The following is a 57,671-nucleotide window of genomic DNA, read 5'->3' as shown; positions in this document are numbered from 1 at the left end:
GAAATGACCGTAACAAGTGAATTTCCTTTCCTTAACCAATCTGTTCAAGAAGCAGGATTACGTGATTTGAAAGGGTTATACTTGATAGAAATTATCCGTCAAAAGGAACGCATATCTCCCGTTAAATCTACTGCTATCGTAGGTGATGGAGACAGATTAATCTTTACAGGCTTAATTTCTACTATCGCAGAATTACAACAAATGAAAGGGTTAAGATTAGAAACAGGCACACATTTAGATTTAGATGATCTAAGAAATGGCGAAGTTCAATTAGTCGAAGCGGTAGTGTCTCATCAATCATCCTTATTATCGAAATCATTTAAGCAATCACAATTCAGGTCAAGATATGATGCAGGTGTCTTGGCTGTACATCGCAACAATGAACGGATTAAAAGTAAAATTGGAGATATCATACCTAAACCCGGGGATGTCTTACTTTTACTAGCAGGCTCAGACTTTATCAAAACCTATAACAACTCTAATGACTTTTATGTTGTATCATCATTAGATACTCCTAATAACTTGAATGAAAATAAAGGTAAAGGATGGTTTTCTCTATTCGTATTAATTGCGATGATATTATCTGTGACAATAGGTTTGTTATCGATGTTTAAAGCTATGCTATTAGCTGTGTTTATATTTATTGTGACCAAAATTATAACTCCAGAAGAGGCAAAGAAAAATATTCAGTTCCATGTGCTATTATTAATAGCCAGTGCATTCGGAGTCGGAACAGCAATGACGAAGACAGGATTGGCATCATGGATGGCAAAAGGAATTCTTGAAATTGGTGAACCACTCGGTATTATCGCTTTGTTGGTTGCGATTTATCTATTAACCAATATATTTACAGAACTTATCACGAATAGTGCAGCGGCAGTGCTGATGCTTCCGATTGGATTGGAGATGGCAAGTTCATTAGGAGTAGATTATATGGGATTTGCGGTCACAATTGCGATTGCAGCTTCAGCTAGCTTTATAACACCAATTGGTTATCAAACAAATCTCATTGTCTACGGACCTGGTGGATATAAATTTAGTGATTATATCAAGGTAGGTACCCCGTTAAGTATTATTGTTATGTTTGTTACTGTAACCATCGTTAACATGGTATGGTTCTAAATAAAATAAAGGTGGGAATAAAATGAGTAAATACATAGTTGATTTGTTTCAAATTTGTTTAGACGCAGGAAAAGAGATAATGGAAGTCTATCAACAAGACTTTGATGTTGAATTGAAAGAAGATGATTCACCATTAACTGTAGCAGATAAGAGGGCACATCACGCCATTGCAAAAGGATTAGAGAAAATCGATGCTAGTATTCCGGTATTAAGCGAAGAGGGCAAGGAAATTCCATATGAAGCACGTAAAGACTGGACTCAATTCTGGTTAGTTGATCCCCTCGATGGAACGAAAGAGTTTATCAAGAAAAATGGTGAATTCACGGTAAATATCGCTTTAATTGATGGAAATCACCCAAAATTGGGAGTTATTTATGCACCAGCGCTTGATACGTTTTATTTTGGTGTAAATGATGAAGGAGCTTATAAGTTAAATGATGCATCAAAAGTGATTATCACAAGTGCAGAAGATTTAATCAATCAAAGTGTTAAATTACCAGAAGTTCAAGATACTAATGTTACAAATGTAGTCGCTAGTCGTTCACATATGTCAGAGGAAACGGAAGCATTTATTAATGAACTAGATGGAGAAGTAAATGTAGTATCATCTGGAAGCTCTCTTAAATTTTGCTTGGTAGCTGAAGGAAAAGCAGACTATTATCCACGTTATGCTCCGACAATGGAATGGGATACTGGAGCAGGACAAGCTATTGTCGAAGCAGCTGGTGGTAAAGTTACTCGATATGAAGATGATGAGCGTTTTTACTATAACCGGGAAAAATTGTTGAATGGGTGGTTTTTAGTTAGTAGAGGATAGTATTTTAACATAAATAACAGTCCCACCTGGCGTATTCATCCTGGGACTGTTATTTTTTTTTATTATAATTCTTTGAGTATCAGATAATTTTCAAAAAGCTTTCACTTCTCTAAAATTCATCTCTAATAAAATCCAACATTCGTTTGATACGTCTTATATTATTGTCTCGATCATCATTAATTTGCTCTAGAAGATGTTCCTTTTTCATAAGATGGACTGTTTTGATCTCATCTTCGGTTAGCATTAATTCTTCTGAAAAGCGAACGGGATGTTGTTTCGTATCAATTAAGCCTAGTAAATAATCAGCAGTTACGTCAAATATTTCAGCTAGTTGTTTGATAGTTTCAAGAGATGGTTCATTTCTTCCTTGTTCGTAGTATCCATAAGCACTCGTCGAGATATTTAGCTTTTTTGCTACTTCTTCTTGCATTAGCTCTTTTTCTTCTCTTAAATTTTTTAATCTTTCTCTGAATATTAACATAAGTTACTCCCTTTCTTGGATGCATTATACAATGGACTGTTGGAAGAAGGTTCTTTATACAACTAAAAGTAGCGTATTAAATTTACAAACAACAAAAAGTTGTATATAATATTTTCTTAGAGTGGGAAGTGTAACTGGAAATTATTCATATCTGTAGAGTGGTAATGAGTAAGGGGGAAATCAAGTAATCATGATCAAGAAAAGTAATGAAAAAATAAACATTAATTTGTTATTAGAACAAATTGAAAAAATGCGAGAAGAATTAGTGGATATTGGATTACGAGATGGATTAACTGCACCCTCAACACTAGAATATAGTCAGTTATTAGATGAACGAATTAAGGTTTATCAAAAAATGCTGAAGGATACATAAATTGTTTTATTTGTTGCAACAAATCATGTTTTTGCATGCCATATTGTTAAGCTACATGGGAAAATAAGAGTATGTGGTGTATTTTAAACACATTAACCAGTACTTACATATGTAATGCCTATTGACACTGAAATAGCGTTAGTGGCAGTAATCAAACCGCTCATCATAATTGATCAAAAACAACCTTACACATCCCGGTGCGATTGTATTGAGTTTTTAAAGTATATGTGGAATTGTTTAAGGTCAACCATTTCTCGTTAATTAATAGGATGGTTGTACTTGTAGGGTTAGCTTCCGTATTGGAAAAGATGTCTTTCACTCCATGAAAAAACAACCAACAACAATTATTGTTTTGTGGTGCTTCGGTAGGAAAGGTATATATTTCTCGAGAAGGAGCTATAGGGATAGGTGTCTTTTGGTGGAAGTCTAGGTGGTGTTGTACCGATTTTTTACGGCCATTATAAGCGGCGCCGTAATACAGACAGTTTTCTTTGATGATTGGAAATGGAGAAGATGGATGGTAAAGATCTTTCTCCATTTCTATTATTTTTGACTGATGGAATATATCTTTGTTTGGTACAATGGCTAGCGTTTTTCTAGTTATTCTATAACCTTTTATCATTTCTTTTCCTTTCGATTCATTACTTCTCTTACTCGTTCTTGAAAGGAATGGTAGCTATATGTTTTGAATTGTTCTTCTACAATGGAATACGGTACTTTTAATAACTCTGTTAATTCTACAAAACGGGATATGGCTAGATTTAGCTCACCATTCTCAAATTGTTGAATCGAACGAACACTCATATCTAAAGCCTCGGCTACTTCACTTTGGGTCCAGCCTTTGGCAATACGTTGTTTCTTATAATATTCTCCTATTACGTATAGAAAATCATCTTTTTCCAAATCATTCATAAAAATCCAACCTCTTAGCTATTCTCTTAAAATAAGCAAGGGGTTGGAACGAAATATATTTCGCTTTTAAGTAAAATATGGAAATAGGTCAACAGCACCACCCTAGTCAGCTTGTACCGAGATTGCTAATTGAAATATATGGAATCATCTTATATAATTTGTATAACAAAGGAAATATTACCTAAACCAAAGGTGGAATATAAGTATGGAGGTGACGAAATGCTTCCGATTGGCAGTGTAATTGTATTGAAAGACGGCGAACAACCAATCATGATTACAGGAAGAAAACCGATTGTGGAAAATATACATAAAGAAGAAGTGTACCTAGATTATATTGGCTGCAGTTATCCTACCGGTGTCTTGGATAACCAAGTCTATTTTTTTAATGAAGACAATATTACTAGAGTGCTATTTTGTGGCTACGCAGGCGAAGAAGAAGGTAATGTTACCGACTTTATCGAGGAATGGGAGAAGCTTACCCCATTAAAGAAGGGAACCGTCAATGATGCGGCATTGGTTGAGTAATGAGTAAGAAAAGGGGAAATAGACCATGGATTTTAATGCAAGAATAAATCGGATTGATCAGTTGATCGAACGATTGGAACATGCAGAAAGAGTAGTTCTAGTATGTCCTGCTCCCATATCGCAACAAGATTGGAACAACAGTAAGGCGCGTGAAGCAGCGGAAGAATTAGCTGATACAATGGATCATTATTTGGCAGATTATAATGATAAATATCAGGCATGCATTCGTGCGCTAAGATCACTAAGACAAAAAGTAGAATCGCAAAAATGGGCCAGTTACTATTATCATCGGTGGGCATTATATGGCTTACCGGAAGAAGATCATGCGACCTATATCCGTTCAAGAGATATCGATCCTAGTGTGAAGCAAATGTTGAGGTAAAGAAGGTGATGTGCGGGTGAGTCGTAAAATTTCCTATGATTCTGACAAAACGATGGATGTGTTAGCGGAAGTAGAACAGCAGTTAGACATTTTTTCAACGTCTAATCGTACCGTTCATGCTCAGTTTAATCAGATTTTTTCTGAATTATCTGGGGAAGCAATTTCTAGCTATCAGAATGTTGTCAATCAATATATGGATATAGCCAAGTTAGCGGAGGATCATATTGATTTCTTTATTCAGTTAACGGAGAAGATGGATCAAGAAGTAAAAGAGGCAGACCGAAAAAGTCAAAGAATGTTAGATGATATGGGATGAAGGAAGTGTTGAACCATGGAAGTGAAAGTAGATCCAGATCGTGTAAAAGACTTATACCGAACGCTTTTTGATGAACGAAACAGTGCGGAACAGATGACACAAAAACTAATCAAATGTAAGAATGCATTAGAAGAACAGGGATTAGATGACAGTAGTTTATCAGATTATTAGATACCCTGATCAACTTGATGGAATTGTTAGGTGATAATTTTGCGACACTTCAACAAAATGCAACAGCGATTGCAGAAGAGTTCAGTACGCTAGACCAAAGCTTAGCATACCGATATGGAAACCATATCACCACCCAATCCTATCAGGCATATGAGCAAGATCGTCTTAACAAAATGTATCGGGGTTATTAATGAATAAAGATAGAAAGGTTAGAAGGAGGAGATGTGGTGGGGAAATTAACCGTGCATACCGGACCTGTTAAAGAATATCTGAAGCGGATGCACCGATACTACGAAGACCAAGAAGAGATCATAGAGAAGCACTTATCCATCGTTAATGAAACGAGACAAATGCTTGCCCAAGAGGATCTTGGACAAATAGCCAGTGAACTAGATGCACTGGAGCGCAAAGGAAAGAGATACATAAATCACAAAATGCCTGTCATCCATGAAAACCTATCATCAGGTAAACCAACAGAACCTTATGTGGAAGCAGTGGAACGGATTCAAGAGGAATTCCAAAAAAATAATATAGATGCGTTTACTCAAATGATCCGTGACGTGCAGCCATATAATCGCACCACGATGCCGAAAGACCCTATCACTGGTCAAGACGTCGCGAATGTGGGTAGTGAATTTATAGGAACCAATGATCTCTATCGTGCCGCAACAGGGAAAGAACCGTTCTCTGGTGGAACATTAACGGCAGGAGAGCGAATGGCGGCCATCGGTTGGAGCGCCTTAATGTTTGTCCCACCAGCCAGATTAGGGAAAATTGGAAAGGCAGGCAGAGGCATTTCGACCGTACAAGGAGTCAAAGCCGGCACCGCTTCTGACAAAATGAAAAAACTAAGCGAACTGTCTAGCAATACACTTAAAACCACGAAACAACAAGTCAAAGAACTATCCGCCGAACAACTAAGAGCAGTCCAAGATTTTGCGAACAGACTGAACCGTTTTAATCTTTTTCCGCAGACCATGCAGCCGGCTATGAATGGGCTGAATGGTGTAGGGAATGTGAGGTTAGTAGATGAGCAGATTTATCGGTTTGGGGATAATGTTGGGGATGTTGGACGTAGTGGGGATGGGTTTGGTAGTATTAATACAAAAAGCTCGGATGATATCGCTAATAAAACTTCCCAAGTGAACAATATTAATATATCTGAAAGAAGTATAAAGCATTCAGATGTAGGTGATTTTACAACAAATCCCAAAACCAATAATATCTCTAAAATGAAGGGGGGAGGACACGGACAAAGCAATATTGAATTTTTGGAAAAGAATAAAATAGTTTATAACATAAATAAAGTATTCGAAAATGGTGTTAGAGTAGGTAATGTACCTGGACACAAGGTGAAAGCAAAAAGAACAGGTTCCAATCAATCATGGTTTCCTGAGAATTGGACAGAATCAGATATTGTAGCAGCAGGTACTAAGATTTCTAATTCACCTGAATTTTTAAAAGCAGAAAATGGCGTGGCAATTTTTGGAGGGTATAATGGTGTGAGGGTGGGAGTCATAAAAACAAATGGAGAAATAGGAACAATTTTTCCTGATGCTACTAAACAACCATAGGAAGACTTGGAGGGATAATATGAACATAGAACATAAAATGGAAGGCATATTAAATAAAAGAAAAAAATTAAACCTAAACGATGATTATGGGATAGAAAAAAGTTGGAATGAAATAATAGAGGCTCTTTCAGAAAATGAGGAAGAGACTATAAAATATTTAAATAATTGTTCTAAGCAAGATTTATATTATATAAGTGAGGTTTTTGAAGATATCGCAGAAATCTTACAAAGTAAAGAACTAATCAATTGCTTAAGAAAGCTAGACAGAAAATTTCCGGATTTAGAAATGACAAATGATATCGATATCGCGGAAAGTTATATATAGTAACCTTAAATAAGTTTCGCGAAAAAAGGAATGTATGATTATAATAAAATGAAGTGACAAAATTAATATAAGCGCATAAACACTTGCTTGTCTTTTTAGGCAGCAGGTGTTTTTGATTTTGTGAGATTTATACTTTAGATCCTCTGTACAATCATGTGATTTTTAGTAGAACGACATTGCTTGTAAGTTGTTTATGAAAGAGAGTTCATACTTTTTTAACAGATAAATGTGAAAAATGAGCCATAAATAATCAAAAAATCCTACACCTTTTAAGTTTTCTAGAATATTTAAAAAGGATGTAGCAACACTATGAAAAGCTATCACCAGGAAAACCTACAGCCCCTTATGAGGAAGCAGTGGAACGGATTCAAGAGGAATTCCAACAAAATAATATAGATGAGTTTACTCAAATGATCCGTGACGTGCAGCCATATAATCGCACCACGATGCCGAAGGACCCTATCACCGGTCAAGACGTCGCAAATGTGGGTAAGTGAATTAATAGGAACCAATGATCTCTATCGTGCCGCAACAGGTAAAGAACCGTTCTCTGGTGAAACATTAACGGTAGGAGAGCGAGTGGTGGCGTCGGTTGGAGCGCCTTAATGTTTGTCACGCCAGCCAGATTAGCGGAAATTGGAAAGGCAGGCAGAGGCATTTCCACCGTACAAGGAGTCAAAGCCGGCACCGCTTTTGACAAAATGAAAAAGTTGAGCGAACTGTCTAGCAATACCTTATAAACAACGAAACAACAAGTGAAAGAACTATCCGCCGAACAACTAAGAGCAGTCCAAGAGTTTGCGAAGAGATTGAATCGCTTTAATCCTTAGACCAAGCAGCCAGCGATGAATGGACTGAATGATGCAGGGAATGTGAGACTAGTAGATGAGTAGATTTATCGGTTTGGGGATAATGTTGGTGATGTTGGAAGGAGTGGGGATGGGTTTGGTGTATTGGTTCTAAGGGTACCAGTAATAACAATTCGCCTGCTTTCTAGCAAACTGAATTTGCTAGTTCATATGAAAGTAGTTGTTATGAAAATTAGTACGATAAATAGATGATATTACATTTAAAACAGACGAAGTATTATTACGGATGACAAGCCTGATAACATATGAAATTAAATAGGCATGTTGGTTTAAATCTAGAATTAAGCACTTGATGTCTAGCATTGATTAAGAACTATTGATTTTTGACATAACCCTAGTATCATTAGCTAGAGCTATGTCAATTTTTATTCAATTGATAATCGAGCATTTATATTGCAAGTATATTAGTTAATTAATCCTGAACACGCTTTATTCTTGGATCTGTGAAGATATCTGATTCATCATCACTATTAGATGAGAACTCAGATATGATTGTTGCTTCTTCTCCTGCTTTAAACCAGTGCTTCGTGTTCTCAGGGATGGTAAATTGCTCTCCTGCTTGTAATACTATTTCATGGAATACTGTGTAGAATTGGAAATCTTCTGCAGGAGGAGTAGCTATTGGTGCAATAGTTGTTTCACCTTCTACATATAAATACACGATTCCCTTTCGACACCGGAACGTTTCTAACTTTCCAGGCTCTCCATTTTTTCTAGGAGGATGACGATGCTCAGGACAAGTTTGATTCGGTAGTAAAACTAAGTCTTTTGCACAATAACGTTTCGTATTTACGTAAGTAATTAATTGTAGTCCTGTTGTTTCGATCGCGTTGAGCCCAAAATCGACTATCTCAATAGCTTGTTGTTCATCTCCAGTTAAAATAATACCTGAATCAGCGAGTATATTTTTAACTAATATTTGATACTCCTTTATTTGAAGTTTATCCATCTAATTCAACTCCTGTTGACATGGTATCTGCTATTTATTACGTCTTCAAAAATGTAATGCAAAATGCATGATGGGTATTTCAACCATCCTTAATAGACTATTTGAATATAAAAATTTAGTATAAGCTCTCGACTTTCAATTCATCATTCCTTTTAGATTCCAATTTTTCATATAAACTAGCTTTTCCGACAGAGTTGAAAAGATGCATTTTATGATTGATTACTTTACGAGCTTCTAGGATGCATTCTGGATAAATAACATTCGGATCCCAGTATTCTGTTGAACTTAAAATTTCACGTGCTTTTTTATAGTAGGCAAACTTCATATCACTAGAAATATTAATTTTACCAATTCCTAGTTTGACAGATTCAGCAATTTCTTTATCTGGATTGGATGATCCCCCATGTAATACTAGTGGAATATCTACATTTCTATGAATTTCTTTAAGAACGTCCATTTGCAATTCCGGCTTAATATTTTTCGGATAGATACCATGTGCTGTACCAATCGCCACTGCAAGAGAATCAACACCTGTTCTATCCACAAAATCCTTTGCTTGATCAGGATCAGTATATGTAACTTTCGATACACCGCCTTCTACAGATGTTCCTGTATTACCGATTGTTCCTAATTCGCCTTCTACCGATACACCGACAGCATGTGCAATTTCAACGATCTTTTTAGTAATACTGATATTATCTTCGTAAGGAAGTAAGGACCCATCAATCATTACAGAAGTAAAGCCACAACGAATTGCCCTTACAACTTCTTTCAAAGACCCACCATGATCCAAGTGTAAGACAAAGGGCACTTTACTTTCGTAGACACGATGTTTAACGTATGAGAAAAATTCATCTGTTAAAAATTCATGTTCAGATGGATGGATAGCAATGATTGCTGGTGAATTTGATTGCTCTGCCTCTTCTACAACAGCTCTTAAAAATGTACTGTCTGCAACATTGAATGCTCCTACAGCAAATTGATTTTCATTGGCAACTGTTAATAATTCTTTCATTGTAATTAACATATTCGTAACCTCTCCTTTTATTAAATAATTAGTTGACAGTTTTATCTAAAGAACACTATAAACAACAACATTATTACCAGTCTCTATTATTTATATTTAACACCTCCTTAAAGTGATGAATAGCTAGTAGTATTTGAAATTTTTTCAAAGTATAAAAAACCAGGAATTACTAATAAAGATACAAGGAAGGAATTTTCATAAGAAAATTCGCTTCCTTTTTAAGTTTTGTTTGTGAGACTGTTATACTCTTGTCAAATTTACTTCCTTATTTTCAATAAAGGACACCCAATAATCTGATAAATTATTATCTGTCACGATCATATCGACATTTTCAAGTGGAGCAAATAGATTCATCGAGCGTTTACCGAATTTGGATGAATCTCCTATAATATAGGTTTCTTCACTTGAATCAATCATCGTTTGTTTGATTTCAGCATCAGCGAATTGGAATACACTATAGCCTCTTTCAATGATTCCGCTAGTTCCTATAAACGCTTTATTAACATATAAATTTTCTAGAAAAGACTTGGTGTTACTTCCGAAGAACCCTTGAGAATTCTGACGAAATTCACCTCCTGCCATGAATAAATAAACATTATTTGCATTTCGAAGTGAATATGCTGTTGTTAGTGAATGAGTAATTACTGTGACATTCTCAAGTAACGAGTCAGCCAACCCTTTTGCAATATAATGAGCAGTAGTTCCTGAATCTAAAAAAATAGTATCCCTAGATGAAATTAAAGATAGACAATAATTAGCAATTTGTTTTTTTTCATCTGTATATTCTGTTTCTCGTTGTTCAGGAGATACTTCCTTAACATAACGAACTCCGCCATGATATCTTTCGAACATTTTATTTTGATCTAATTTTTGTAATTCTCTGCGAATAGTCATATCAGATACTTGAAATTCATCAGCTAGATCTTGAACAGATAGATTTCCTTTTTTCATTATCAATTCCATGATTTTCTTTTGTCTATTGTCGTTGACCATTATTTATTCTCCTATTCACTTAATAATTTATAACTGTATAATATAGGATATCAACAAATAAATCAAGGATAAATAAACAAAATAAACACAAAACAAACAAATGATGTTTGATTTGTGTTTATTACTGCTGCTGATCAAAGGTACTGACATTAAATGTTTTGATATTACAAGACTTGTTGGAGTGTGAAAATTATTAAAACTGAGTAAACATTACAACATCTATTATGTGTTAATTTTCCCTTTTTAGTCAGTAAATAAAGAAGGATATCGTTGTAATAACGAATTTTAAACAAAAAAATGTTTGATTTTTGTTTAATTTGTTTTATATATTGACAAATGAACAAAAAATGTTTAGTATTAGGACATCAAATAAACAAAACGAAAATTCTAGGAGGTGATTCAAGAGAAAAATGCAATAACTTACACTCAAAAAATATTAAAGAAGAAGGTGTCTAAATGTTAACGACAATGGAGAAATTATTAAGTGTAGCGTATAAGGAGAAGTTTTCAGTGGGGTCATTTAATATTGCAAATAGCGAATTTGTAAGCGCTGTTATACAAACGGCGGAAAAAGAAAGATCACCTGCCATTCTTCAAATTCATCCGAATGAAATTGCCTTAATGGGAGATGAATTTGCTGCTTATGTTGTGCAAGCCGCAAATCGTGCTAATGTGCCAATTGTTATTCATCTTGATCATGGTGGTGATCTCAATGATATTGTTCGGGCGATTAGAAATGGTTTTACGTCCGTGATGATTGATGGATCACATTTACCTTATGAAGAAAATATAGCAATAACGAGAGAAGCTGTAAAAATTGCTCATTCACAACACATCTCTGTTGAAGGTGAACTAGGTACCATTGGGGATACAGGAACTGGTTCTGAAGGAGCGGGAGAAGAGATATTGTTCACAGATCCAGAACAAGCAAGAGATTTTGTAGAGAAGACAAATGTAGATACACTAGCTATTGCTATAGGCACTTCTCACGGGATATATCCAAAATCTATGAAACCTAAACTCCAGATTGAACGATTGTCTCAAATTTATGAAAATGTGAATATTCCTCTTGTCTTACATGGAGGTTCCGATAATTCAGATGATGATATTCGAGAATCTACTAAGTATGGCGTTGGAAAGATCAATCTATCTAGTGAGATGAAACGGGCTTTTTTTACAGAACTTCGCAATACTCTAAGCAAAAATCCTGATGGTTATGAGCCGGATGCCTTATTTCCAAGTTCGAGGGAAGCGGCTATGTCGATTATTTCGAAAAAGATGCGACTATTTGGTTCGTCTGGCAAAGCTGATTTGTATCAACCAATGCAATTATAAGATAAGTTTATGCCATCTGACAAAGTTCAATAACAATTGTAACGTCCTGTCTAAATATTCTAAACGGCAATATATGAGGAGGATTTAAATTGAAAATTAAAAACTTTTATAACAAAGGTATTCTAAATATTTTATTGATGGTATTAGCAGTAATAACACTATCAGGTTGTATGGGTTCGGGAGGTGATAGTGATTCCAGCTCTGAAACTGGTACAAATAATGATAACGGATCTAATAGTGAAGGTGATAGTGATGAAATAACATTAGAGTTTCAACAATGGTGGGGAGTAGAATTGCCTGATGGAGTGCTTCGAGAAATTGTTGACGGGTTCACGGAAGAGACGGGTATCAATGTAGAGCTCTTAAGTAATCCATATGCTGATACCAAAACACAAATTGCAGCAGGAGCGGCAGCAAGTACAATGGCAGATGTGGTAGGACTTGATGGAGCTTGGGTATATGATTTTGCCAAACAAGGTTCTATCGCAAATTTATCAACTTTAATGGATGATAGTGGGTATGATCAAAATCAGCTATCCGACCAAATACAAGTAGATGGGAATACATTCATGATTCCTGTGGCTAACTTTGCGTATCCAATGTATGTGAATATGGATATTTTAGAAGAGGCAGGTATAGAGGATATTCCGGAAACGCGATCAGAGTTTACTGAAGTAGCAAATACCATTTATTCCGAGACAGGTAAAGCAGGATGGGCTATTCCGTTATCAACTGAATCACCAAGTGGAATACAAAATAATTTCATGAGTTGGTTATGGGCTTCTGGAGGTTCCATGTTAGATAATGGTCAACCAAATCTAACAGACAATTCGGATTTAATAGATACTGTGGAGTTTATGAAAGGATTGTTTGACGATGGAGTAGTGGCACCAGGTGCGTATGCTATGAAAGAAGCTGACATGGTAGAAGAATTTACAAATGGTCGAGTGGCCTTTATGATCGATTCGTTAGCTCACCTAAACACAATACAAGAGGGAGCCCCCGATATGAATTTCGACTTTGTCCCTGTACCAGTACAAGAAGGCTTCAGTGGAGAAAGTGGTATGGATGTAGCCAACTGGGGTATAGGAGTTGCTGAAAATAGTGAGCATAAAGAGGAAGCATGGCAACTAGTAGAATACATGATGAGTCCAGAGGTAAATGCTGAACTCGCGGTTTACGCGAACGCATTCCCTGGTAATGCGAATGCTGATCCTGACTATTCGGATGCAGATGACTTATTCTTAAAAGCTTATGAACTATACCAAGACTCAAATCCTGTAAACGAATTTACTGGTCTTCCGACATCAGAAGAGCTAATGAGAACATTTGCCGAGCAATTACAACTGTATATTGAGGGTGATACAGGAGAAGCATCGGAAATGTTATCAGAGACACAGAGTATATGGGAAGAGGCATTTGAATAATAACAATTAAGTTAACATCGGGATGTATGGCTACCATACATCCCAATGTGTAGAAAGGTGGTAATGTCTCGTGACATATCAAAATGTAAATAGAGGAAGATCGAAAAAAAGATCAGGCTATTTAAAGAAAAAAACAGAACCATATTTATATCTATTACCAACCGTAATTCTAATGGTTGTGCTATTAGTTGTACCTATTTATATGGTTATTCAATATTCTTTTTTTGATAATGTTATTATCAATGATAATCCAGTATTTGTAGGTTTTCAAAATTTTCAAGAATTATTAACGAATGAATCATTTTGGGTGGCTGTCAAAAACACGTTAATATTTGTTGGTGGAAGCGTGATTGCACATATGATTATAGGTATCACATTTGCAATGGTTCTGAATACCAAATACATTGGTCCAAAATTAAAGGCGATGTTCAGAGTGATTTTTTCGTTACCATGGATGTTTACTGCAGCTGTTATAGCTGTTTTATGGAAAATGTTGTTGAATCCAAATGGGTTTATTAACTTTTTATTAGTAGAGTTAAATCTATCCAGTACAAACTTAGAATGGTTAGCTTCTAGAGATCTTGCGTTATTCTCGGTAACGATGATTAATATTTGGGCCGGATATCCATTATTTATGATCAGTATCTTGGCAGGCTTACAAGGTATCCAATCTCAATTGTATGAATCATCTGCTATTGATGGTGCAAATCATATAAAAAACTTTTTCTATATTACCCTTCCACAGTTAAAACCTATTTTAATAAGTTTAATACTCCTAGATTTCGTATGGACGATTCAGCAATTCGCGCTTATTTGGATGACCACTGGCGGAGGTCCTATAGATGCAACGGAAATCTTGAGTACCTTTATTTACAAACAAGGGTTTAGTGAATATCAATATGCCATGGCTTCAACAAGTGCAGTAATTTTGTTAATTATATGTACAATAGTTGCCATCTTCTATGTACGCCATCAAAGGGGGCAAGAATAATATGGTAGGGGAGAAAAAGTGGTATATCAAGCTCATCACATTTTTACTATTAGCGGTAGGAACGATATTTTCCGGTTTTCCAGTATTATGGATGTTTTTGAATTCTTTCAAACCCAATTCAGAAATATTTGCATGGCCACCTGTGTGGATCTCTGATAATTTTACTTTAAATGCTTATGCGCAGATTCTTTCTGATCCAGAAAAAATTCGTTTTTTTATTAATAGTTATTTTGTAGCGTTTATTGTAGTGATCTTAACGTTGTTTGTAAGTATCCTAGCTTCTTATAGTTTTAGTAGATTTAATTATCCAGGAAAGAAAATTATTAATACATTAATTATCAGTGTACAGGCAGTACCTCCAATAACTTTATTGATTCCTTACTTGAGTCTGGTGGTAGCGCTGAATTTGTATAACTCATACGGTGCGCTTATCTTAACCTATCTTTTGTTCACATTACCTTATGCCATTCTAATGATGACCGGATACTTCAACACACTTTCAAAAGAATTAGACGAGGCAGTTATGATTGATGGTGGATCAAGGTTTAGGGCTCTTTGGACTGTATTAGTACCAGTAGCAGTTCCAGGTATTGTTTCTGTCGGAATGTACACATTTATGTTGGCATGGAATGAATATTTATTTGCTTTAGCATTAACGAAGACAACTGAATTTAGAACTGTTCCTGTAGGTATTAATCTGCTAATGGGACAACATGCTTATGAGTGGAATCAAATGATGGCAATGAGTATATTAGGGTCCATTCCAGTATTGCTTCTATTCTTATTCTTCCAAAAATACTTTATTGCAGGTATGACGTCTGGGTCTATCAAAAGTTAGCCTTAATGAATGATGTATTTGCTTTACACAGTGATAGATTGAAATAGAAAAAGAATAGTTTAAACAGTATAGATAGTGAGATAAGGCTATTTAACATTATTAAGCTAATTATATTTTCACAGCTAATATAAGTGAAAATCCAAAAGAGGTGAGCTACTGATGAAGATGGAAGACAAGTATGTAGATTGTTATAACAATATGGACAATGCGATTAATCATCGCCAATCTAATAATAAGATGCCAGCAATGGGTTATACGAGCAATTTAGATGTTTTGTGCGATTTTAATGTAGATATTATAAATGATCTTCTTGAAGAATATATGGAAGAAGAATTAAGTCAAATGAAACCAGCAAAAGTTATAAATACGATTGAAGACTTCATTCGAACAGTAGTTTATTTTTGTAGAGAAGGAATCGGTGGAGAAGTAGATATAGCGGACACACAATTAATTGAACATATATTTCCTACCAAATATGGAATGGGAGGAACGGCAACACAAGGTGCGATGGCCTTAGCTGCTATACAGTGCCCTTCACTGGTTCATTTAACAGATGATTCGAAAGCAGTATGTGATATATTAGATTCTCCATATATTTATACGATTTCTTCCAACGGGAATTTGATCCATACTAATCAGGTTTCTCAGCAGGCAGAACAAGAGATACATTTTATTATACAATTTAAAAAAGGGGATAATATCCACTTAAAAGATGAGAGCTTTGAAATACCATCATCTAATCGCATCATTATAACAAAAATAACAGTTAATGAAACGGTACCATTTTCAAAACCTTATTTTCAATATATAGAAGACAATGCAAAACAGATAAGTAGTAATGTTCTTTCTAGTTTTAACGCTATTAAATATACGGATGTTCTAATGGAACGCTTGAATTTTGTGAAGAAACATATCAAAAAGTATAGGAGCAATAACCCATCAGGTATGGTATTCTTTGAGGATGCTCATTATCATAGTGATCAAGTAAAAAAGCTATGCATGGAAACGATATATGCTCAAGTGGATATTGTTTGTATGAATGAAGAAGAATTAGATCAAATTTTAAAAATTTACGATTTTCCAATTAATATTGATGAAATTATTTCATGTGTGGAAGGTGTCAAGTTTATTAAGAAACATTTAAAGATTAAAAAAGGAGTCATTGTACATACAAAAGATTACTCTATGTATGTCGGTGATGACCTTCAAAGCGATATAGAGAGTGGATTGATATATGGGAATATGCTTGCTACGACGAAAGCGATATTCGGTTCATATGGTTCAAAACAACAAATTGAAAAAACGTTGGAGCTTCCTTTGAGTGAAATAGGAGTGAAAAATAGGGAAACAATTAGTAATAGTAGTTATCATCATGAAGCAGTAATAGTCCCTACTAAGTACATCGATAAACCTAAGTATACAATAGGCTTAGGTGATTCCTTTGTAGCGGGTGTACAGATATGCTTTATATAGAAATAACAACATTTAGAATATAGTAATAATCATTTTGCTGTAAAACCACTTATGGTGAATAGCCATGACCAATTAATAAAAGTATAAACACTTGCTTGTCTTTTTAGGAAGCAGGTGTTTTTGATTTTGGGAGAAATTTTACACTTTAGCTCCTCTGTACAATTATGCGATTTTTAGTAGAAAGACATTGCGTGTAAGTTGTTGATGAACGAGAGTACATGCTTTTTTTGATAGATAAATGAGCAATAACTAATCAAAAAATCCTACACCTGCCACAGTAAAGCTTGCTGCTTGTCCTTTACTGCCGTATCCCTAAGAGGGTCCCAATCGCTGGTAACTTAGTATAGATCGGTCATGGTAAGCTATATGTATGAATGGAGTTAATAAGTTTTGTTTTTCTATAAAATCATCACATATAGAAACAAAGCTCCTTTAACACATGAAGTGCTAATGGTTATTTATAGGAAAAGTAAGTTGTATTTCTGTGCAAATCAGGGGATGTTATTGTTCAATAAATAGTAGCGAATTTTGATAGAGTCATGCAATAATATAATTTTCTTAAATAAAAATAGCTACAAGAGTATTAACTTTAGTATTTTCATAAATTTGCATACAAATATCACTATATGACATATATAAGGGACTTTTATATGATCACTTTACCGCGGAATACGTAAGGCAAGTGCTTGTCATGTAGGAGTTCACTTAGTGATGAGATTTGAGGATATATTAAAAGATTCCGAAAAGATGATTTATCACATCATGCACAAATATCAAATTCGAGATGTGGAAGGGGAATTTTATCAAGAAGGGTTAATTGCCCTATGGAATGCTTTTCAAAACTATGATCCATCAAAATCAAAATTTTCTACCTTTGCTTATTATGGTATTACAAGAAGTTTCATTAATAAGATTCGTAAAGATAATCGAGAACGCGATCAATTTCAGCGCTGGTTTAATCAAGTTACAATAGAAGATTTGGTAGTGGTGGATGAGTTGGAAGTGGATACACCATTATTATTAGATATTCAGAAAGAGTTGACTGATAAACAGTGGTGTTGGTTTGATAAATTTGTGCTAAAAGATCAGTCTGTTAGAAGCATAGCAGAAGAAGAAGGAGTAACGGAAAATGCAGTGAAGAATTGGGGGAAGTTAGCTAGGAAGAAGATTCAGAAGATTATGGTAGAGAAGGAATATATTTAATTGTTGAAAGCGCAGTGGTTAGAACCTTATTACTGCGCTTCTTAAAAAGTATAATTGTGTAAAGGAATAGATTTTAGATACACTTCAGAACATTCAAGACCAATGCCCTCTAAAGCCAATCACAAGAAATCTCGCTAAGATAAAGAGTAGTTTGTGATTAGAAGAAAAGGTTTTTATTAAGATGTCATATGGAGTTAACGTCAACACAAAAAGGCCCGTTGAAATCATGATAAGCCCTCTGGAAATTTACAATATTTGATAGGAAGTTCAGCCAAAAGTATGTTATAATTTTCATATTGTAAAATGTCATATTTTTGTTAAAAAGGATTTAAACAAAATGAGTACACAGGCTTTACGATCGGACCTAATTTATCTTGTTACTGGTGCAGTAGGCTTTATCGGATACTATCTTTCTAAAAAACTATTAGATCAGGGTTGTACCGTAATAGGAATTGACAATGTAAATGATTATTATGATGTGAATTTAAAATATACTCGTTTACAAGGTTTAGAGCCTTATGAGAATTTTGCTTTTGTGAAAGCAAATATTTCAGATAAGGCAGTAATTGATGATCTTTTTGCCCAATATCGTCCAAATGTAGTCGTGAATCTTGCAGCACAAACAGGTGTACGTTATTCATTAGAGAATCCTGATATATACATGCAAAGTAATGTGATAGGTTTCTATAATATTTTAGAGGCTTGCCGTCACTATCCAGTAGATCACTTCATTTATGCTTCATCCAGCTCTGTATATGGAGCTAATAAAAAGGTTCCTTTTGAAGAATCAGATTTTGTTGATCATCCCGTTTCCTTATATGCATCAACAAAGAAGTCCAATGAATTAATGGCACATACATATAGTCACCTATATAAGATTCCGACAACTGGTTTACGCTTCTTTACAGTATACGGTCCAATGGGAAGACCTGATATGGCTTACTATGATTTCACGGATAAGTATTTTGCTGGTGAATCGATTAAAATTTTTAACAATGGCGATTTTGAGAATGATTTATATCGTGATTTCACGTACATCGATGACATTGTGGAAGGAATTGTAAAGGTAATCCCCAGAACTCCTGAGGGTGATGTACAACATGAAGTATTTAATATCGGAAATAATAATCCAGAGAAGCTTATGCATTTCATTACTTCCTTGGAGAAAGCACTAAGCAATGCATTAGGGAAAGAGGTAGAATTTAAAAAAATATATGAACCTATTAAACTTGGTGATGTACCAAGAACTTATGCTTCAACTGAGCGTTTAAACCAAGCGGTTGGATTCAAACCACAAACACCGATTGAAGAAGGTTTACAGAAGTTCGCTGACTGGTACGTGCAGTATCATGATTTATTTAAGGGAAAGACTCTAAAACAGAACAATTAACAAAGTAATTTGAATGGGGTAGCTAATCATGCAGGAGCTTTTTGATACATTTAAACAATTATATGGCGAAAAGCAAGCACAACTCGTTCGATCACCGCTTCGAATTTGTCCATTAGGAGCGCATGTAGATCATCAAGATGGAATAGTTACAGGTATGGCCCTTAATGCAAATGTCGAAATGGTGTTTGCTCCTTCTTATGACGGTTATATTAGAGTAAGCAGTATGGATTTCCCAGATGAAGAATATTTTCATATTGATCGAGTTCCGGAAATGTTACCTGGCTTTTGGGGGAACTATATTCGCGGAGCAGTTTTGTCGTTACAACAAGATCGTAAGCTACGATATGGATTCCAAGCAGTAATCAGTGGTAAATTGCCAATAGGTGGTCTAAGCTCTTCTGCGGCTGTAACAACCGCATACCTAATGGCTTTATGTGAAGCTAATCAAATTACATTCACAAAACAAGATTTGATTGTCTATAGTCACTGGGTAGAAAGAGAATTTATCGGTTTGAAAAATGGTATTCTTGATCAATCAGCCAACATTTTAAGCAAAGAAAATCATTTACTTGTGATGGATTGTGAAACGGAAGATCATCAATTAGTAGAGAAAGCTACTACTATGCCGGAATTTGAAGTGGTAGTAGTGTACTCTGGTGTGTCACAATCACTAATCAGTACAGACTACAACAATCGAGTAGACGAATGTAAAGTTGCAGGCTGGATTGTCGAAGAATTAGCAGGGCTGAAGCGAACTGCCTTACAAGATGTGAAACTACGGAATATATCAGAAAAGCATTATCGTAAGTATCGTGACCAAGTACCAGGCAAATTCCGTAAGCGACTGGATCACTTTTTTACCGAACAGGAACGTGTCCGTCAAGGAATTGAAGCGTGGAAACAAGGAGAAATCGAACAATTTGGCAAATTGATGTTTGAATCTGGCGATAGTTCGATCCATCAATATGAATCTGGCTGTCCTGAGTTGATCACGATATATGAGGTGTTGAGAGAAACAGAAGGTGTATATGGAGCCAGATTTAGTGGGGCAGGTTATCGAGGTTGTTGTATTGGCTTGATTGATCCTGCTTATAAAGAACAAATTAAAGCAAATATGGATGCTATTTATCCAATCCAATACCCGGAATATAAAGACGTATATAAAGTCCATTTTTGTAAGACAAATGATGGGGCTCGTCTTTTAAGTGAAGAGGAGATAAGAACGGTATTAAAATAACGACTTTGGCCTGGAGGGAAGAAGATGAAATGTATGATCCTAGCTGCTGGCTATGCGACCAGATTATATCCGTTAACGAAGAATAAAGCGAAACCTTTATTAGAAGTAGCAGGAAAGCCGATCTTGAATCATATTATCGAGAAGGTCGAAAAAGTCGATGCCATTGACGAAGTATATATTGTCACCAATGAGAAATTTACGCCAAGTTTCCAAGACTGGGCTCGAAGCTATTCAGGTGATAAGGAGATAATCGTCGTAAATGATCATACGACAACTAATGATAATCGATTAGGGGCGATTGCTGATATCCAGTATGTATTGGATCAGCATGGAATTACTGAGGATCTGATGGTCTTAGCTGGTGATAACCTGTTTGATTTTGAATTGGTCGATTTTGTTCATTTTTACCAAGAAGTGAATGCAGACAGTATTACGGCTCATCAATTAGATGACCTCGAGGAAATGAAACAAACTGGTATTGTCGAAGTGGACGCAGCTGGGCTAGTTACTTCATTTGAAGAGAAGCCGAAAGCACCTAAATCGAATTTAGCTGTTCCGCCTTTTTATCTATATAAGGCGGAGACATTACCTTTATTTAAGCAATATTTAGCCGAAGGGAATAATCCTGACGCACCGGGAAATTTTATCCCATGGTTAATTCAACAGAAGCCAGTATATGCCTTTACATTTGATGGCTTGCGATATGATATTGGTACCATTGAGAGTTATAATAAAGTACAAGAATTATTTTAGAGGTGAAAACAGAAAATGAAAATAACAGTAGCGGGGACAGGCTATGTCGGATTATCGAATGCTGTTTTATTAGCACAGCACAATGAAGTAGTAGCCTTGGACATTATGGAAGAGAAAGTCGACATGATTAACAACAAGAAATCGCCAATTGTTGATGAAGAGATTCAAACCTATTTAGAAACGAAAGATTTGAATTTGGTGGCTACAACAGATGTACATAAAGCATATGAAAATGCGGATTATGTGATTATTTCTACACCAACAAACTATGATCCAGATCAGAATTATTTTGATACAAGCACAGTAGAAAATGTGATTGAGACTGTATTAGACATTAATCCAGATGCTGTCATGGTGATTAAATCAACGATTCCAGTTGGATATACATTGGAAGTACGTGAGAAATATAATACAAATAATATTATTTTCTCTCCTGAATTTTTACGTGAAGGACAAGCATTATACGATAACTTGTATCCATCACGAATTGTGGTAGGGGAAAGATCAGAACGTGCCAAAGTATTTGCCAATTTGTTAGCTAAGGGCGCTATTAAAGAGGACATTGATATTCTGTTTACAGATTCAACAGAGGCAGAGGCCATTAAGTTATTTGCGAATACGTATTTAGCGATGCGTGTATCCTTTTTTAATGAGTTGGATACTTATGCAGAGATTCGCGGCTTGAATACGAAGCAGATTGTGGAAGGGATCGGGCATGATCCACGTATTGGCGATCACTATAATAATCCTTCCTTTGGTTATGGTGGTTATTGCTTGCCGAAGGATACGAAACAATTGCTTGCGAACTATCAAGATGTGCCAAACAACCTAATGAAAGCTATTGTAGATGCAAACAGTACACGTAAAGATCACGTTGCTGATAGTATTTTGGCGAAGAATCCAAAAGTTGTTGGTATCTATCGTTTAACGATGAAGACTAATTCCGATAACTTCAGACAGTCTGCTATCCAAGGTGTGATGAAGCGGATTAGAGCAAAAGGCGTGGAGCTTGTTATTTATGAACCAGTATTGGAAGAAGTAGAATTTGACGGTTCACGTGTTTTAAAGGACTTTAATGAATTTAAAGAGATATCGGATGTTATTGTGGCTAATCGATTGACGGATGATTTGAAAGACGTAAGTGAGAAGGTTTATACGCGGGATTTGTTTAGTCGGGATTAAGATTGATTTTATTGCTTTTGAAAAAGAAAGATAGGATTATTAGGCTCATCCTCATTAAGGAGATGAGCCTTTTTCTGGTTTACCGAATGAAATCAATTATCCATTTGTTATTTAAGTACCAAAATAACTACAATACTCTATGTTTTGGTACTTAATATAGCTTTAAGTACCATCTTTCTTCTATTATAATTCAATTTGGTACAATAATTCAGGTTATAGCTAGATTTCTTTTCATAAATAGTATATAATAAGAACAAATGTTCCGATTTGAGAGGAGATGATCGGTTAGTGAAAAAACTTACAAAATTCGAATCTAGCCCCACAAAGAACATGAAAGGTTTATTACAATAACCCCGAGATGTGCACGATTTGCCTTAGCCACCTGGAACACCTATCAAGCAACAGGATGGACTTATAACGCTTAATAGAACTAGAAGTGTTACTTTTGCAATACTTACTAAATAACTAGGCGGATTCCTTTCAAAACAAAAGAACTTCTCCCCATAGCAAAGTTTAATCCTACACGATAAAGTTTTAGGAATATAAATATGTCACAGTGGTCTAAATATTAAAGACGAGAGGAAATCTCAACATATCTGAATAATCGTGTTATAATAATTAAGAAGAACGGAGTGGTGGAAGTGGACGAAACTTTAAAGCAAGTTCTTGATGAAATTCAAAAAGTGAACAATCGGTTTGATAAGTTTGAAAGTCGCTTTGATCTTTTAGAAAATCGCTTTGATAGTGTAGAAAAACGGTTTGATAAGTTAGAGATTCGTCAAGATAGTTTTGAAAGTCATCTTGAGCGTTTACAAAAAGGGCAAGAAAGACTTCAAATGGGGCAGGACCAGTTAAAAGACAATCTGATCAATGGCCTTGGACCATACTTTGAACAAATAGAAAAACACATCGAAGCAAAAAATGATGAACTTAAAGATACATTAGAAGATCAGCAAAGGGTAATTGATACTTTAGCAGCTCGGTCTATTAAGCATGAAAGTGAAATAAAAGATTCCAAACGCATACTAAAGAACCAATGAGAGCAATTATGTTTTCAATACCCGATCTTTGTCGAACACTGACGAGGATCGGGTATTTTTTGGGCTCTATTATATATGTTGGGTATGAAAAAACTCAAGCATAAAATAACACGCAAGCTCCTATATCCTTTACACTTGAATTGACCAAAAACAAACCAAAGGGATAGGAGTTGCGTGTACATGTATTTTAACATGAACTTACCAGGATTAGAAAATATCATGGTTACGAAGATGGAAGTGGTGGAGGGTACCTTTCATTTACATGTAGAGTTACCGGTTAAAAGACACCGATGTCCTGCTTGTGGAGAGAGGACAGGTAGTATTCATGATTAAGTAGGTTAAGGGATAGGAGCAAGTACTCCTACCCCAACATTTGACGTAGAACCATTTTTTGATTGAGGAATACAAATTCGAAAAGTATCATATAATCATGTCATTATTTTCCTTTTGAGTTTCTTTTTGCAGATTCAGCAGAGACTGAGATCATTAAATTATGTACGAATACGTATTTGCGTGTTTCCTTTTTTAATGAGGTGGATACTTATGTAGAGATCCATGGCTTATAAGGATAGCACTTGATCCATGAATTGGTGGTTACTGCTTACCCGAAGGATACCAAACAATATTATCGGCGCGATTGTTGAGGCGAACAGTACACGTAAAGATCATGTTGCAGATAGCATTCTAGCGAAGAATTCGAAAGTTGTTGGTATCTATCGTTTAACAATGAAGACTAATTCGGATAACTTCAGACAGTCTGCGATCCAAGGTGTGGAACTTGTTATTTATGAACCGGTATTGGAAGAAGAAGAGTTTGACGGTTCACGAGTGGTGAAGGACTTTTATGAGTTTAAAGAGATATCGGATGTTATTGTGGCTAATCGGTTGACGGATGATTTGAAAGACGTAAGTGAGAAGGTTTATACGCGGGATTTGTTTAGTCGGGATTAAGGTTGATTTTATTGCTTTTGAAAAAGAAAGATAGGATTATTAAGCTCATCTCCATTAAAAAGATGGGTCATTTTTTTGTTTATCGACTGAGATCAAGAAGTGCGATTGAAATTCCTTATCCATTTTTTTACTTAAGTACCGAAATAACATCTATACTCCATGTTTTTGGTACTAATTACAGTTTTAAGTACTAAATTAGGTGAAGCAAAACGTGAATTTGGTACTTATTTAGAAAATCGTAGTTTAAAAACGGCGCAGGGAAGGAATTGTCATTCCAACTCTGCGTCTTCTAATGAACTTATTATTCTCCATTCACTACTTCTTTTAATATTTGATAAGACCTCTTTTGCTTCTCTGTATCATAAATATAAGAAACGGCCATTAACTCATCTACTTGGTATTTCTCCTGAAAATTTGTTAATTGTTCGCGAATTGAATCCTTGCTACCTAGCAGCGTAACGCTAGACATAGACGAAGCGACTTGCTTCTCTTGCATGGTCCATAACTCATCCATATCTTCTACAGGTGGACTTAAAGGATTTTTTGATCCTCGAACAACATTTAAGAAAAATTGTTGCATCGTAGTTGATTCAAGTTGCGCTTCCTCATCTGTTTCTGCTGCAATCACATTCAAACAAACTACCATATATGGTTTATCTAAATATGGGGAGGCTTGAAACTCTTGGCGATAAATAGAAATAGCTTCTTCCATGTGTCTTGGTGCAAAGTGAGAAGCAAACACATAAGGCAAGCCCAGTTTTGCAGCTAAATGAGCAGAATCAGTTGATGAACCAAGAATATAAATCGGAATATTGGTGCCTATACCAGGAAATGCTTTGACATATCCTTGTTCTTCTTCTGGTCCAAAATAAGTTAACAAAGATTGGACATCTTTTGGAAACGTATAGACTGGATCTTCTTTAGATCTTCTTAAGGCACTTGCCGTTAACTGGTCTGTTCCCGGAGCTCTACCTAATCCTAAATCTAAACGATCTGGATACATTGTCGCCATAGTACCAAACTGCTCAGCCACTGTTAATGGTGCATGATTTGGTAGCATTACACCACCCGATCCAACTCGAATCTCCTTCGTATTCTCAAGTGTATGTTTCATTAAAATGGTAGTAGCTGAACTAACTAATGTTGTTGTATTATGATGCTCGGCTATCCAATATCGTTCATAGCCCATTTCATCAACAGCTTGTGCCAGTTCTACCATTTGGTCAATTGCTTCTTTTGGTCCATTTCCTTTACGAATCGGAACTAAGTTAAGGACAGAAACAGGTATATTTATATTTGTCATACTTCATTTCCTTTCTTCAATAACTTACCATTCTATCGTAACAATAACCGTTATAGAAAAGTATTAATTTGCTTGAAGCTAATGTATCGATATAATCAACAAATTTACACACGATTTGGTATTCAGCTGTCATATATTAAGCAATAGCACCTCCCATCATATGTTCAGCTCCATACAACTCATGACTGACAACTTTATTAAAGCCACTGTAGATGCAAACAGTACTAGTAAAGATCATGTTTCTCTTTGCTGTTGGAAAAATTTTATAGATTAAATTTATAGAATAAGATTTACTCGAATGCTTTTAGTGATAATCCCATATCCAATATTGTTATTGAAGCCGCTTCACTTTTTCGCTATCATTTCAGAGAAACTGCGTCCAAACACAAAAACTCTCTCGACATCATTAAACTTTTGGACAGTAGCTTTTCAAGTTTCCTATTATAATCCCAGTTCATCTATAATTCCATTTTCACTTAATTAGAAATAGTGTATAAATGATAAATATCTGGTTTCCGCTAAAGAGGAAAAATTCTAACTTAATAAAATGAAAGCACTTACTTATACTAAAAGCAGAAAGGGGCAAATGAAAAATGGAACTACTGAATAAAAGAGAGGTAGAAATTCTTCATTTGTTACACAATAGTAAAGGGTTTCAGAATGGTCAAAGTATCGCCCTGTTATTAGAAGTTTCAACCCGAACAATTAGAAATGATATTAAAAAATTGAATCAAATCATTTCAAAGTACGGTGCAAGGGTTGTTTCGCACAAAGGAAAAGGATATGAATTAGAAATTGGGGAGGAGGATGCTTTTGAACAGTTTTATGTCAACCAAATGACTAAAGATTCAAGTCAGATAGAGCGAACTAATTTGATCCCAGAGGATAATCACGTCGAGGATCAGATTATAAAGAAACTATTAATGAATTGTCTTACTGACACAAGAATCCATCAAGAAGAATTAGCGGAAGAATTGTTTATTAGTTTGTCCGCTTTTAAAAGTTACTTATCTTCCGTAAAAAATAAAATGGCAATTCATAGGTTAAAGGTAACAACTGACAGATTTAATGGCGTAAAAGTAACAGGAAATGAAGATAAAATAAGGTTTTGTATTTCAGAGTATTTATTTAATCATCAGAGTATTGAAGTGTACAATGACATATTTCCTGAAAATGAAATTAAACGTTTAAAAGATATTACCTTACAAGTATTATTACGAAATCAATTGAAATTAACAGATGTAGCACTCGAGAACCTAATTATTCATATTGAAATAACAATTAGAAGAGTCTTGCGTAACAGATTGATAGATCATCCAATCAGGGTTACAGAGGCATTTAAGGATACGAAAGAATACAAAGTTGCCAGTGAAATTATAAAGGAAATTAACTCTACACTAGACATTAATCTTGAAGCTGAAATTTATTATATTACACAACATTTGTTAGCTAGTAGTAGATTGTATTGCAAAGATATAGATGACAAAGAGTACAAAACCATACATTCCATGTTACGAACAGTCATTAGCGAGATTAAAGAAAAAACATCAATCGATTTTAGTAATGATCAGCAGTTAATAGAAGGTTTAATTATTCATTTAAGTGTTGCGCTAAAAAGAATAGAATACCAGATGAATATACGAAATGATGTACTTCACAGTATTAAAAATAACTATCCACTTGCCTTTCAGCTTGCTGCTATTGCAAGTAACAAAATCAATGATTTAACAAAACTGCGTATTGATGAAAATGAAATAGGTTTTTTAGCCATTCACTTCGGTGTAGCGCTAGAGAAGAAAGGTTTAAATAATCAAATCGTAAAAAAAGTGTTAATTGTATGTGGTTCTGGAGTTGCCACAGCATCGCTGATTAAAGAAAAGATATTAAATTACTATGGTCAGCAAATTAGCGTTGTAGAAACAATTAGCTTTGCAGAATTTAATCAGGCATTGCTAGAACAAGTGGATATAGTGGTTTCTACTGTTCCAATGGATATAGTATCTAACAAAATCATTACCGTTAGCCCTATATTAAGCAACAAGGAGTTAGCAAGTATTAAACGAAAAGTTATTGAAGAAAATGAGGAAATAGATAAGATTAATTACCGAAATATATTTAAGAAAGAACTATTTATCAAAAATATTGATCTTGCTTCTAAAGAAGATGTGTTGCATTTCATTACAAATCTCATGGTTAAGGATCAATATATTGATGAGTATACGAAAAATTCCATATACGAAAGAGAAAGAATGGCGTCCACAGAACTTAGTAATCTATTAGCCATCCCACATCCATTAGATAACAACATGATGGAAACAACTATTGCGGTATGCATATTGAAAAAGCCTATTGTTTGGGATCGGGAGAAAGTTCAAGTAGTTATTGTATTGAGTGTGCCAAAAGATAAACAAAAAATTTGGGAAATAATCTTCAAACAACTCTATTACTTCTTAATAGAAGAATTCGGAATTACCAAATTAATATCTCAATATAAATACGAGGACTTTATTAGAAATTTAAGCAAGTACAAGGAGAAAAGCATATGAATGAATCTTATTTTACCGAGGATAATGTTCAATTTAATGTTGAGGTAAAGGATTGGAAGGATGCTATATACAAAGGGGTTGCTTTATTAAGAAAAAATGGATTTGTTACCGCCGAATATGCTACTGAAGTGATCAATAACGTGAAAAAGTATGGTCCTTATATCGTGATATCACCTGGCATTGCGATACCACATACAAGACCAGAAAATGGAGCATTAGCAGTAGGTGTTAGTTTAATGACGTTAAAAAATCCAGTCTACATTAAAGATTCTCCATCACCTGTCAAAGTCATGATTAGTTTCTCAGCGACAGACAATGAACAACATTTAGAAATCATTAAAATGATTGTGAGAATTGTAGAAGATGGCTTAATAGACAAGATATCTAGTATGCATTCGATTGATGACCTCAATCATTTGATAGGAGGTGAAAGGGCATGAAGAAAGTGGCGCTTATAACAAGTGGTGGAGATGGAGCGGGTATTAATTCCACCATTGAAATGATTGCGAAGAATACGCATATTGATTTATATGGTTTTCATGGGGGATATAGTGGAATTCTTTCGAACGATCCCATTCATTTAACAGAAGAATATTGTGAAAACCGAGCGCTAGATGGTATTCATCTTGTCAAGACAGGAAGAAGTAAACTACCTTTCTCAAAAGAAGGTAGAGAACAATTGGATCGAAGATTAGAAGCAGAAGGATTTGAGTGTTTAGTTGTATGTGGTGGGAATGGGTCACAAAAAGCAGCTCAATTATTGTATAGAGAAGGAACTAACACCATTTTCGTTCCTATGACAGTAGATAATGATGTAAATAATAGCGATTACAGTATTGGGTTTGATACGGCTTTAAATAAAATCACAGATGTCTTATACGGGTTACATGATACTTCTGCTAATATGCCAGGGAGAATATTCATGGTGGAAGTGTTAGGAGGAAATTCCGGTAATTTAGCATTAGAAAGTGCAATTGCTGGAGCCGCTGACCTAGTGATTATTCCTGAATATTCGACGTACAAGCGTGACATAGTCCATCTAGTAAAGGAAAAGTTAAAGCAAAAGAAATCTTTGATTCTGTTATGTTCAGAGTCTGCCTATGAAAATAACAATTATCAATCAGGTAATCAGGGAGTTTCGTTTGAAATTGCCACAGCTATTGAAGAAGAGACCGAGATACGGGTTAGAAAATCGATAATGGGTTTTTATATGCGAGCGGGGAGACCTTCCTTTAAAGACGCATTAATAGCTTCAAAAATAGGAGCAGTTGTTTCAGAATCTATTATACAAAATGATTATGGAGTGATGGTTGGCGTGAAGAATGAGCAAATTTATCGAATAGACCTTCATGATATTACAGAGCAAGCAAATAGTCTTAATTCGCAAACGTTAGAAATAGCTAAACAATATAAAAAAATTATTCTTTAAGGAGGTGATAGCATGTTACAAATTTTAGTTGTCTGTGGAGCAGGCTTAGGGAGTAGTTTTGCTTGTCAAATGAGTGTAGAGAGTGTGTTACAGGAGATCGGAGTGCATGCGGCAGTAGACCATTCAGATATCTCATCCGCTGCAGGTTCAAGAGCAGATATCATCATTTCAGGTAAAAATTTCGAATCGCAATTTAGGAGATATGATTTATCCATGGATCTCATCTTTTTAGATCGCTTAGTAGACAAAAGTGAAATCAAAGAGAAGTTAGTACCTGTTCTAGAAGCAAAAGGAGCATTATAAATAAGGGAGGTTTTATAAGGTGGCTTTTATCGATTTTATTATTAACAGTATCTTAACACAAGCTTCCATTACTATCGCTTTAATCGCATTTGCTGGTTTATTATTACAAAGAAAAGCATTCGGCGAAGTTATGTCTGGTAGTTTTAAGACGATGCTAGGATTTTTAGTGTTGTCTGCTGGATCATCTATTATTGTAGGCTCTCTAGTATATTTTGGTGATATATTTGCAGAAGGTTTTGGTATGGAAGGAATTGTTCCGTCCATTGAAGCTATTAATGGTCAAGCTATGAATGACTTGGGACTAGCAAATCAAATAGCATTAACTTTTTTAGCGATTTTCATATTCAACATTATTTTGGCGCGATTTACAAAGTGGAAATATATTTTCCTGACAGGACAAGCAATATTATGGATGGCGACAATGACCACTGTATTTGGTAGTGCTGCAGGCTTTTCTGGTATCAGTTTAATACTTGTCGGAGGTTTAGTCGGCGGATTTTTTGCGGTAGCCATGCCGGCAATTGCTCAACCAATCGTAAGAAAAATTACTGGATCTGATGATATTGCTTTAGGTCACTTTTGTACAATAGGGTATGTTTTTGCAGCAGGGGTTTCTAAAGTGGTAGGAAAGAATTCTGAGTCTACTGAAAATATTAAATTCCCAAAAGGTCTAGGTTTTTTATCAGATACGTATCTTTCCGTAGCATTTGTAATGGTTCCATTATATGTAATAACTGCCTTTTTCGCTGGAGCGGAGTTTGCTTCTGAATTATCAGGAGATGTCAATTATGTAGTATATGCATTTTTACAAGCAGTTCAATTTGTTGTCGGTGTTTATGTACTACTTTCTGGTGTTCGGTTATTATTAGCTGAAATTGTCCCAGCATTTAGAGGAATTGCCTTAAAATTAGTTCCAGATGCAAAACCAGCTTTAGATTGTCCAGTGTTATTCCCATATGCTCCAAATGCTGTAACAGCAGGTTTTGTAACTACGACTATTGGTACAGTAATTGCAATGTTTGTTCTTCCTTGGTTTGGATTAGCGATGATTTTACCTGGAATGTTAACCAACTTTTTCGCTGGTGGAACTGCTGGAATATTTATGAATGCGGTTGGGGGGAAAAGAGGCGTATTATTTGGTGGGATTGCACATGGCTTTTTTATTACATTGCTTCCAGCCCTTTTAGTCCCACATTTTAATAGTCTTGGTTTTATTAATACAACAGCAACGGATGTTGACACAGTAGCAGCAGGTTTATTCTTTGAATGGCTAGTACATCCAATAATGAATTTATTTGCATAAAGGAGGCTCAACATGTCGCTATTTAAAAGAAACAAGAAAGAACCAACTAAAACTAAAATGCAACAAAAGGTTAAAGTGGAGCGTGTGACTGAGCAAATTGAGGAATATCAAACAAAACTTCAAACTGCAGAGGGGGAAGATCAAATTCCTCTGCTAAATATGCTCGGTAGTTTGTATTTTGAAATAGAGGATTATGATCAGGCGATTAAATATTATGAAGCAAGTATAGAAGAAAATAAAGCACTAGGAAAAGCTTTTACGGATTTAATTAAGCTATATAACCTGAAGAGAAAAGAAGCAACAAAAGAAAATGATAAAGAAAAAGTCCAGTTCTATTTACAAAAAGCTGACGAACTTATGAAACTGACAAAAGATTCGATAAGAGGAAGAATTTAGAGAGGAGCTCATTGATGATAAAAAGTTTAAAACAACTATTTGAAGAATATGATGGAAAGAGAGCGATAGGGTCTTTCAACGTTCACTGTCTAGAAATGTTACCTGCTATGCTAGAAGGTGCAAAAGAGGTAGATGCACCGATTATTATTCAAACTTCTCCTGGAACTGCTGAATATATAGGTTTTGATTTGTTAGTATCTAGCATTGAGACTTTATCCGAGAGATTTGAAGTAGATGTATGCTTACACATGGACCATTGTAAAGATATCGAGATTATTAAAAAGGCAATTGATGCAGGTTATACGTCAGTCATGTATGATGGGTCTAGTTTAGATATAGATGAGAATATTAAGAATACGAAAATTGTAACAGCATACGCTAGTGTCAAAGGTGTTTCTGTCGAAGGAGAAGTAGGGACGATAGGAGGAGCAGAAGATGGAATGGTAGTTTCGGAAGAGAATGCGATGTATACCCATCCTGATGATGCTTATAAGTTTGTGAGAGAGACTGGGGTAGATGCTATAGCTGTAGCGATTGGCACCGTACATGGTCAATATAAATCAAAAGCCAACATTAATTTTGAACTGCTTGAAGAGTTATCTTCTAATATGAAAGAAGTCGGGATAGTACTTCATGGAGGTACAGGTGTATCGGATCAAGATATGAGAAGATGTGTTAAACAAGGGATGAAAAAAGTAAATGTTGGAACAGAGTTGAATAAATCCTATATTGAAGAAGTTAATAAAACTTTTTCAACAGCCAAGCCATTAACTTCTTTAAGAAAACTTCTATTACCTGCCAATAATAGAATTAAAGATATTGTAATGGAGAAATCAAAACTGTTCCAACTATTGTAAGTTTATTTTAGCATAGATTTTATCGAAAGCATAAATATCAAACACTAATTGAAGTAACTTATCTTTATTACTTAGATAGGTTACTTTTTCTTTTTCTAGTTAGTCGCTTTTTTGGAATAGCTCTAATGAAGGTTAGTTTTTATGATAGTTTTTATCACAAATTATCAAAATATGATACAATGCATATGGATTAAATTTAATAGAAAGAAGCGATAAAATGTCAGCGGAAATGAAACGATCTAAAAAAAGAAAGCCCTTATGGCTAAAAGTTCTTTTCGGCGTAATAATCGCCATTTTCATCGTAGTGATTGGATTTGCTATTTATGCTTATTCTGTTTATGACAATGCAAAGAAAACAGTAAATGATCAAATGCACAATGAAGTGGAAAGCATTGATCGTAAAGTGACCAAGGAGAAAGTAAGTGATCTTGATCCGTTGAATATTTTGTTATTGGGTGTTGATAAGCGACCAGGTGAACGTGGTCGTTCGGATTCTTTAATGGTATTAACCTTGAATCCAAAGCAGGATCAAATGCAAATTCTTAGTATTCCTCGTGACACACGAACTACTATTATTGGTCGTGGAACAGAAGATAAGATTAATCACGCTTATGCATTCGGCGGTGTTGAAATGTCGATTAATACGGTAGAAAATTTACTAGATATTGAACTTGACTATTATGTAGAAATGAATATGGAAGGCTTGGTTGAATTTATTGATGAACTAGGTGGAATCACTGTTCAAAATGATCTAGATTGGGTAGATAAAGGATTCCACTATGCAGAAGGTGAGCTAAATCTAGATGGACAACAGACATTAGGATATGTAAGAATGCGAAAACAAGATTCTAGTGGAGACTTTGGAAGAACTGGTAGACAACGACAAGTTATTGAAGCAGCCATCGATAAAGGAGCAAATATTGCTTCCGTAGGTAAAATTAATAATTTCATAGACATATTAGGTAATAATATGGAGACTAATATGGATTTTGATGATATGCAGAATTTATTATCTAATTATGCAAATGTTCGTCATAACACGGAAGAATATATGTTACAAGGAAGTGGCAAAAGAATTGATGATATTTACTATTATATTGTGCCAGATGAAGAATTAGCAAAAGCTCATGATATGATAGTAGAAACAGGTACTAACTAACATAGTAATTGCCGTAATCCCCATCTATTTGAATGTAGGTGGGGTTGTTTCGTAGTTAGTCGAAATGGTGCTGTTTGTTTCCTATATATTTGATAACATGACAAACAGCCAATATAGCGGATTGTATAGGAAAGCCATAATACATATAGTGTGTGAATGTTTGTACTTAAACAAATCGGTAGGCGCCTAAACAATCCATTTGAACTATAATCAAAAATGTGGTGAGCTATCCTGAGTTGTTTTTAAATCAATTGCAGATTGAAGGAGGTTGCAAATAGTTGATACCCCTTGTGTTAATTGTTGTTCATTCATATAAGAATAGCTCAATCGTAAATGATGATTTTCTTGCTCTGTAGGGTAACAAGCCGACCCAGGTAAAAAAGTGATTTGTTCGTTTTTAGCTTCTATTAAGAAGTGATCTGTATCGATCCAAGAAGGAAGAGTGAGCCATATGTTTAATCCTCCTTTGGGTATGAACCAAGAAACTTCTTTAGGTGAATGTTGCGTGAGAATCTCCATAACAAGATCACGCCTTATCTTTAAAGCTGTTCTTAATTTTTTTAGATGATCCATCATTCTTTTTGAAGTAATAAATGGAATGATGGCTTTCTGTGTAAGTAAAGGACTTCCTAAGTCGGCGTTAGCTTTTGCAGCTAATAGACGTTTGAATATCGAACCAGAAGCAGCTAATATTCCAATTCTACAACCTGGAGCTAATATTTTACTTAAGCCTTTCAAATAAATAACATGACCGTCTTTGTCCAGACTTTTTATTGATGCAGGAGGCTTTCTTTCAAAATAGATTTCACTGCATGGATCATCCTCGATCACTAAACACTGCGTACTTCTAGCAATTTCAAGAATTTGTCTGCGGCGTTTTGTGGGCATGACAGCACCAGTTGGATTATGAAACGTAGGGACCGTATAAATGATTTTAGGATTATATGTATCACACAAATTGTGAAGTAAATCTACTCGCATTCCATCGCTATCAACTGGTACGGTAAGAATGGTAGCACCTCTACCACGAAACACATCAATCGCGCCTGGATAAGTCGGAGCTTCCATGATTACTACATCACCTGGTCCAACAAAAGTACGAGCAATTAGATCAATTCCTTGTTGTGAACCACTTGTAACTAAAATATTATCCGGAGAAGTTGGCAGGTCCATCCTTTGTAAATACTCAACCATTGCCTGCCTAAGCGCTTTATCTCCTTGGATCTCCCCATACTGTGAGACAACTTTTTGGTTTTTAGAAAGCATTTTATGAATCTCTTGCTCTAAATATCGATTAGGTAGAAGGCTAGGATCAATCATATTAGATGAAAGATGAATTTTTTCAGGGACTTGATGAAAACGAGCAAATTGAGACCTTGGTAAATAATCTTGAACGGAGAGTTGCCAATCGTATGAACTAGATCCTTCTTTCCTTTCAGCTGCTTCGATTTTAGTCTTTCTTATAAAGGTTCCTTTTCCTTGAACAGATGTGATAAACCCCTCTTGTTCTAGCATTTGGTAAGCCTTCACTACAGTAACTAAACTTACACCTAGCTGTTTTGAGAGAGTACGAACAGAAGGTAATGGTAATTCTCCTTCTAAGAGTTCGGAACGTATATGATCAAGAATAGAAAGGTATATTTGCTTCGATATGGACATGTCAGCATTACGTTGAATCTCAATGTGCATGAGCTTATCTCCTTCAAGTGTTATACTTTAGTGTTGAGTGTTATACATGAATAGATGTAAATTACTATTAAATTAGTAAACACATTATAACACTGGAGGAAATGGATATGAAATATTTTGTAGTTGATGCTTTTGCAGAAAAGGTTTTTGAAGGAAATCCAGCAGGGGTGTGTATCATGAAGGATTGGCTTTCAGATGAACTCATGCAGAAAATAGCGATTGAAAATAACCTATCGGAAACAGCATTTGCAGTAAAGGAAGGAGCACATTATGGACTGAGATGGTTCACACCTGGAGGAGAGATTAACCTTTGTGGGCACGCCACGTTAGCAACGGCATTTATCATTCTGAATTATTATGAAATGCAATTAGATAGAGTGAAATTCAGTACAATCAGTGGAATGTTAACCGTCCATAAACAGAATGATTTATATGAACTGGATTTCCCTTCCGTTCGGTCCGAAGAAATTTCTGTTACAGATCAAATGATCAGAGCTTTGGGAATGGTACCAAAAGAAACATACTTGAATAGAGATCTTATATTTATACTAGAGTCCGAGGAAGATGTGAGAAATGTCAGCCCTGACTTTTCAAAATTAGAAAAATTACCAGACGGATTGGGTGTTTGTGTTACAGCCAAAGGAAGTGAATATGATTTTGTCTCCCGCGGGTTCTTCCCTAAGCTAAAAATAAACGAAGACCCCGTAACAGGTTCCTTACATTGTGGCTTAATTCCGTTTTGGTCAACTAGGCTAGATAAAAAGGAAATGGTAGCAAGACAGTTATCCAGTAGAGGAGGAACGCTTTATTGTAAACATGAGGATACTCGAGTCAAGATGGCTGGAAAAGCAGTATTATATTCTGTAGCAGAATTAAATATCGAGGTTTAATCAAGCAAAACAACTGAATCAATCAACGGCTCTTTATTCCATGTTTTTGGTACTTAATATAGCTTTAAGTACCAAATTAGGTACATCAAAACGTGAATTTGGTACTTAATTAGTCGCGTAGGTTCTTTAGATGCATGGATGTATTAATTTCGCCCCGCTTATTGCTTAATTAGCGATACAAAGCCGGAAGTAAATGTTGGCTAACTCTACATAACAAACCAAGTTAATTGACATCGCTTACACAAAATGATAATCTGAATTCAAGTTAAAAAAATGGTGAAGAGATATGGAGATACACTAACTCGGGAATAGCGGACTTAGTGTGTCTTTTTTATTTCTTCATTACATTGAAAAAGAGGAGGCTTTGTAATATGGCAATACATGAAGTTCAGTATGATTCGTATAATCAGAAGGATAAAATTAAAGGGTGGATATATACGCCGATTAGAAAGCCAAAGGGCATTGTTCAATTGGTTCATGGTTTTGGGGAACATTCACGTCGTTATTTACATATGATTATCGCTCTTAATGAAGCAGGTTTTGTAGTAGCGGCAGGAGATCATGTTGGTCATGGTAAGACAGCATATGATTCAGGTAATTGGAGTGACTGGGGAGATCAGGGCTATACAACAATGGCTGAAGACGAATATAAACTAAGAGAAATAGTACAGCAACAGTATAGTGATCTACCGTTTTTTATGTTTGGTCATAGTATGGGATCTATGATTGTCAGAATACATGCGAGTAAATATGGAACAGGTATTGAGGGGCTGATCTTATGTGGTACATCGGGTAATTTTCCTCACGCGAAAGAGATTGGTGAAAAACTAAAAGTAGATATAGATAACGGTAAAGGAGAACAGGTGAATGCGGATTATTTAGATAGTCTATTAGGTTGGATGACGGACCGGATTGATTATCCATTGACACAAAATGATTGGATATGTGGTGATCCAGATGTGGTGGCAGACCATGCGAATGATCCATTTAATAATTTTACATCTCCGCCTAATATCCGTTCCTTATATCAATTTGTCCAAATGATGCAGAATATTGTCGGGAAGGAATGGGCTGAAAAAATCCCTCGCACTGTACCAATCTATAATATCGCCGGTGATCAGGATCCAGTTGGTCAGTATGGTGAAGGAGTATATGCGGTATCTAATTGGCTTGCGGAGACCGGTCACCAAGTAAAAACGAAATTGTACTCCGGTTATAGGCATGAAATCCACAACTATCGGGATATTCGTGATGAAGTAGAGGAAGGTATCATCGAGTTTTTAAATGAGATTGCTGAATAATATTCACCTACCAATTAAAGTAGAAAAATTCACCCGAAAAACCTAAGTTGCTATGAGTTGGAATACTAACTCCAGTTACTTAGGTTTTTTATGTTCGATAGAAAATGATGTCGTATATGATACTAATATTTATTGATTAAATGAAAGTTTTTGCAGTATTAACGTAATTATGATGGAATCAATTTTTAATAAACTCAACAAATGCCCTCGCACTATTTTTACTGAAGCGTTGTTTTCTAGTAACAAGCCAAAGGTTCCGTTTAAATGCAACGTCTTTGATTTTGGTTTCGCATAATAAACCTAATTCTAGCTCTCGCTTAACGGTTAGGCTAGAGACAATACTCACTCCTAAATTAGCCTCCACCGCACTTTTGATTGCTTGTGTACTTCCAAGATCCATGTAGCTTTCGATGCTATCTAATATGTCATATTCTCTTAAAAAGTTCTCGATGATAAGTCGTGTACCAGATGTGGGTTCTCGCCAAAGCATTCTTTCGTTTGACAGCTCTTGAAGGGTAATGGCATCGCGATCCTTCCAAGCATGATCAGGAGAATGAATGAGAATTAATTCATCCTCTGCAATACTCTCCACTTGTAAGTTTTTATCTGTGATAATGCCTTCGACCAAAGCAAGGTCGATAACGCCATTAGACAAAGCCTCAAGTACCCGTGGTGTGTTCTCTACTAAGAGTGATATATTTATGTCGGGATTTTTCTTATTGAATCTGCCCAGAAACCCTGGTAACAAATACTCCCCTATCGTAAGACTTGCACCGACCTTTAAGGATTCATGATATTTTTTATTGTTCACTGCTACAGCATCCTTCGATCGTTTGAAATCTTCCACAATGGATTTAGCAAAAGGATACAAGATCTTACCGTTTTCCGTTAGTGTTAGTCTGCCGTCTTTTCGATCAAAAAGTAAGGTGTTATACGTAGTTTCCAATTGGTGTATTTGTTTTGTAACTGCTGGCTGTGATACATATGAGAGTTTGGCAGCCTGGCTAATGCTGCCAACATCTACAACCAAACAGAACATCTGTAAGGTAGCGATATTCATTGGTATTTCCTCCTTAAGGACGTAGATAATTATAAACCAAATGAAACGGTTAAACAATAAGTGCTACTTTATATAGAAGTAGCAGGTTAGAACGGATGGATAGTTATCGCGCCATTAAGTTAGGGTAACCTTAACAATATTGTATACATTCATACCAATAATAAATAGAATACTAATATTAAATATTTTTTCCACATGCCTATTTGACAGTCTTGTCACAATAGTGGAACCAATTATACCGCCAAGAATTCCACCTGGAATCATATAGTAAAGCATAGACAAATCAGAATTTCCATAACCAGTTGTGCATGCAATTAATACTAGGGCTGCCAACTGTGAGAAAAAGATGATAAAAATAGAATTAATTCCTGCATTTTTGGTGTTCATCGAGAAAAACAATGATAAAATCGCTACATTAATTGGTCCCCCACCAATACCTAAAAATGCGGAAAGCAATCCGAGAGTAAAACCTACTCCAAGTATAATTAACTTGTTTTCTAATACAAAGGTATTTAATTTGTGTTTCTTTTTAAAATAAATATAGATTAACAAGAGAAGACTAGCTAATACTGTTGATTGGATAATAGCCGTTATCGTTGGGATATTTAATGATATAGTGAGCAAATTAAATAATGCTTTTCCGGAGCCCCCACCAATAATCGAACCTACAGCGATTATCGAACTAGTTGTTCTATCAACTTTCATTGCTTTGTTTTTCCTGCATTTCATTAAGGATACAGATGCCATCGATAAGACGGTGGCAGCAGATAAAATTCCGATTGTTGCTAAATCAAAATGTCCAAGTAAATCTAGAGTAGGCTTAATAATGACTCCGCCGCCAAGACCAGCAACTGCTCCGAGGGTAGAGGCAAAGAGTCCAACGATAAAATATATAATGAACATAAAATTTCAACTCCGATGTTCTATTTCTTTTGTTGTTGTGTTAGCACATTATGTCACGGTGCTACCCGTCTGTAAGACCCCTGCTTCAAGTAACACAAGGATAAGATTTAGGGATTACAGACGCTAACACCCTGATAAGTTTCGCTAATGATCAGTGGGGGTCATTCCTCACTGATCATAGTCCCACCTTATATTAGCAGAGGTTTTCGCATAGCGATAATACCGTTCTTTAATAGCCTATAACCAAAAGATATAGAGTAGGAAGAATAAAAGAATTTGAGAAAGGGCTTGCAAGTAAATGTCGAATATGCTACTATTACGTCATCAACAAATAAATATTTTAGGATTGTTACTATAGTAATAGGCAAAACCTAAATTTGAATGAAAGCTTCTAAAAGGGGCAAATTATATTCAAGTTTAGGTTTTTTTTCGTGTTGTCACAGTGCTAACCGGCTGTAAGACCACCACCTCACGCTTCACGTAACACAAGGATAAGTTTTAGGGCTAACAGAAGCTAACACTCTGATAAGTTTTGGCTAATGATAAGTTGGAAGGTAAACAACCGCTAGTGATCATAGTCTGCAATATGATTTACTATAGTTTCTCGCGAGGGGGGAGGATAGATGCGAGTTAGCAAAATCTTAAATAACAATGTCGTTATTTCTCATAATGAGCTTAACCAACAAGTGATTGTAATGGGAAATGGATTAGCCTTTCAAAAAAAAGTTGGCGATGAAATTGATAAATCCAAGATCAAAAAAACCTTTGTCTTACAAACCAAAGGCATTTCAGAAAAACTTGCCAAAGTATTGATGAATACGTCAGAGATATATTTAAATATTGCGGCACAGTTTTACGAATATGCCCAATCAAAGCTTTCTTATAAATTAGATGAATATCTTTATATTGCTTTGACGGATCATATAAGCTTTGCTGTAAGCAGATACAAAAAAGGCGTAGAACTAAAAAATCCACTTTCTTGGGAAATTCGCAAATACTACAAACTAGAATTTCAGCTAGCACTCAAGTGTTTAGAGGTTATTGAAAAAAAGACAGGCGTACGTCTTGGGGAAGATGAGGCCGCATCTATTGCATTGCACTTAGTTAATAGTCAGCTTTCTGGTCAGAATGTCACCAATGCCGTTCAAATCACGGAAATGGTTGATACTATTTTGAGTATTGTAAAGTTTCATTTTAAGGTGGAATTAGATGAAGAATCGGTTAACTATGAAAGGTTTTTAACACACCTTCGCTTTTTCGCGATTCGTTTTATCCGAAATGAAAAATTAGAAGATACAGCTGATCCATTTCTATATAATCAGATTAAAGAAACGTATACGGAAAGTTACCAGTGTACGGAGAAGATTGCGACCTATTTAAAAAATAATTTTGATTGGGATTTAACAAAGGATGAGGAAATTTATTTAACCGTTCACATTAATCGTGTGACAGATCGACAGCAAAATGAGACATCCTAGTAAAACGAGTTGAGCATAATTAAAACAACTAAATAGTAGGGAATGTTACCTTAATGGGCATTACCTGAGTTGATTCTGCCATAAGACACCTAGTTGTTGCGTGGTAAGGGTTATCTCAGGTTTTTTTTATTAGGAAAGCATAAAATTTGAGTATTTATGGCGCTCTGCGCTTTCCATATATCATCATAAAAAAGAAAGAAGGGGAATCATATGAAATACGAAGAATTGGCTAAAGACATAATAGAGCATGTCGGCGGTAAAGAAAACGTTAAAAGTGTCGTTCATTGTGTCACACGCTTACGTTTTAAGTTAAAGGATGAAGAAAAGGCTCATACTGAAATTTTGGAAGGTATGGATGATGTTGTAACCGTTATGAGAAGTGGTGGGCAGTATCAAGTAGTCATTGGTAATCATGTACCAGATGTATATAAAGCAGTTCAACATGTTGGAGGGTTTGAATCACAGGAAGAACAAGAGGAAGATGATGAAGGAGAAAAACAAAGTATATTTAATAAATTTGTTGATATTATTTCCGGTATTTTTGCTCCAACGCTAGGTGTATTAGCTGCTACCGGTATGATTAAAGGTTTTAATGCTTTATTTTTATCATTAGGATTATATCCTGATACAAGTGGAATCTATAATATTTTGCAGGCAGTGGGAGATTCTTTATTCTATTTCTTTCCGGTATTTTTAGGTTTAACAGCAATGAAGAAATTTAATGGGAACCAGTTTGTAGGGATGGCAATCGGAGCAGCGTTAGTATATCCAGCAATGAGTAACTTGGACGCTGGTGATCCATTGTATACCTTGTTTACAGGAACGATGTTCGAGTCTCCTGTTCATATTACGTTTCTCGGCATACCAGTTATTTTAATGACGTATTCATCTTCGGTTATTCCAATCATCCTTGCTACCTTTGTAGCATCAAAGCTGGAAAAATGGTTAACCAAAGTAATACCAGATGTTGTGAAAACATTTTTAGTACCATTCTTTACACTATTAATCATTGTACCGTTAACTTTTATAGTAATTGGGCCAATTGCTACATGGTTAGGATTATTTCTGGGTAATGCCTCCAATTGGATCTTCGAGGTAAGTCCTTTAATAGCAGGCATTATTCTGGGTGGCTTATGGCAAGTGTTTGTGATGTTCGGTCTGCATTGGGGATTTGTACCAATTGGCATCAACAACTTAGCTGTAGCAGGTTCAGACTATATCTTAGCTTATATATCTGCTACGTCTCTAGCAACAACTGGTGTCGTGCTTGGTGTTATGGTAAAAACAAAGCAACAAAAAATCAAAACATTAAGTATACCAGCAGCGATTTCGAGTCTTTTCGGTGTATCTGAACCAGCCATTTATGGGATTACGCTTCCATTGAAAAGACCTTTCATTCTTACTTTAATTACTTCTGCTGTCGGTGGAGGTATTATGGCTTTAATGAACACTAAAGTGTATATGATGGGTGGATTGGGTATTTTTGGTATCCCATCTAAAATTGGTCCAGATGGTCTTGATATCGGCTTCTGGGGTGGGATTGTTGCGATGGTTGCAAACCTCATCTTAGGTTTTATCCTTGCTTATTTCTTTGGCTGGAAGAAGGAAAGTGAAGAAATGTCTAACACGGAGGAAGAGACAAAAGACAATACGCATAATGATTATCAAGAGATAGCAAGTCCGCTTACAGGAAAAGTAATTTTACTTTCAGATGTCGAAGATGCTGCTTTTTCATCCGGAGCATTAGGAAAGGGACTTGCGATTGATCCGACAGAAGGTAAGCTGGTTGCGCCAGTAACTGGTAGAATATCAGCCATTTTTCCGACAAATCATGCGATCGGCATTACGGATGAACAAGGCACAGAAATTCTAATTCATATTGGTTTAGATACGGTGCAATTAGAGGGTGAATTCTTTGAAGCGCATGTTGCACAGGAGGATAAGGTAGAGAAGGGGCAAGTTCTTATTGATTTTGATATCGATCAGATTAAGAAAGCAGGTTTTTCTGTCACAACTCCTATTGTCATAACAAATCTGGAGCGTCAGAGTGAGATAAACACAGCAGAGCTACAACATCTGAATCAGGGTGAAAAACTCATGACAATCGTTCACCAATCAGTATCTGGTGCAGATAAGCTAGTGTCACCGAAGAATTAAAGATTATCAGGAGGAAGGAAGTATTCTATACTTTCTTTCTTCCCTTTTTCATAAGTTCCAATCAGTGGGTTAATCTAGAAAGGATGAATGACCATGAAAGTAATTCAAGTCATGTTTGACACGTTAAAAAGAAATGCATTGAACGCATATGAGACCACAGATATTCAAACACCAAACTTTGACCGACTACAACAAAAAACCGTGCAATTTAATCATTTTTTTGCTGGAAGTTTACCATGCATGCCGGCAAGACGTGACATGCAAACAGGTCGATACAACTTCTTGCATCGCGGTTGGGGGCCTATGGAGCCTTTTGATGATTCGATGCCAGAACTGTTGAAACAAAATGGTATATACACGCATCTTGTAACAGATCATAAGCATTATTGGCGAGATGGCGGAGCTACTTACCACCCACGATATTCTTCTTATGAATTGATTCGTGGCCAAGAAGGGGACAATTGGAAGGCGAAAGTTGACAAGAATATGAATATGGATGGTTTAGATAATATTCCAGATGAATTTAAGAAAAGAAAAATCGGTAGTATCGCTCAAGATTTATATAATCGAGAACATATGCCGAAAGAAGAAGACCATATGCTTTACCGCACAGTGGAAGCTGGTATGGAGTTTTTGAGAGAGAATAAGGGTTCGGATAATTGGTTCTTACAAATTGAATGCTTTGATCCGCACGAACCGTTTTTCGTACCGGAAAAATATTTAAACATGTATGGTGTTTCGCAAGAAGAGTTTAATGGATGGCTTATGTATTCGCACGATGATTATACGAGCGAAAAAGCAGACCAGCTGAAAAACTTCTATAAAGCACTTGTTACGATGTGTGACGCCTATTTAGGAAAAGTTTTAGATTTTATGGATGAGCATAACATGTGGGAAGATACGATGTTGATAGTGAACACAGATCACGGTTTACTGTTGGGTGAGCATGATTGGTGGGGGAAAAACATTATGCCGGTCTATAATGAGATTGCTAATATTCCATTCTTTATCTGGTACCCAGATGTAGGCATACAGAATGAATCACGAGATCAATTGGCGCAAAATATCGATGTTGCAGCTACGATTTTGGAATTCTTCGATATTGAGATCCCAGAATTTATGAAGGGTAAATCTTTACGTAAATTGGTAGAATCGCCTGATGAAGTGAATCATGATGCTATTTTGTTTGGCTATTTTGGTAGCAATATGAACGTTGCTGATCAAGCATACATTTATATGAGAGCACCAATGCCAGGTAAGGAAGATTATTTGCATGAATATACATTATCACCAATGCGTATGAACCGCCGCTTTACACCAGAGGAATTACAAGGTGCAGTGCTAGATAACTCTTTTGCCTTTACAAAGGGAGTTAGCACATTGAAAATGCAAACGTCTGACTTTATGGGGAGAAGCTATCAGCGCTTTGGCAATAAATTATTTAACTATAAAGAAGATCCTGCTCAGAAATTGCCAATAACAGATGCAGAAAAAGAATTTGAAATGATTGAGAAGCTGAAGCGTTTAATGGAAGAGAATGAAGCACCAGCACCATTATATACCTACTATGGATTAGATCAAATCCATTCTGTTGAAGATGTGAAGAAAGAACATGAAGCACTAAATCGCGAGCAAGAAGCAGTGACGGAAGAGATAACATTTGTGAACTATCATGTAAGGGATGGCTACCTTACGTTAGTTCATGCACTTAAGGATACAACAAAGGCACAAGCCATAAAACAGCAGATGCAATTAAAAAATGCCGCTGTAACAGTAGATGACATCAGAAATTGGATTGAAGACAATGTGGCTAAAGTGGAACAGGCACGTCTTTTCTACCAATTAGATATGACCTTACGTGTGGACTAATTATATGCTTGTACCCTAATGCTATAATGGACATATAGCATAGAAAAAGGAGTTTTTGAATTGGAAAAGGAGAATCAGCAAGCTTCTTGTTGTTCAGTTAGTAGAGCAAGCTTTACAGATGCAAAAACAGAATCGTCACCTGTGACAAAGCAAAAACAGCAAGCCATCAAATTTAAAGATAAAATGGTATTACTTGATGGTGGAGCATTTCTAATGGGGACAGAGGATGAGGACGGTTTTCCAGCTGATCAGGAAGGTCCGGTAAGAAAAGAAGAGGTGAAGCCTTTTTATATCGATAGCCACACGGTGACTAATGCCGAATTTAAGGCATTTGTAGATGACACTGGTTACAAAACCGAAGCAGAAATGTTTGGCTGGTCATTCGTGTTTCATTTGTTTCTTCAACAGGAGCTTGTGATAGAGGAACGAAAGGTTCCAGGAACACCATGGTGGTTAGCAGTGGATGGGGCATTCTGGTATCAGCCAGAGGGTCTCGGATCCTCGATTGAAGACCGAATGGACCACCCGGTTATCCATGTCTCCTGGAATGATGCGGTTGCTTTTTGTGACTGGGCGGGAAAGCGACTTCCGACTGAGAAAGAATGGGAGTATGCTGCTCGTGGTGGATTAGTACAAAAGAAATATGCTTGGGGAGATGAGTTACAGCCGAATGGTGAACATTACTGCAATATTTGGCAGGGAGAATTTCCGGTAAATAATTCGAAGGAGGATGGCTATATAGGTACGGCACCAGCTATCTCGTTTCCGCCAAATGGTTATGGCTTGTACAATGTCGCAGGAAATGTATGGGAGTGGTGTGCTGATCCGTTTGAAAATGATAATACCAAACAATTAAAATACCCGGGAAACCAAATACCACGTGTGATGCGAGGTGGTTCCTACCTGTGTCACCATTCCTACTGTAATCGATACCGAGTAGCAGCACGTAGCGCGAATACAATGGACAGTTCAACAGGCAATTTGGGCTTTCGTTGTGTGGCAGATATATAAGCATAGCATAGGCATGCTCCAGAGATGGGGCGTGTTTTTTTATTGTTTATGAAATTAACATTAGCGTTGCATAAATAAAAGAAAGCTTTAAAGTGAACTCCATTGTCAAGACAGTATTTTTAAAAATCTAAGGTGGGCATTATTCTTGTTCCTTGTCCATCTTGGCCCACATATCTTTCTTATGGAAGGTTCGGTCAAGGGAGTTGCCCCTTGACGGATGCTTCCATGGGAAAGACAATACCACAAAAATGGGAAGGAATAATGATTCATTTTTTATCAGTAAAGTATATAACCATGGATATCACAACTTTTATAAGCAAGTATGATAGGGAAAGGTGATTCAACACGTATATTTTAAGAAGCAAGAATAGCTATACAGATGGAGTTGCCATTATGAAAGCTAGCTAGTGCAAGTCAACCACTACGGCTGATCGTTTCGCTTTCCAATGTTTGATCCAATATCCAACTGATCACAAAGCGTGAGTGCTAATTGATGATAGCGATTAAGGTTGCCTTGAAGCCGAGCTGGTACTTTTATGGAATACATATACATGACTAATGAATGATAAAATAAATAAATTTGATGAATTCATGAGTAAGTTTTGGTAATATGAATGTAATCATTTGTTGATCTGGAAAGGAAGAATTCTATGCTGAAAACAAAACGTATCACTGCGATACTAGATTATGTTCAACGGAAACACTCTGTTTCATTAGATGATTTAGTGAAAGAATTTAATGTTTCAAAGAACACAATCAGAAGAGATGTGCAAGAATTAGTTGATCAAAAAAAACTGCAAAAGGTTTATGGTGGTGTTTCTATCCCTAGGCCTTTAACGGTACCGTATCAAGACAGGAAAATTCAAAACTTTAAAGAAAAAGAAATAATAGCCGAATTAGCAGCAGATTACATTAAAGATGGCGATATCATTTTTTTGGATTCGGGCACAACTACAGGTGCTATTCTCGAATTTATTAAGAATAAAAGCCTTACGATCGTTACCAATAATATGGACTTCACGTTAGATGCTACGCCATATCCGCAATTACAAATCTACGGGACAGGAGGCGTATTTGAACGGTCGACTCGCTCCTATGTTGGTATGGATAGTGCTGAAACAATTGCGAAGTATAACTTTAATAAAGCGATCATGGCAACGACAGGATTATCGATTGATAAAGGGTTTACGAACTCGTCACCACTCGAAACCCAGATTAAAAGAAATGCGATGGAAAAAAGCGAAACGATCTTTGTACTAGCAGATCATAGTAAATTTGATCGCTATTCGATCACAACATATGGTTATTTTGACGAAATTGATTATATTATTACAGATCGAGAACCACCAAAGCATTATATAGATGCCGCTTCAGAATACAAAAACCATATCATATACCCAAAGTAAAACATCTATATAAACTCTAAGTGGTTAACTTTTTGTTAACTTTTTGTTAACTTATGAATAAGTATGTGTTATACTATCGTTAAATAAAGGGAGTTAAAATCCTGCAACTTTTTAGAATGCTTGCAGTGTAGCAAATAGGAGGGTGAAAAATGGCTAGAAAACTTAAAAATTTTATTAATGGGGAATGGATTGAAAGTAAAACAGAAACTTACGAAAAAGTATACAATCCTGCAACAAAAGAAGTGATCGCAGAGGTACCTATTTCAACAAGTGAAGATTTTGAAGAAGCGGCACAATCTGCACAAAAAGCTCATCAACAATGGAAAAAGGTATCTGTCTCGAAACGGGCTCGTATTCTATTTAAATATCAAAATATTTTAATAGATCATACAGAAGAGTTAGCGGAACTAATTACCAAAGAGAATGGTAAAAGTAAAAAAGAAGCACTTGGAGAAGTACAGCGTGGAATTGAAAATGTTGAATTTGCTAGTGGCGCTCCATCATTAATTATGGGCGATTCGCTCGCTTCGATTGCAACAGATATTGAAGCGACGAATTACCGCTATCCGATTGGTGTAGTAGGTGGAATCTCGCCATTTAATTTCCCGATGATGGTGCCATGCTGGATGTTCCCGATAGCAATTGCAGTAGGAAATGCCTTTATTTTGAAACCATCAGAAAAGGCACCACTTTTAGCTGAGAAATTAGCGGAATTATTAGATGAAGCAGGTCTGCCAAAAGGTGTATTCAATATTGTCCACGGTGCCCATGACATAGTGAATGGGATTTTAGATCACCCAATCGTGAAAGCCGTTTCATTTGTTGGTTCTAAACCAGTTGGAGAATATGTATATAAACGAGGAAGTGAGAACCTTAAGAGAGTCCAAGCACTCACAGGTGCTAAGAACCACACGACGGTACTCAAAGATGCGGATTTAGATCTTGCAGCAAGAGATGTTATCAGTGCAGCCTTTGGTTCTGCAGGTGAGCGTTGCATGGCATGTGCGGTTGTAACGGTTGAAGAAGACATAGCAGATGAGTTTGTAGCAAAATTAAAAGAATCTGCTGACGGTATTAAAATGGGGAATGGTCTTGATGACGGTGTGTTTTTGGGCCCTGTAATTCGAGAAGGGGCGAAGGAACGAACACTTCAATATATTGAAAAAGGTATCGAAGAAGGAGCAACATTAATTCGCGATGGTCGACAAGAACAAATGAATGATGGCTTTTTCGTAGGACCTACTATTTTCGAAAACGTAAAAACTGATATGACGATATGGAAAGATGAAATTTTTGCTCCTGTTTTATCGGTAATTAGAGTGAAAAACTTAAAAGAAGCTGTGGAAACTGCCAATCAATCCGAATTTGCGAATGGTGCTTGTATCTTTACGACCAGTGCATTATCTGTTCGTTATTTCCGTGAGAATATTGATGCCGGTATGATCGGTGTTAATTTGGGTGTACCAGCACCAATGGCATTTTTCCCATTCTCAGGCTGGAAGTCTTCTTTCTTTGGTACATTGCATGCTAATGGTAAAGACAGTATTGATTTTTATACACGCAAAAAAGTAGTGACCGCTCGTTATCCAGAACCGAAATTTGAGTAAATAAATAGAGTAGCTTGCACAGATTGTAATGACTTCGTGCAAGCTGATTCCAGATATGGAGGTGTTAGTATGTCAGAGTTACTAAGAAAGCCAAATGATAAAATAATAGATGAGGGTATTACACTTCTTCATGAAGTAACAAAAGCGAATTCGAAACTTCAATATGTATCATTTAAAACTGTTGAACTAAAGCCTGGTGCCATTATGACAGAAAGCCTTAGCGATATAGAATGCTGTATCGTAGCTTTAACGGGTAAGATTACAGTTTCCGATGGAGAAGAAACTTTTGAAGAAATCGGAAGAAGAGAAAGTGTTTTTGAAAAGGTTCCAACAGATAGTGTATATATTTCAAATGATAAGCAGCTAGAGGTTAAGGCTGATACAGATGCTCGAGTTGCTTTGTGTTATGCACCCTCAGATCATCCTTTACCAACACGTTTGATTAAAGCAGAGGATAACCAGATCGAGAAACGTGGAAAATATAATAACCAACGTCTCGTGCATAATATCTTACCTGATTCTGACCCAACTGCAAATAGTGTTCTGGTAGTAGAGGTTTTTACGGAATCAGGAAATTGGTCCAGTTATCCTCCACACAAACATGATCAAGATAATCTTCCGAATGAATCATTTTTAGAAGAAACGTATTATCATGAAATGAATCCCCCACAAGGGTTTGTTTTCCAAAGAGTTTATACAGAAGACAGAAGTATCGATGAAACGATGGCTGTTGAAAATAAAAATGTTGTTATCGTACCTTCGGGTTATCATCCAGTCGGGGTTCCAGACGGTTATACATCCTATTATTTGAACGTGATGGCGGGGCCAAAACGAGTTTGGAAGTTTCACAATGAAGCAGATCATGAATGGATTATTGATAGACAATAACTTTTAAAGGAGGCAATGATGATGGCAATTACATTTAATGCAGATAAAGAGTACGACATTATTGCAATTGGTCGAGCTTGTATCGACCTAAATGCGAATGAATACCACCGACCGATGGAAGAAACGATGACATTCACCAAATATGTCGGTGGATCTCCTGCTAATATAGCGATCGGCAGTGCGAAATTAGGACTTAAAACAGGCTTTATTGGAAAAATTCCTGACGATCAACACGGGAATTTTATTAAACAATATATGTCGGAAAAAGGTGTCGATACCTCAAATATGGTATTTGACACAGAAGGACGTAAGGCTGGCCTTGCTTTTACCGAGATCTTAAGTCCTGAAGAGTGTAGTATCTTAATGTACCGTGATAATGTAGCAGATTTATATTTAGACCCAACAGAAGTTGATGAGAGCTATATTAAGCAATCTAAGGTACTGCTTGTGTCAGGTACAGCATTGGCTAAAAGTCCCTCACGGGAAGCAGTTTTTAAAGCGGTAAGCCTTGCTCGCAAAAATGATGTAAAAGTTATCTTTGAACTGGATTATCGTCCATATACATGGAAATCACAAGAAGAAGTCTCGATTTATTATTCTGCTATTGCAGAGCAGGCGGATATCGTAATTGCGACAAGAGATGAGTACGATGTTATGGAAAACAGACAAACAAAAGGCGACAATCAAGAAACCGTCAACAACCTGTTCCAGCACAAGGCAGAACTTGTTGTTATTAAACACGGAGTAGACGGATCTTATGCCTATAAAAAAACAGGAAGTACCCACCATGGCAAGGCATATAAAACACAGGTTTTGAAAACGTTTGGCGCAGGTGATTCCTATGCTTCCGCTTTCTTATATGCGCTTATGAATGGCAAGGATATCGAAACAGCGCTTAAATTCGGAGGTGCATCGGCAGCAATTGTCGTGAGTAAACATAGCTCCTCTGAAGCAATGCCAACTGTATCTGAAATTGAACAGTTAATCAAAGATCAATCGGTTGATTAATGTAGAAAGGAAGTAGTGTAATGGGTAAAACAATTCGACTAACGACTGCACAAGCCTTAGTACGTTTTTTGAATAATCAATATATTCATGTGGATGGTGAAGAATTTCCGTTTGTCGAAGGAGTCTTTACTATTTTTGGGCATGGTAATGTCTTAGGTCTCGGTCAAGCGCTGGAACAAGAAGGAGATCAATTAAGCATTTATCAAGGAAAAAATGAACAAGGAATGGCACATGCGGCTATTGCCTACAGTAAACAAAAATTACGGCAAAAAATATTTGCTGTTACAACGTCAATAGGTCCCGGCTCAGCAAACTTAACGGCAGCAGCGGGTACTGCTTTGGCAAATAATATTCCAGTACTGTTTTTGCCGGGGGATACTTTCGCTTCAAAACAACCTGATCCAGTGCTGCAACAAGTGGAGCATGAAGATAGTTCGAACATTACAACAAATGATGCATTAAAAGCAGTCTCTCGTTATTGGGATCGTGTCGTTCGTCCAGAGCAATTGATGTCAAGTATGATTCGTGCCTTTGACGTACTGACAGACCCTGCTAAAGCTGGCCCTGTCACGATTTCGATTGCTCAAGATGTCGAAGGCGAAGCTTATGACTATGATGCATCCTTTTTTGAAAAAAGAGTTCATTATCTTGATCGTAAAGAACCCACATCGCGAGAATTAGAAGGTGCTATTTCCCTGATAAGATCTAGTAAAAAGCCTTTAATTTTAATTGGCGGTGGTGCTAAATATTCTCAAGCTAGAGAGTTCCTAATGAAGATTTCTGAGCAGTATAATATTCCATTAGTTGAAACACAAGCAGGTAAAGCAACGGTGGAATCTACTTTTAAAAATAATCTTGGTGGTCTAGGTGTAACAGGTACACTTGCTGCAAATAAAGCCGCTAAGCAAGCCGATTTAATCATCGGTGTCGGAACTAGATATACAGACTTCTCTACTTCTTCCAAAACTGCTTTTAATTTTGAAGAGGCCAAGTTTTTAAATATCAATGTTAGTAGAATGCAAGCTTATAAGTTAGATGGTTTCCAAGTAGTTGCAGATGCTAAGGTCACTCTCGAAAAAATTCTGCTTGGCCTAGCTGACTACCAATCAGAATTTGGAGAGCAAATTAATAATTGGAAAACCGAATGGAACCAAGAGCTTGCTCGTTTAGGAAGTGTTGCATTTAAGAAGACGGGCTTTGATCCTGAAGTGAAAGGTCATTTTACTCAAGAAATATTAAATGAGTATGCGGAAGCTTTTCAATCTAATTTGACCCAAACCACTGCGTTAGCAACCATTAATCAGACTATAGATCGTGATAGTGTAGTCGTTACTTCATCTGGATCACTACCAGGAGATATGCAACGAATGTGGGAAGCTAAGACGCCTAATACGTATAATGTTGAATATGGCTATTCCTGTATGGGGTATGAAGTTTCAGGTGCCTTAGGAGCCAAATTAGCAGAGCAAGATAAAGAGGTTTATTCGTTGGTTGGTGATGGCAGTTTTCTTTTATTACATTCAGAATTCGTAACAGCGATTCAATACAACCAAAAGATCAATGTTATGCTTTTTGATAATGCTGGATTTGGTTGTATCAATAATTTACAGATGTCAAATGGGAGTGGCAGTTACCAAACTGAATTCCGTAACACCAATAATCAAATTGTAAACATCGATTATGCAAAAATAGGTGAAGCATATGGTGCAAAAGTATATCGTGCTCATACTGTAGAAGAATTAAAAGAAGCGATAATAGGTGCAAAACATCAACCTAATTCAACGCTTATCGAGTTGAAAGTTCTGCCGAAAACGATGACAGATGGATATGAAAGCTGGTGGAATGTAGGTGTTGCAGAAGTAGCTAATGATGATAAGGTGACAAAGGCAGCAGAGGAACGGAAGAAAGTTCTCGATCAATTTGCAAAACAATACTAATGATATGCAAAGAGAGAAAAGAGTTGTGATAATATGCTAGTCTCGATGAAAGACATGATAGTAGAAGCCAAGAAAAACCACTATGCGGTAGGACAGTTTAATATCAACAGCTTTCAGTGGGTGACTGCGATACTTCGTGCAGCGGAAAGAGAGAGGTCTCCTGTGATTATAGCTTCCACCGATCGAATTGTAGAGTACCTAGGTGGACTGAAGCTTATCGCCACTACTACTAGAACTATTGTGGAAGAGATGAAGATTACCGTTCCAGTGGCTCTCCATTTAGACCATGGTTTTACAGTGGAACAGTGTATACGAGCAATTGATGCTGGTTACAGTTCGGTGATGATCGACGGTTCTAAATACCCTATAGAAGAAAATATTAAAATGACGCAAGAGGTCGTTGAATATGCCAGAAGGTTTGGTGTTTCAGTGGAAGCGGAAATAGGATCGGTTGGTGGAATAGAAGATGGTGTGGTAGGAGGCATCAAATATGCAGATCCTAGTGAATGTTTTCGACTAGTTGAAGAAACCAAAGTCGATGCTTTGGCAGCAGCGCTAGGTTCCGTACATGGCGAATATAAAGGAGAACCGAAGTTTGCATTTGATTTGATGAAGGAAATATCGGAAGGGACAGATATTCCTCTAGCCTTACATGGTGGATCAGGCATACCAGATCACCAAATTGTTCAAGCAATCGAGTATGGACATGCTAAGATAAATGTAAACACAGAATCGAATAAAGCATGGGCAGAAACGCTGAGAAAGCTCTTAACCAATGATCCGAAACTATTTAGTCCGCCTGATATATTAGGATCTGGTATGGATGCGATCACACAAGTCGTACAAGAGAAAATGAGATTATTTGGCTCTGTTAACAGAGTTTAATTAATCAAAAGGAACAGTATTATACAGATGCTGTTCCTTTTTCTATGCGAAGAATATAATCAGTCGTGTTCTGATAAATTTTGTCCTACGAATTTTTGTGCATTAATTCACTTTAATTCATTGACTAGATGAAAAAAAGATATTATCATTAAGTTAAGCGCTTTCTTAAATTTGCGAATAATATAATTTCATATCGAGTAAAGTAAAGGAGTATGCATATGCGGAACGTTAAGGTTGGAATCATCGGAGCAGGCAGAATCGGACAATTACATGCGAATAATATCTTACGCTCATCTCAAATTGAATTAAGTGGTATCTGTGATATAAATGTTTCACACTTAAAGGGAACTAACCTAGAAAAGTATGTACCAGTCATAACGGAGGATGTATCTGTTTTATTAAATGATCCAGAAATTGATGCTATCTTTATCTGCTCTTCTACAGATACGCATTGTTATTATATTTCTCAATGTGCGAAAGCAGGTAAGCATATCTTTTGTGAAAAACCGATAAGCTTTAGTTTAGAAGAAACAGAAAAAGCATTACGTAAGGTAGAAGAAGCTGGCGTAAAGTTGCAAATTGGTTTTAATCGTCGATTTGATACACATTTCAGTAAAATCCATCAGCTAATAAAGGATGGGAAAATCGGAAAGCCCCATATGATCAAAATTACTTCACGGGATCCTGAACCACCGAATGAAGCATATATTAAGTCATCTGGAGGTATGTTTTTCGATATGACGATTCATGATTTTGATATGGTACGGTTTTTGTCAAACAGTGAAGTGAAATCTGTTTCAGTTGTAGCGAGTAATTTAGTTGATCCCGTATTTGAAAAATATAATGATGTGGATACAGCTATTATTACCCTTACATTCGAAGATGATACATTGGCAACGATTGATAATAGTAGAAAAGCTGTTTATGGTTATGACCAAAGAATTGAAGTTTTTGGAGAAGATGGTGTTATGCTAGCAGAAAATGAGCGCAAGTCAAATGTCAAAATAGCAACAAATGAAGCGGTTACCATCGATCATCCAAAGTATTTCTTTTTAGATAGGTATAAAGTTGCTTTTGAGGAAGAGATTGAAGAATTCGCTCAAGCCATTCTAGATAATGCATCACTATCCTGTACAGGTGAAGATGGATTAGCGGCTCAGAAATTAGCCATTGCAGCAAAAAAAGCATGGGTAGAGAAACGTACGGTTGATATGAATGAAATTTGAGTGAAATGAGTTAACTTTTTTTTGAAGAAAAGGAGTGAGTGTATGCTATCGAAAGAACGTATTCAATTAGGTATTGCGCCGATTGGATGGACAAATGATGACATGCCTGAATTGGGTGGTGAGATAACTTTTGAACAATGCGTAAGTGAAATGGCACTTTCAGGCTTTTCGGGAACAGAAGTCGGTAATAAATATCCGAACAATCTTAAAGAATTAAAAAAGGCTCTTCAATTAAGAAATTTATCCATAGCTAGTGCTTGGTTCAGTGCATTTTTAACGACGAAACCCTATGCAGAAACTGAAAGCGCATTTATCGAGCATCGTGACTTCTTATTTGAAATGGGTGCAAAAGTTATTGTTGTATCAGAACAAGGAAAGAGCATTCAAGGTAATATAGACGAACCATTATTTAAGCATAAACCAGAATTTAATCAGGAAGAATGGAAAAAATTATCAGATGGTTTAAATAAATTAGGTAAATTAGCGAGAGAAAAAGGATTGAAATTGGTGTATCATCACCATATGGGTACAGGTGTTCAAACTGCTGAAGAAATAGATAAGTTAATGGAAACTACGGATAAACAATTGGTTTATCTACTCTTTGACACGGGGCATCTTTACTTTTCTGGAGAAGATCCTGTTGCTGTTTTAAAAAAATATATCGATCGTATTAAACATGTTCATTTGAAAGATGTGCGCGATTCGGTAGCCGAAATCGTTAGAAAAGATCAATTAAGTTTTTTACAAGCGGTCAAAGCAGGGGTTTTTACTGTCCCTGGCGATGGATCCTATGATTTTAAGTCTGTTTTTAATGTGCTGTCTGATAGCGATTACGAAGGATGGTTTATTGTGGAGGCAGAACAAGATCCTGCAAAGGCAAATCCTTTAAAATATGCAATTATTGCTCGTAATTATATACAAGAAAAAGCAGGGATATGAGGCTATACTATACGTAACAAAGATGTATGAGGATTTACAACATGATTTTATCTTATAATATTGATAAAATCATGTTGTAAATGTATGTAGATATAGTTTGTTTAACGGATATACATCTTAAGAGAGTAGGTGGATTATGAAAGTTACAATATACGATGTTGCAGAAAAAGCTGGCGTTTCAATTGCAACTGTATCAAAAGTTATAAACAGTACTGGTAATATGCGTCAAGAAACTAGAGAACGAGTACTTTCAGTTATGGAAGAACTTAATTATTATCCAAGTATGATGGCATCAGCGTTAACAGGAAAAAAAACCGAAACATTAGGATTGCTTGTTCCAGATATCTCCAATCCCTTTTTTTCTGAAATAGCTAGAACAATAGAAGATCGTGCACATGAGAAGGGATTAAGTGTGATTATGTGCAGTACAGATGAAAGTCCTGAAAAAGAAAAGAAGTACTTAGAATTATTGAGGAGAAAACAAGTAGACGGCTTTATCATCGCTTCCTCATTTAATGATAAAAATTTATTAAAAGGTATTAAAAGTGCCGGAACCCCTTTGGTAATGCTGACACAGGAAGCAGGTATGACAGGGATAACCTCTGTAGCTGTCGATGATTTTACGGGTGGTTATGATGCTGCCAACCATTTGCTGGAGTTAGGTCATGAGAAGATTGCCCTAATAAATGAGAATAGATTGAGTAGTAAAATGCGTGTTTATGGGTTTAGAGAAGCTTATGAATCACATGGTTACACGTTTACAGACGATATGGTTATCACTGCAAATGCTTCATTAGCGAATGGGAAAAAGGCTTTACAAACGATTATCCGTAATGGTAATTTGCCATCCGCTATCTTTGCTTGTAACGATTTATTAGCAATTGGTGTCCTGCAAGGTGCCAGAGAACGAGGTATAAATATTCCAGAAGATCTATCATTAATGGGTTTTGATAATACGATATTAGCAATTACTTCTGTACCAGGCTTAACAACGATTGCACAACCTATTGAAGAGATGGGGAAGAAGGTTGTAGATGTCATAATAGACTCCATTAATAATAAGTATTCGGGTTCAGAACGGATTTTGTATAATCCCGAATTAATGCAACGGGATACCACTAGTGCCTTTAGTAAAGAACGAGTCTGATAGTGTTTGTGATTCTAATACGAATACTCAATATACAATAAATAGGATGCTTGAATATCTTCCTTCAAGCATTTTTATTTTAAGGAAAGAAAGTATATAATCCTCGGTATCAACGCATTTGTTATTAAAGTAGCCATTTTGAAATAAACCGTATAGGAACCCATCGCTGCGGCTGTCCACTTCCCTTTCCATGGGATTTTCGACTAAGCTAACTTTTCCAAGCAAAACCCGCTTGAAAAAGTGGATCTTAGTCTAAAATCATCCCGTAGGAGTGGAAGCGGACGGCCTTCGCTATGGAGCTATTCTACAACGTTAGTG

Annotated in this window: 56 protein-coding genes and 2 pseudogenes (1 of these 58 running past the window's edge); 48 read left to right on the top strand and 10 right to left on the bottom strand. The window is 36.1% G+C overall.

Features of this window, described 5'->3' with window-relative positions; genetic code table 11:
- Positions 1-1,122 carry the 3' portion of an SLC13 family permease gene (locus J5J03_RS03530; protein ID WP_208586121.1) on the top strand. The gene continues 657 nt to the left of window position 1, outside the view, so the window shows 1,122 of its 1,779 coding nt (coding positions 658-1,779); its start codon lies off the left edge, out of view; it ends in the stop codon at positions 1,120-1,122.
- Between the two features lie 22 nt (positions 1,123-1,144).
- Positions 1,145-1,939, top strand: coding sequence for a 3'(2'),5'-bisphosphate nucleotidase CysQ (cysQ, locus tag J5J03_RS03525; protein WP_208586120.1), 795 nt, complete (start codon positions 1,145-1,147; stop codon positions 1,937-1,939).
- Positions 1,940-2,048: 109 nt separating this feature from the next.
- Here cysQ and J5J03_RS03520 read toward each other — a convergent pair whose 3' ends face one another.
- Complete coding sequence (locus J5J03_RS03520; protein ID WP_208586119.1) at positions 2,049-2,420, bottom strand: helix-turn-helix domain-containing protein; 372 nt, start codon at positions 2,418-2,420, stop codon at positions 2,049-2,051.
- Between the two features lie 190 nt (positions 2,421-2,610).
- Between J5J03_RS03520 and J5J03_RS03515 the strand changes: the two genes are divergently transcribed.
- Positions 2,611-2,793 (top strand): aspartyl-phosphate phosphatase Spo0E family protein, encoded by a 183-nt coding sequence (locus tag J5J03_RS03515; RefSeq protein WP_231710586.1) that lies wholly within the window; start codon positions 2,611-2,613, stop codon positions 2,791-2,793.
- Between the two features lie 163 nt (positions 2,794-2,956).
- On the opposite strand, the gene J5J03_RS03510 is transcribed toward J5J03_RS03515, so the two are convergent.
- Both J5J03_RS03510 and J5J03_RS03505 read right to left on the bottom strand, forming a co-directional pair.
- A complete protein-coding gene (locus J5J03_RS03510) occupies positions 2,957-3,415 on the bottom strand; it encodes a competence protein ComK (RefSeq protein ID WP_208586118.1) in 459 nt (152 codons plus the stop codon).
- Entirely contained in the window at positions 3,412-3,705 is a 294-nt protein-coding gene (locus tag J5J03_RS03505) for a helix-turn-helix domain-containing protein (protein ID WP_208586117.1), read from the bottom strand. Before J5J03_RS03505 ends, J5J03_RS03510 begins: the two co-directional genes overlap by 4 nt.
- 219 nt (positions 3,706-3,924) lie before the next feature.
- On the opposite strand from J5J03_RS03505, the gene J5J03_RS03500 reads away from it, so the two are divergent.
- From J5J03_RS03500 to J5J03_RS22125, 9 genes are all read left to right on the top strand, one after another.
- Positions 3,925-4,230, top strand: a complete 306-nt coding sequence (locus J5J03_RS03500) for a DUF4176 domain-containing protein (protein WP_208586116.1) — start codon at positions 3,925-3,927, stop codon at positions 4,228-4,230.
- A gap of 25 nt (positions 4,231-4,255) precedes the next feature.
- Entirely contained in the window at positions 4,256-4,612 is a 357-nt protein-coding gene (locus J5J03_RS03495; protein ID WP_208586115.1) for a hypothetical protein, read from the top strand.
- Between the two features lie 16 nt (positions 4,613-4,628).
- Positions 4,629-4,928 carry a hypothetical protein gene (locus J5J03_RS03490; protein ID WP_208586114.1) on the top strand — a complete coding sequence of 100 codons (300 nt, stop codon included), beginning with the start codon at positions 4,629-4,631 and terminating at the stop codon, positions 4,926-4,928.
- 15 nt (positions 4,929-4,943) lie between these two features.
- Complete coding sequence (locus J5J03_RS03485; RefSeq protein ID WP_208586113.1) at positions 4,944-5,099, top strand: hypothetical protein; 156 nt, start codon at positions 4,944-4,946, stop codon at positions 5,097-5,099.
- Positions 5,100-5,116: 17 nt separating this feature from the next.
- Entirely contained in the window at positions 5,117-5,290 is a 174-nt protein-coding gene (locus tag J5J03_RS03480) for a hypothetical protein (protein ID WP_208586112.1), read from the top strand.
- 36 nt (positions 5,291-5,326) lie between these two features.
- Positions 5,327-6,673, top strand: a complete 1,347-nt coding sequence (locus tag J5J03_RS03475; protein WP_208586111.1) for an EndoU domain-containing protein — start codon at positions 5,327-5,329, stop codon at positions 6,671-6,673.
- Positions 6,674-6,692: 19 nt separating this feature from the next.
- A complete protein-coding gene (locus J5J03_RS03470) occupies positions 6,693-6,998 on the top strand; it encodes a hypothetical protein (protein ID WP_208586110.1) in 306 nt (101 codons plus the stop codon).
- 483 nt (positions 6,999-7,481) lie between these two features.
- Positions 7,482-7,604: a pre-toxin TG domain-containing protein gene (locus tag J5J03_RS03465; protein WP_208586109.1), complete on the top strand. Its 123-nt coding sequence runs from the start codon at positions 7,482-7,484 to the stop codon at positions 7,602-7,604.
- Complete coding sequence (locus tag J5J03_RS22125; protein ID WP_269435777.1) at positions 7,604-7,738, top strand: hypothetical protein; 135 nt, start codon at positions 7,604-7,606, stop codon at positions 7,736-7,738. Before J5J03_RS03465 ends, J5J03_RS22125 begins: the two co-directional genes overlap by 1 nt.
- A gap of 541 nt (positions 7,739-8,279) precedes the next feature.
- Here J5J03_RS22125 and J5J03_RS03460 read toward each other — a convergent pair.
- The 3 genes from J5J03_RS03460 to J5J03_RS03450 form a co-directional block, all read right to left on the bottom strand.
- The gene (locus J5J03_RS03460; RefSeq protein WP_208586108.1) at positions 8,280-8,816 is read right to left on the bottom strand and encodes a cupin domain-containing protein; all 537 of its coding nucleotides are present in this window, start codon (positions 8,814-8,816) and stop codon (positions 8,280-8,282) included.
- 115 nt (positions 8,817-8,931) lie between these two features.
- Positions 8,932-9,843: a ketose-bisphosphate aldolase gene (locus tag J5J03_RS03455; protein ID WP_208586107.1), complete on the bottom strand. Its 912-nt coding sequence runs from the start codon at positions 9,841-9,843 to the stop codon at positions 8,932-8,934.
- A 240-nt stretch (positions 9,844-10,083) separates the two neighbouring features.
- A complete protein-coding gene (locus J5J03_RS03450) occupies positions 10,084-10,836 on the bottom strand; it encodes a DeoR/GlpR family DNA-binding transcription regulator (RefSeq protein WP_208586106.1) in 753 nt (250 codons plus the stop codon).
- Positions 10,837-11,292: 456 nt separating this feature from the next.
- Here J5J03_RS03450 and J5J03_RS03445 point away from each other — a divergent pair, with 456 nt between their 5' ends.
- From J5J03_RS03445 to J5J03_RS03385, 13 genes and pseudogenes are all read left to right on the top strand, one after another.
- Positions 11,293-12,171: a ketose-bisphosphate aldolase gene (locus tag J5J03_RS03445; protein WP_208586105.1), complete on the top strand. Its 879-nt coding sequence runs from the start codon at positions 11,293-11,295 to the stop codon at positions 12,169-12,171.
- An 89-nt stretch (positions 12,172-12,260) separates the two neighbouring features.
- Entirely contained in the window at positions 12,261-13,598 is a 1,338-nt protein-coding gene (locus J5J03_RS03440; protein ID WP_231710585.1) for an ABC transporter substrate-binding protein, read from the top strand.
- A gap of 70 nt (positions 13,599-13,668) precedes the next feature.
- Positions 13,669-14,589, top strand: coding sequence for a carbohydrate ABC transporter permease (locus J5J03_RS03435; RefSeq protein ID WP_331460418.1), 921 nt, complete (start codon positions 13,669-13,671; stop codon positions 14,587-14,589).
- A gap of 1 nt (position 14,590) precedes the next feature.
- Positions 14,591-15,427, top strand: a complete 837-nt coding sequence (locus J5J03_RS03430; RefSeq protein ID WP_208586104.1) for a carbohydrate ABC transporter permease — start codon at positions 14,591-14,593, stop codon at positions 15,425-15,427.
- Positions 15,428-15,586: 159 nt separating this feature from the next.
- Positions 15,587-16,900, top strand: coding sequence for an ADP-dependent glucokinase/phosphofructokinase (locus tag J5J03_RS03425; protein ID WP_208586103.1), 1,314 nt, complete (start codon positions 15,587-15,589; stop codon positions 16,898-16,900).
- Positions 16,901-17,611: 711 nt separating this feature from the next.
- Positions 17,612-18,103, top strand: coding sequence for a sigma-70 family RNA polymerase sigma factor (locus tag J5J03_RS03420; RefSeq protein WP_208586205.1), 492 nt, complete (start codon positions 17,612-17,614; stop codon positions 18,101-18,103).
- A gap of 337 nt (positions 18,104-18,440) precedes the next feature.
- On the top strand, positions 18,441-19,493 hold the full coding sequence (locus J5J03_RS03415; RefSeq protein ID WP_208586102.1) for a GDP-mannose 4,6-dehydratase: 1,053 nt from the start codon (positions 18,441-18,443) through the stop codon (positions 19,491-19,493).
- A 28-nt stretch (positions 19,494-19,521) separates the two neighbouring features.
- Positions 19,522-20,730, top strand: coding sequence for a GHMP family kinase ATP-binding protein (locus J5J03_RS03410; RefSeq protein ID WP_208586101.1), 1,209 nt, complete (start codon positions 19,522-19,524; stop codon positions 20,728-20,730).
- A 24-nt stretch (positions 20,731-20,754) separates the two neighbouring features.
- Positions 20,755-21,483 (top strand): nucleotidyltransferase family protein, encoded by a 729-nt coding sequence (locus tag J5J03_RS03405; RefSeq protein WP_208586100.1) that lies wholly within the window; start codon positions 20,755-20,757, stop codon positions 21,481-21,483.
- A gap of 15 nt (positions 21,484-21,498) precedes the next feature.
- Positions 21,499-22,665, top strand: a complete 1,167-nt coding sequence (locus J5J03_RS03400) for a nucleotide sugar dehydrogenase (RefSeq protein WP_208586099.1) — start codon at positions 21,499-21,501, stop codon at positions 22,663-22,665.
- Between the two features lie 641 nt (positions 22,666-23,306).
- A complete protein-coding gene (locus J5J03_RS03395; RefSeq protein ID WP_208586098.1) occupies positions 23,307-23,705 on the top strand; it encodes a hypothetical protein in 399 nt (132 codons plus the stop codon).
- Positions 23,706-23,885: 180 nt separating this feature from the next.
- Positions 23,886-24,035, top strand: a pseudogene (locus tag J5J03_RS03390) (ISL3 family transposase); the annotation flags it as partial.
- A gap of 119 nt (positions 24,036-24,154) precedes the next feature.
- Positions 24,155-24,656 (top strand): annotated as a pseudogene (locus tag J5J03_RS03385) (UDP-glucose 6-dehydrogenase); the annotation flags it as partial.
- 301 nt (positions 24,657-24,957) lie between these two features.
- Here J5J03_RS03385 and J5J03_RS03380 read toward each other — a convergent pair.
- Positions 24,958-25,959, bottom strand: a complete 1,002-nt coding sequence (locus tag J5J03_RS03380; protein ID WP_208586096.1) for an LLM class flavin-dependent oxidoreductase — start codon at positions 25,957-25,959, stop codon at positions 24,958-24,960.
- 593 nt (positions 25,960-26,552) lie between these two features.
- On the opposite strand from J5J03_RS03380, the gene J5J03_RS03375 reads away from it, so the two are divergent.
- From J5J03_RS03375 to J5J03_RS03340, 8 genes are all read left to right on the top strand, one after another.
- Positions 26,553-28,505, top strand: coding sequence for a BglG family transcription antiterminator (locus J5J03_RS03375; protein WP_208586095.1), 1,953 nt, complete (start codon positions 26,553-26,555; stop codon positions 28,503-28,505).
- Positions 28,502-28,945, top strand: a complete 444-nt coding sequence (locus J5J03_RS03370; protein WP_208586094.1) for a PTS sugar transporter subunit IIA — start codon at positions 28,502-28,504, stop codon at positions 28,943-28,945. Before J5J03_RS03375 ends, J5J03_RS03370 begins: the two co-directional genes overlap by 4 nt.
- Positions 28,942-29,934, top strand: a complete 993-nt coding sequence (locus tag J5J03_RS03365) for a 6-phosphofructokinase (protein ID WP_208586093.1) — start codon at positions 28,942-28,944, stop codon at positions 29,932-29,934. The genes J5J03_RS03370 and J5J03_RS03365 overlap by 4 nt, the downstream gene beginning before the upstream one ends.
- Positions 29,935-29,946: 12 nt before the next feature.
- The gene (locus J5J03_RS03360; protein ID WP_208586092.1) at positions 29,947-30,237 is read left to right on the top strand and encodes a PTS sugar transporter subunit IIB; all 291 of its coding nucleotides are present in this window, start codon (positions 29,947-29,949) and stop codon (positions 30,235-30,237) included.
- A gap of 19 nt (positions 30,238-30,256) precedes the next feature.
- The gene (locus J5J03_RS03355; protein ID WP_208586091.1) at positions 30,257-31,540 is read left to right on the top strand and encodes a PTS sugar transporter subunit IIC; all 1,284 of its coding nucleotides are present in this window, start codon (positions 30,257-30,259) and stop codon (positions 31,538-31,540) included.
- 12 nt (positions 31,541-31,552) lie between these two features.
- A complete protein-coding gene (locus J5J03_RS03350) occupies positions 31,553-31,936 on the top strand; it encodes a tetratricopeptide repeat protein (RefSeq protein ID WP_208586090.1) in 384 nt (127 codons plus the stop codon).
- A 14-nt stretch (positions 31,937-31,950) separates the two neighbouring features.
- Positions 31,951-32,793, top strand: coding sequence for a class II fructose-bisphosphate aldolase (locus tag J5J03_RS03345; RefSeq protein WP_208586089.1), 843 nt, complete (start codon positions 31,951-31,953; stop codon positions 32,791-32,793).
- 217 nt (positions 32,794-33,010) lie between these two features.
- Entirely contained in the window at positions 33,011-33,952 is a 942-nt protein-coding gene (locus J5J03_RS03340; protein ID WP_208586088.1) for an LCP family glycopolymer transferase, read from the top strand.
- 210 nt (positions 33,953-34,162) lie between these two features.
- Here the strand turns inward: J5J03_RS03340 and pdxR are convergent, their stop codons facing one another.
- Complete coding sequence (pdxR, locus tag J5J03_RS03335; RefSeq protein WP_208586087.1) at positions 34,163-35,641, bottom strand: MocR-like pyridoxine biosynthesis transcription factor PdxR; 1,479 nt, start codon at positions 35,639-35,641, stop codon at positions 34,163-34,165.
- 107 nt (positions 35,642-35,748) lie between these two features.
- On the opposite strand from pdxR, the gene J5J03_RS03330 reads away from it, so the two are divergent.
- The gene (locus tag J5J03_RS03330) at positions 35,749-36,531 is read left to right on the top strand and encodes a PhzF family phenazine biosynthesis protein (protein WP_231710584.1); all 783 of its coding nucleotides are present in this window, start codon (positions 35,749-35,751) and stop codon (positions 36,529-36,531) included.
- A gap of 371 nt (positions 36,532-36,902) precedes the next feature.
- A complete protein-coding gene (locus J5J03_RS03325; RefSeq protein WP_208586085.1) occupies positions 36,903-37,832 on the top strand; it encodes an alpha/beta fold hydrolase in 930 nt (309 codons plus the stop codon).
- Between the two features lie 178 nt (positions 37,833-38,010).
- On the opposite strand, the gene J5J03_RS03320 is transcribed toward J5J03_RS03325, so the two are convergent.
- Both J5J03_RS03320 and J5J03_RS03315 read right to left on the bottom strand, forming a co-directional pair.
- A complete protein-coding gene (locus J5J03_RS03320; RefSeq protein ID WP_208586084.1) occupies positions 38,011-38,892 on the bottom strand; it encodes a LysR family transcriptional regulator in 882 nt (293 codons plus the stop codon).
- 114 nt (positions 38,893-39,006) lie between these two features.
- Complete coding sequence (locus J5J03_RS03315) at positions 39,007-39,795, bottom strand: sulfite exporter TauE/SafE family protein (protein ID WP_208586083.1); 789 nt, start codon at positions 39,793-39,795, stop codon at positions 39,007-39,009.
- A 623-nt stretch (positions 39,796-40,418) separates the two neighbouring features.
- Here J5J03_RS03315 and licT point away from each other — a divergent pair.
- The 13 genes from licT to J5J03_RS03250 all read left to right on the top strand — a co-directional run bounded on the left by licT (position 40,419) and on the right by J5J03_RS03250 (position 57,353).
- Positions 40,419-41,273, top strand: coding sequence for a BglG family transcription antiterminator LicT (licT, locus tag J5J03_RS03310; protein ID WP_208586082.1), 855 nt, complete (start codon positions 40,419-40,421; stop codon positions 41,271-41,273).
- Positions 41,274-41,483: 210 nt separating this feature from the next.
- Positions 41,484-43,430, top strand: a complete 1,947-nt coding sequence (locus J5J03_RS03305; protein ID WP_208586081.1) for a beta-glucoside-specific PTS transporter subunit IIABC — start codon at positions 41,484-41,486, stop codon at positions 43,428-43,430.
- A gap of 93 nt (positions 43,431-43,523) precedes the next feature.
- Entirely contained in the window at positions 43,524-45,299 is a 1,776-nt protein-coding gene (locus tag J5J03_RS03300; RefSeq protein ID WP_208586080.1) for a sulfatase, read from the top strand.
- Positions 45,300-45,359: 60 nt separating this feature from the next.
- Positions 45,360-46,310, top strand: coding sequence for a formylglycine-generating enzyme family protein (locus J5J03_RS03295; RefSeq protein WP_208586079.1), 951 nt, complete (start codon positions 45,360-45,362; stop codon positions 46,308-46,310).
- Positions 46,311-46,960: 650 nt separating this feature from the next.
- A complete protein-coding gene (locus tag J5J03_RS03290) occupies positions 46,961-47,716 on the top strand; it encodes a DeoR/GlpR family DNA-binding transcription regulator (protein WP_208586078.1) in 756 nt (251 codons plus the stop codon).
- 149 nt (positions 47,717-47,865) lie between these two features.
- Complete coding sequence (locus J5J03_RS03285; protein WP_208586077.1) at positions 47,866-49,323, top strand: CoA-acylating methylmalonate-semialdehyde dehydrogenase; 1,458 nt, start codon at positions 47,866-47,868, stop codon at positions 49,321-49,323.
- Between the two features lie 69 nt (positions 49,324-49,392).
- A complete protein-coding gene (gene iolB, locus J5J03_RS03280) occupies positions 49,393-50,211 on the top strand; it encodes a 5-deoxy-glucuronate isomerase (RefSeq protein ID WP_208586076.1) in 819 nt (272 codons plus the stop codon).
- A gap of 21 nt (positions 50,212-50,232) precedes the next feature.
- Entirely contained in the window at positions 50,233-51,219 is a 987-nt protein-coding gene (gene iolC / locus J5J03_RS03275; RefSeq protein WP_208586075.1) for a 5-dehydro-2-deoxygluconokinase, read from the top strand.
- A gap of 20 nt (positions 51,220-51,239) precedes the next feature.
- On the top strand, positions 51,240-53,156 hold the full coding sequence (gene iolD, locus J5J03_RS03270; RefSeq protein WP_208586074.1) for a 3D-(3,5/4)-trihydroxycyclohexane-1,2-dione acylhydrolase (decyclizing): 1,917 nt from the start codon (positions 51,240-51,242) through the stop codon (positions 53,154-53,156).
- A 33-nt stretch (positions 53,157-53,189) separates the two neighbouring features.
- On the top strand, positions 53,190-54,041 hold the full coding sequence (gene fba / locus J5J03_RS03265; RefSeq protein WP_208586073.1) for a class II fructose-1,6-bisphosphate aldolase: 852 nt from the start codon (positions 53,190-53,192) through the stop codon (positions 54,039-54,041).
- Between the two features lie 218 nt (positions 54,042-54,259).
- Complete coding sequence (gene iolG / locus J5J03_RS03260) at positions 54,260-55,267, top strand: inositol 2-dehydrogenase (RefSeq protein WP_208586072.1); 1,008 nt, start codon at positions 54,260-54,262, stop codon at positions 55,265-55,267.
- Positions 55,268-55,309: 42 nt separating this feature from the next.
- Positions 55,310-56,206 carry a myo-inosose-2 dehydratase gene (gene iolE, locus J5J03_RS03255; protein WP_208586071.1) on the top strand — a complete coding sequence of 299 codons (897 nt, stop codon included), beginning with the start codon at positions 55,310-55,312 and terminating at the stop codon, positions 56,204-56,206.
- A 136-nt stretch (positions 56,207-56,342) separates the two neighbouring features.
- Positions 56,343-57,353 (top strand): LacI family DNA-binding transcriptional regulator, encoded by a 1,011-nt coding sequence (locus J5J03_RS03250; RefSeq protein ID WP_208586070.1) that lies wholly within the window; start codon positions 56,343-56,345, stop codon positions 57,351-57,353.
- Positions 57,354-57,671: the final 318 nt, after the last annotated feature.

This window comes from Gracilibacillus suaedae, assembly GCF_017599345.1.
GTDB lineage: Bacteria > Bacillota > Bacilli > Bacillales > Amphibacillaceae > Gracilibacillus > Gracilibacillus suaedae.
The sequence above is the reverse complement of the archived record's forward strand: the minus strand, read 5'-3'. Positions and strand labels throughout refer to the sequence as shown.

What these genes read in the sequence shown, in the direction of transcription:
- cysQ (WP_208586120.1), top strand. Translation starts at nt 1,145, where the DNA reads ATGAGTAAATACATAGTTGATTTGTTTCAAATTTGTTTAGACGCAGGA.
- J5J03_RS03520 (WP_208586119.1), bottom strand. Translation starts at nt 2,420, where the DNA reads ATGTTAATATTCAGAGAAAGATTAAAAAATTTAAGAGAAGAAAAAGAG.
- J5J03_RS03515 (WP_231710586.1), top strand. Translation starts at nt 2,611, where the DNA reads ATGATCAAGAAAAGTAATGAAAAAATAAACATTAATTTGTTATTAGAA.
- J5J03_RS03510 (WP_208586118.1), bottom strand. Translation starts at nt 3,415, where the DNA reads ATGATAAAAGGTTATAGAATAACTAGAAAAACGCTAGCCATTGTACCA.
- J5J03_RS03505 (WP_208586117.1), bottom strand. Translation starts at nt 3,705, where the DNA reads ATGAATGATTTGGAAAAAGATGATTTTCTATACGTAATAGGAGAATAT.
- J5J03_RS03500 (WP_208586116.1), top strand. Translation starts at nt 3,925, where the DNA reads ATGCTTCCGATTGGCAGTGTAATTGTATTGAAAGACGGCGAACAACCA.
- J5J03_RS03495 (WP_208586115.1), top strand. Translation starts at nt 4,256, where the DNA reads ATGGATTTTAATGCAAGAATAAATCGGATTGATCAGTTGATCGAACGA.
- J5J03_RS03485 (WP_208586113.1), top strand. Translation starts at nt 4,944, where the DNA reads ATGGAAGTGAAAGTAGATCCAGATCGTGTAAAAGACTTATACCGAACG.
- J5J03_RS03480 (WP_208586112.1), top strand. Translation starts at nt 5,117, where the DNA reads ATGGAATTGTTAGGTGATAATTTTGCGACACTTCAACAAAATGCAACA.
- J5J03_RS03470 (WP_208586110.1), top strand. Translation starts at nt 6,693, where the DNA reads ATGAACATAGAACATAAAATGGAAGGCATATTAAATAAAAGAAAAAAA.
- J5J03_RS03465 (WP_208586109.1), top strand. Translation starts at nt 7,482, where the DNA reads ATGTGGGTAAGTGAATTAATAGGAACCAATGATCTCTATCGTGCCGCA.
- J5J03_RS22125 (WP_269435777.1), top strand. Translation starts at nt 7,604, where the DNA reads ATGTTTGTCACGCCAGCCAGATTAGCGGAAATTGGAAAGGCAGGCAGA.
- J5J03_RS03460 (WP_208586108.1), bottom strand. Translation starts at nt 8,816, where the DNA reads ATGGATAAACTTCAAATAAAGGAGTATCAAATATTAGTTAAAAATATA.
- J5J03_RS03455 (WP_208586107.1), bottom strand. Translation starts at nt 9,843, where the DNA reads ATGTTAATTACAATGAAAGAATTATTAACAGTTGCCAATGAAAATCAA.
- J5J03_RS03450 (WP_208586106.1), bottom strand. Translation starts at nt 10,836, where the DNA reads ATGGTCAACGACAATAGACAAAAGAAAATCATGGAATTGATAATGAAA.
- J5J03_RS03445 (WP_208586105.1), top strand. Translation starts at nt 11,293, where the DNA reads ATGTTAACGACAATGGAGAAATTATTAAGTGTAGCGTATAAGGAGAAG.
- J5J03_RS03430 (WP_208586104.1), top strand. Translation starts at nt 14,591, where the DNA reads ATGGTAGGGGAGAAAAAGTGGTATATCAAGCTCATCACATTTTTACTA.
- J5J03_RS03425 (WP_208586103.1), top strand. Translation starts at nt 15,587, where the DNA reads ATGAAGATGGAAGACAAGTATGTAGATTGTTATAACAATATGGACAAT.
- J5J03_RS03420 (WP_208586205.1), top strand. Translation starts at nt 17,612, where the DNA reads ATGAGATTTGAGGATATATTAAAAGATTCCGAAAAGATGATTTATCAC.
- J5J03_RS03415 (WP_208586102.1), top strand. Translation starts at nt 18,441, where the DNA reads ATGAGTACACAGGCTTTACGATCGGACCTAATTTATCTTGTTACTGGT.
- J5J03_RS03410 (WP_208586101.1), top strand. Translation starts at nt 19,522, where the DNA reads ATGCAGGAGCTTTTTGATACATTTAAACAATTATATGGCGAAAAGCAA.
- J5J03_RS03405 (WP_208586100.1), top strand. Translation starts at nt 20,755, where the DNA reads ATGAAATGTATGATCCTAGCTGCTGGCTATGCGACCAGATTATATCCG.
- J5J03_RS03400 (WP_208586099.1), top strand. Translation starts at nt 21,499, where the DNA reads ATGAAAATAACAGTAGCGGGGACAGGCTATGTCGGATTATCGAATGCT.
- J5J03_RS03380 (WP_208586096.1), bottom strand. Translation starts at nt 25,959, where the DNA reads ATGACAAATATAAATATACCTGTTTCTGTCCTTAACTTAGTTCCGATT.
- J5J03_RS03375 (WP_208586095.1), top strand. Translation starts at nt 26,553, where the DNA reads ATGGAACTACTGAATAAAAGAGAGGTAGAAATTCTTCATTTGTTACAC.
- J5J03_RS03370 (WP_208586094.1), top strand. Translation starts at nt 28,502, where the DNA reads ATGAATGAATCTTATTTTACCGAGGATAATGTTCAATTTAATGTTGAG.
- J5J03_RS03365 (WP_208586093.1), top strand. Translation starts at nt 28,942, where the DNA reads ATGAAGAAAGTGGCGCTTATAACAAGTGGTGGAGATGGAGCGGGTATT.
- J5J03_RS03360 (WP_208586092.1), top strand. Translation starts at nt 29,947, where the DNA reads ATGTTACAAATTTTAGTTGTCTGTGGAGCAGGCTTAGGGAGTAGTTTT.
- J5J03_RS03350 (WP_208586090.1), top strand. Translation starts at nt 31,553, where the DNA reads ATGTCGCTATTTAAAAGAAACAAGAAAGAACCAACTAAAACTAAAATG.
- J5J03_RS03345 (WP_208586089.1), top strand. Translation starts at nt 31,951, where the DNA reads ATGATAAAAAGTTTAAAACAACTATTTGAAGAATATGATGGAAAGAGA.
- J5J03_RS03340 (WP_208586088.1), top strand. Translation starts at nt 33,011, where the DNA reads ATGTCAGCGGAAATGAAACGATCTAAAAAAAGAAAGCCCTTATGGCTA.
- pdxR (WP_208586087.1), bottom strand. Translation starts at nt 35,641, where the DNA reads ATGCACATTGAGATTCAACGTAATGCTGACATGTCCATATCGAAGCAA.
- J5J03_RS03330 (WP_231710584.1), top strand. Translation starts at nt 35,749, where the DNA reads ATGAAATATTTTGTAGTTGATGCTTTTGCAGAAAAGGTTTTTGAAGGA.
- J5J03_RS03325 (WP_208586085.1), top strand. Translation starts at nt 36,903, where the DNA reads ATGGCAATACATGAAGTTCAGTATGATTCGTATAATCAGAAGGATAAA.
- J5J03_RS03320 (WP_208586084.1), bottom strand. Translation starts at nt 38,892, where the DNA reads ATGAATATCGCTACCTTACAGATGTTCTGTTTGGTTGTAGATGTTGGC.
- J5J03_RS03315 (WP_208586083.1), bottom strand. Translation starts at nt 39,795, where the DNA reads ATGTTCATTATATATTTTATCGTTGGACTCTTTGCCTCTACCCTCGGA.
- licT (WP_208586082.1), top strand. Translation starts at nt 40,419, where the DNA reads ATGCGAGTTAGCAAAATCTTAAATAACAATGTCGTTATTTCTCATAAT.
- J5J03_RS03305 (WP_208586081.1), top strand. Translation starts at nt 41,484, where the DNA reads ATGAAATACGAAGAATTGGCTAAAGACATAATAGAGCATGTCGGCGGT.
- J5J03_RS03300 (WP_208586080.1), top strand. Translation starts at nt 43,524, where the DNA reads ATGAAAGTAATTCAAGTCATGTTTGACACGTTAAAAAGAAATGCATTG.
- J5J03_RS03290 (WP_208586078.1), top strand. Translation starts at nt 46,961, where the DNA reads ATGCTGAAAACAAAACGTATCACTGCGATACTAGATTATGTTCAACGG.
- J5J03_RS03285 (WP_208586077.1), top strand. Translation starts at nt 47,866, where the DNA reads ATGGCTAGAAAACTTAAAAATTTTATTAATGGGGAATGGATTGAAAGT.
- iolB (WP_208586076.1), top strand. Translation starts at nt 49,393, where the DNA reads ATGTCAGAGTTACTAAGAAAGCCAAATGATAAAATAATAGATGAGGGT.
- iolC (WP_208586075.1), top strand. Translation starts at nt 50,233, where the DNA reads ATGGCAATTACATTTAATGCAGATAAAGAGTACGACATTATTGCAATT.
- iolD (WP_208586074.1), top strand. Translation starts at nt 51,240, where the DNA reads ATGGGTAAAACAATTCGACTAACGACTGCACAAGCCTTAGTACGTTTT.
- fba (WP_208586073.1), top strand. Translation starts at nt 53,190, where the DNA reads ATGCTAGTCTCGATGAAAGACATGATAGTAGAAGCCAAGAAAAACCAC.
- iolG (WP_208586072.1), top strand. Translation starts at nt 54,260, where the DNA reads ATGCGGAACGTTAAGGTTGGAATCATCGGAGCAGGCAGAATCGGACAA.
- iolE (WP_208586071.1), top strand. Translation starts at nt 55,310, where the DNA reads ATGCTATCGAAAGAACGTATTCAATTAGGTATTGCGCCGATTGGATGG.
- J5J03_RS03250 (WP_208586070.1), top strand. Translation starts at nt 56,343, where the DNA reads ATGAAAGTTACAATATACGATGTTGCAGAAAAAGCTGGCGTTTCAATT.